Origin of the sequence: Pseudoflavonifractor capillosus (assembly GCF_016899775.1) — a bacterium.
Taxonomy (GTDB): Bacteria; Bacillota; Clostridia; order Oscillospirales; family Oscillospiraceae; genus Lawsonibacter.
Genome location: NZ_JACJJE010000024.1, coordinates 1 through 44485 on the forward strand (window position 1 = coordinate 1; position 44485 = coordinate 44485).

Annotated in this window: 35 protein-coding genes and 2 tRNA genes; 25 read left to right on the forward strand and 12 right to left on the reverse strand. The window is 61.3% G+C overall.

Annotation, left to right across the window (positions count from 1 at the left end):
- Positions 1-469 precede the first annotated feature (469 nt).
- Together H6B31_RS09065 and H6B31_RS09070 are read right to left on the reverse strand one after the other, a co-directional pair.
- Positions 470-1489, reverse strand: coding sequence for a PepSY domain-containing protein (locus H6B31_RS09065; protein WP_204898217.1), 1020 nt, complete (start codon positions 1487-1489; stop codon positions 470-472).
- A gap of 164 nt (positions 1490-1653) precedes the next feature.
- Positions 1654-2853: an ATP-binding protein gene (locus H6B31_RS09070; protein WP_204898218.1), complete on the reverse strand. Its 1200-nt coding sequence runs from the start codon at positions 2851-2853 to the stop codon at positions 1654-1656.
- 166 nt (positions 2854-3019) lie between these two features.
- Between H6B31_RS09070 and dusB the strand changes: the two genes are divergently transcribed.
- The 8 genes from dusB to H6B31_RS09110 all read left to right on the forward strand — a co-directional run bounded on the left by dusB (position 3020) and on the right by H6B31_RS09110 (position 11217).
- Positions 3020-3991 (forward strand): tRNA dihydrouridine synthase DusB, encoded by a 972-nt coding sequence (dusB, locus tag H6B31_RS09075; protein WP_204898219.1) that lies wholly within the window; start codon positions 3020-3022, stop codon positions 3989-3991.
- Positions 3992-4118: 127 nt separating this feature from the next.
- Complete coding sequence (locus H6B31_RS09080; protein WP_204898220.1) at positions 4119-4640, forward strand: GNAT family N-acetyltransferase; 522 nt, start codon at positions 4119-4121, stop codon at positions 4638-4640.
- 87 nt (positions 4641-4727) lie between these two features.
- Positions 4728-5345, forward strand: coding sequence for an RNA polymerase sigma factor (locus H6B31_RS09085; protein ID WP_204898221.1), 618 nt, complete (start codon positions 4728-4730; stop codon positions 5343-5345).
- An 8-nt stretch (positions 5346-5353) separates the two neighbouring features.
- Positions 5354-6502, forward strand: a complete 1149-nt coding sequence (locus H6B31_RS09090) for an anti-sigma factor family protein (protein ID WP_204898222.1) — start codon at positions 5354-5356, stop codon at positions 6500-6502.
- Between the two features lie 272 nt (positions 6503-6774).
- Positions 6775-8850, forward strand: a complete 2076-nt coding sequence (locus tag H6B31_RS09095; protein WP_204898223.1) for an elongation factor G — start codon at positions 6775-6777, stop codon at positions 8848-8850.
- Positions 8851-8893: 43 nt separating this feature from the next.
- A complete protein-coding gene (locus H6B31_RS09100; protein ID WP_204898224.1) occupies positions 8894-9112 on the forward strand; it encodes a hypothetical protein in 219 nt (72 codons plus the stop codon).
- Positions 9113-9832: 720 nt separating this feature from the next.
- Positions 9833-10492, forward strand: a complete 660-nt coding sequence (locus H6B31_RS09105; protein ID WP_204898225.1) for a lysoplasmalogenase family protein — start codon at positions 9833-9835, stop codon at positions 10490-10492.
- 11 nt (positions 10493-10503) lie between these two features.
- On the forward strand, positions 10504-11217 hold the full coding sequence (locus H6B31_RS09110) for a TIGR01906 family membrane protein (protein WP_204898226.1): 714 nt from the start codon (positions 10504-10506) through the stop codon (positions 11215-11217).
- Positions 11218-11931: 714 nt separating this feature from the next.
- Here the strand turns inward: H6B31_RS09110 and H6B31_RS09115 are convergent.
- Both H6B31_RS09115 and H6B31_RS09120 read right to left on the reverse strand, forming a co-directional pair.
- Positions 11932-12540 (reverse strand): helix-turn-helix domain-containing protein, encoded by a 609-nt coding sequence (locus tag H6B31_RS09115; protein WP_204898227.1) that lies wholly within the window; start codon positions 12538-12540, stop codon positions 11932-11934.
- A 178-nt stretch (positions 12541-12718) separates the two neighbouring features.
- Positions 12719-13657, reverse strand: a complete 939-nt coding sequence (locus H6B31_RS09120) for an AEC family transporter (protein ID WP_204898228.1) — start codon at positions 13655-13657, stop codon at positions 12719-12721.
- Positions 13658-13840: 183 nt separating this feature from the next.
- Here H6B31_RS09120 and hemW point away from each other — a divergent pair, with 183 nt between their 5' ends.
- From hemW to H6B31_RS09160, 8 genes are all read left to right on the forward strand, one after another.
- Positions 13841-15028 (forward strand): radical SAM family heme chaperone HemW, encoded by a 1188-nt coding sequence (gene hemW, locus H6B31_RS09125; RefSeq protein WP_204898229.1) that lies wholly within the window; start codon positions 13841-13843, stop codon positions 15026-15028.
- Between the two features lie 302 nt (positions 15029-15330).
- Positions 15331-16623 carry a UDP-N-acetylglucosamine 1-carboxyvinyltransferase gene (gene murA, locus H6B31_RS09130; RefSeq protein ID WP_087289674.1) on the forward strand — a complete coding sequence of 431 codons (1293 nt, stop codon included), beginning with the start codon at positions 15331-15333 and terminating at the stop codon, positions 16621-16623.
- Between the two features lie 126 nt (positions 16624-16749).
- Positions 16750-17592 carry an MBL fold metallo-hydrolase gene (locus H6B31_RS09135; RefSeq protein ID WP_204898230.1) on the forward strand — a complete coding sequence of 281 codons (843 nt, stop codon included), beginning with the start codon at positions 16750-16752 and terminating at the stop codon, positions 17590-17592.
- Positions 17586-18068 (forward strand): 23S rRNA (pseudouridine(1915)-N(3))-methyltransferase RlmH, encoded by a 483-nt coding sequence (gene rlmH, locus H6B31_RS09140; protein ID WP_204898231.1) that lies wholly within the window; start codon positions 17586-17588, stop codon positions 18066-18068. Before H6B31_RS09135 ends, rlmH begins: the two co-directional genes overlap by 7 nt.
- Before the next feature lie 147 nt (positions 18069-18215).
- Positions 18216-19499: an O-acetylhomoserine aminocarboxypropyltransferase/cysteine synthase family protein gene (locus tag H6B31_RS09145; RefSeq protein ID WP_204898232.1), complete on the forward strand. Its 1284-nt coding sequence runs from the start codon at positions 18216-18218 to the stop codon at positions 19497-19499.
- Between the two features lie 634 nt (positions 19500-20133).
- Entirely contained in the window at positions 20134-20514 is a 381-nt protein-coding gene (locus tag H6B31_RS09150; RefSeq protein ID WP_204898233.1) for a DUF3783 domain-containing protein, read from the forward strand.
- 80 nt (positions 20515-20594) lie between these two features.
- A tRNA-Leu gene (locus H6B31_RS09155) sits at positions 20595-20681 on the forward strand.
- 272 nt (positions 20682-20953) lie between these two features.
- The gene (locus tag H6B31_RS09160; RefSeq protein ID WP_204898234.1) at positions 20954-22339 is read left to right on the forward strand and encodes an MATE family efflux transporter; all 1386 of its coding nucleotides are present in this window, start codon (positions 20954-20956) and stop codon (positions 22337-22339) included.
- Between the two features lie 51 nt (positions 22340-22390).
- Here H6B31_RS09160 and trhA read toward each other — a convergent pair whose 3' ends face one another.
- Both trhA and H6B31_RS09170 read right to left on the reverse strand, forming a co-directional pair.
- Entirely contained in the window at positions 22391-23113 is a 723-nt protein-coding gene (gene trhA / locus H6B31_RS09165; RefSeq protein ID WP_204898235.1) for a PAQR family membrane homeostasis protein TrhA, read from the reverse strand.
- Positions 23114-23264: 151 nt separating this feature from the next.
- Complete coding sequence (locus H6B31_RS09170; protein ID WP_204898236.1) at positions 23265-25712, reverse strand: ATP-dependent Clp protease ATP-binding subunit; 2448 nt, start codon at positions 25710-25712, stop codon at positions 23265-23267.
- Positions 25713-25904: 192 nt separating this feature from the next.
- Between H6B31_RS09170 and fdxA the strand changes: the two genes are divergently transcribed.
- Both fdxA and H6B31_RS09180 read left to right on the forward strand, forming a co-directional pair.
- Positions 25905-26075, forward strand: coding sequence for a 4Fe-4S ferredoxin (gene fdxA / locus H6B31_RS09175; RefSeq protein WP_087289666.1), 171 nt, complete (start codon positions 25905-25907; stop codon positions 26073-26075).
- 82 nt (positions 26076-26157) lie between these two features.
- Positions 26158-27084 (forward strand): alpha/beta hydrolase, encoded by a 927-nt coding sequence (locus H6B31_RS09180; RefSeq protein WP_204898237.1) that lies wholly within the window; start codon positions 26158-26160, stop codon positions 27082-27084.
- A 74-nt stretch (positions 27085-27158) separates the two neighbouring features.
- On the opposite strand, the gene rbr is transcribed toward H6B31_RS09180, so the two are convergent.
- Complete coding sequence (rbr, locus tag H6B31_RS09185) at positions 27159-27776, reverse strand: rubrerythrin (protein ID WP_204898238.1); 618 nt, start codon at positions 27774-27776, stop codon at positions 27159-27161.
- A 183-nt stretch (positions 27777-27959) separates the two neighbouring features.
- Between rbr and H6B31_RS09190 the strand changes: the two genes are divergently transcribed.
- The 3 genes from H6B31_RS09190 (at position 27960) to H6B31_RS09200 (ending at position 30630) form a co-directional block, all read left to right on the forward strand.
- Positions 27960-29408 carry a nicotinate phosphoribosyltransferase gene (locus H6B31_RS09190; RefSeq protein ID WP_204898239.1) on the forward strand — a complete coding sequence of 483 codons (1449 nt, stop codon included), beginning with the start codon at positions 27960-27962 and terminating at the stop codon, positions 29406-29408.
- Positions 29409-29513: 105 nt separating this feature from the next.
- A tRNA-Ser gene (locus H6B31_RS09195) sits at positions 29514-29602 on the forward strand.
- 491 nt (positions 29603-30093) lie between these two features.
- The gene (locus H6B31_RS09200; protein WP_204898240.1) at positions 30094-30630 is read left to right on the forward strand and encodes a hypothetical protein; all 537 of its coding nucleotides are present in this window, start codon (positions 30094-30096) and stop codon (positions 30628-30630) included.
- Positions 30631-30694: 64 nt separating this feature from the next.
- Here the strand turns inward: H6B31_RS09200 and H6B31_RS09205 are convergent, their stop codons facing one another.
- The 4 genes from H6B31_RS09205 to H6B31_RS09220 all read right to left on the reverse strand — a co-directional run bounded on the left by H6B31_RS09205 (position 30695) and on the right by H6B31_RS09220 (position 37754).
- Positions 30695-33832 carry an S-layer homology domain-containing protein gene (locus tag H6B31_RS09205; protein WP_204898241.1) on the reverse strand — a complete coding sequence of 1046 codons (3138 nt, stop codon included), beginning with the start codon at positions 33830-33832 and terminating at the stop codon, positions 30695-30697.
- Positions 33833-34151: 319 nt separating this feature from the next.
- Positions 34152-35276: a DHHW family protein gene (locus H6B31_RS09210; RefSeq protein ID WP_204898242.1), complete on the reverse strand. Its 1125-nt coding sequence runs from the start codon at positions 35274-35276 to the stop codon at positions 34152-34154.
- Between the two features lie 14 nt (positions 35277-35290).
- Positions 35291-36694, reverse strand: a complete 1404-nt coding sequence (locus H6B31_RS09215) for an MBOAT family O-acyltransferase (RefSeq protein ID WP_204898243.1) — start codon at positions 36692-36694, stop codon at positions 35291-35293.
- Between the two features lie 85 nt (positions 36695-36779).
- Positions 36780-37754 carry an Ig-like domain-containing protein gene (locus H6B31_RS09220; protein WP_204898244.1) on the reverse strand — a complete coding sequence of 325 codons (975 nt, stop codon included), beginning with the start codon at positions 37752-37754 and terminating at the stop codon, positions 36780-36782.
- Between the two features lie 330 nt (positions 37755-38084).
- Here H6B31_RS09220 and H6B31_RS09225 point away from each other — a divergent pair, with 330 nt between their 5' ends.
- The 4 genes from H6B31_RS09225 (at position 38085) to H6B31_RS09240 (ending at position 41667) form a co-directional block, all read left to right on the forward strand.
- Positions 38085-38459: an ArsR/SmtB family transcription factor gene (locus H6B31_RS09225; RefSeq protein WP_243418956.1), complete on the forward strand. Its 375-nt coding sequence runs from the start codon at positions 38085-38087 to the stop codon at positions 38457-38459.
- Positions 38460-38527: 68 nt separating this feature from the next.
- Positions 38528-38749 (forward strand): cation transporter, encoded by a 222-nt coding sequence (locus H6B31_RS09230; RefSeq protein ID WP_204898246.1) that lies wholly within the window; start codon positions 38528-38530, stop codon positions 38747-38749.
- 56 nt (positions 38750-38805) lie between these two features.
- The gene (locus tag H6B31_RS09235; RefSeq protein ID WP_204898247.1) at positions 38806-40671 is read left to right on the forward strand and encodes a heavy metal translocating P-type ATPase; all 1866 of its coding nucleotides are present in this window, start codon (positions 38806-38808) and stop codon (positions 40669-40671) included.
- A 453-nt stretch (positions 40672-41124) separates the two neighbouring features.
- Entirely contained in the window at positions 41125-41667 is a 543-nt protein-coding gene (locus H6B31_RS09240) for a hypothetical protein (protein ID WP_204898248.1), read from the forward strand.
- A 58-nt stretch (positions 41668-41725) separates the two neighbouring features.
- On the opposite strand, the gene H6B31_RS09245 is transcribed toward H6B31_RS09240, so the two are convergent.
- A partial coding sequence (locus H6B31_RS09245) for a hypothetical protein (protein ID WP_204898249.1) occupies positions 41726-44485 on the reverse strand: 2760 nt, incomplete at its 5' end.

Consider the following 44485-nt stretch of genomic DNA (forward strand, 5'->3'; position numbering starts at 1 on the left):
AAAACAAGGAAGAAACTCCCTTAAACTAGAAGAAAAAGGGATTTTCAGCCAACTATGACAGCATAACGCCCCTTGCACCCTTCAAAGCGTTGCAAAAAGACAAAAAAAGGGGGAGAAAACCGTGGTTTTCTCCCCCAAAAATGAGCCTGGTAGACCGCTGGTAGACCGCCCGTCAAAACGACGAAACGCAAAAAAGCCGGGAACCGTTGAGCGGCAACGGTTCCCGTCGGTAGACCTGGTAGACATCTGGTAGACCGGAGAGGCAGAGGAAAGCACGGCGCATCAAAGCTGCGGATAGTTTTCCAATATCCGATATAAATAGCGCTGAAACAAGCACGCCTCACGGAGTGATTTTATATACAGCAAGAGTGCATCTTCCTAAAAACAAGCCTTTTGCCGGAATGCCTGACGCAGGATGAGGGAGCAGGGGGAAAAGACGGGCCTGTTTCATGGCATCGATGCAAACAGATCAGTGGTCCACTTCCCACTCCAGGATGGTCCCGGTGAGGGCGTCAATGGTGAACTCATATTCGGTCCAGCCGCTGCGCAGCTCACCCTCGTAGACCATGCGGCCGTCGTCCCGCTCCAGCTTGAATTCCCGGTAGGTGCCGGTGGTACCGGCCCGCTGCTCCACGATCTGCTTGGCCTTGGCCTCGCCGATGTAGTTTCCGGAGGCGGCGGAGGGGGTGTAGTGCTCGGCGTCGTAGTCAAAGCTCAGGATCTGGCCGGTGGCCGCGTCGATCTCATAGTCGTACTCCTTGCTGCCGCTGTAGAACTCCACCTCGTAGATCCGGCGGCCGTCGTCGTAGTCCAGCTTGGCGTGGAGGAATACCGCGTTGGAGGCGGAGATCCCCGCGTGGTTCAGCGCGATGGTCTTGGCCCGCTCCGCGCCGATGTCGGTGCCGGACTGGGCGGTGGAGCCGCCAGGGGTGTAGCCCTCGATATCAAAGTCATAGCTGAGGATGGTCCCCGCCTTGGCGTCGATCTCGTAGTCATACTCCTTGTTTCCGCTCCAGAAGTCCACGTCGTATACGGCGCGGCCGTCGTCGTACTCCAAGGTGCTGCGCACAAAGTTTACCTGGGAGGCGGACAGGCCGGCGTGGTCTAGGGCGATCTCCTTGGCCTTGGCCTCACCGATGTAAGCGCCGGTGCCGGCGGTATTTCCGGTGCTGGGGGTGGTCTGAGTCCCCTGGCCGGAGGTGAGGATTACGGTCTTGGTGCTGTTGTCCCAGCCCACGTTCAGGCCTAGGGCCTTTCCGATGGAGGCCACGGGCAGGTAAGTGGTGCCGTTGATGGTGAAGGGCTCCACGGAGTTGCCGCTGGCGTCCCGCAGATCCAAGGTATGGCCGTTGAGGGTGACCTTCATGTTGGCGTAATCCAGACGGGCGGTCTGGGAGCCGGTGGCAGCCAGCGTGGGGATGGTCAGGACGCCCACCAGCAGGGTGAGGGCGGCGCCGCCGGCGATCCAGGTCTTGAGATTCTTTTTCATAATAAAATTCCTCCTGTCGTTTTGTGGCAGTGGTTTTGTGCTTTCAACTGTATAATGCGGCGGAGAGGAAGTTTATTGCAGGGGACGCAAAATTTTTTAAAAATTTTTCAGCGGGGAGTACAGAGCGCCCGGACCGCATCGGCGGCCCGGGCGCTCTGTGGGGGTTACAGGTTCAGGCTGGCGATAAACTGCCGGGCCACCCGGGGGGTGCGCCCCGCGTGGCGGATCTCCCACTCCATGGCCTTGGCGTGGAGGACCTCCCGGTTCATCTCCACGTGGTACAGCCCGGCCAGGTGGTCGATGAGGGCCAGGTACTCCGCCTTGCTCATGGTCATATAGGGGATGCGCAGGCCAAAGCGCTCGGCCAGAGCGGTCTTTTCCGAGATGGTCTCGAAGGCATCCACCTCGTCCCCCGCCCGGTCGGAGAAGGTCTGCCGCACCAGGTGGCGGCGGTTGGAGGTGGCGTAGATGGCCACATTCAGGGGGCGTTTCTCCAGGCCGCCCTCCAGAATGGTTTTCAGAGAGGAGTAGGTCTTGTCGTCCTGGTCGAAGGCCAGGTCGTCGATGAACAGAATAAAGCTCTGCCGCCGTCCGGCCAGGGAGCGGATGAGCCGGGGCATGCCCACCAGATTCTCCTTCTGAATCTCGATGAGCCGCAGGTTCTCCATACCGGGCAGATAGAGCATGGATTTCACCGTGGCCGACTTGCCCGTCCCCCCGTCGCCGAAGAGGAGCACATTGTTGGAGGGCTTCCCCTCCACCAGGAGGCGGGTGTTGTCCAGCACCTGCTTTCGCTGCTGGTCATAGCCCAGCAGCTCCACTGGGTGGGGACAGTCCGGATCGGCCACGGGGACAAGCCGGCCCTCCTCCCAGAGAAAGGCCCGGTATTTGGCGTACAGCCCGGCCCCGTTTTCCCGGTAAAAGGCGGCGAGCTCCTCAAAAGTGAAGGGGGCCCCTGTCTCCCAGGCGGGGAGGTTGTCCAGCACAGAGACATACTCCTCCGTCAAAATGGGCTTCAGGGCGACGCGGATGTCCTCCGCCCCCAGCCGGGCCAGCTGGAGAAGGGCGTCCACATCCCGGCGGGCGGCCCCCTCCAGCTCCGGGTCGGAGCGGCCAGAGCCGGCCAGATCTCCATAGGGGGTCTCTGTGTACCGGAGGGTATCCCACATCCAGGTCCCCAGGCCGGAGTACCCCTCCGCCTTCAGACGGTAAAACATCTGGTCATAGGCGGCCAGGGCCCCCTCCCCGTCCCGACGGGCCGCGGCATCCAGCAGTTGAAGCGCGTCTTTCAGCATGGGGGTGTCCAGCAGGGAGCGGAAGGCGGACAGCCCCCGCAGCTGGGCGCGCAGAAGAATCAGATTCATGGAAGTTCCTCGCTCTCTTTGCATGCAGCATTACCTCAATTTTAATGTCTGCCGCCGCCCTTGTCAACGGCTGTGGGGGTGTGATACAATGGACCGGCTTAGACCAGAGAAAGGATAGAGACGGCGGAGGGACGGCCAGCGGGCCGCTCCGCCGGATTGTATTGATATGGTATCCATTGGAGGAATCGAAATCAAAACGCCCCTGGCCCTGGCCCCCATGGCGGGGGTCACCGACGTGGCCTTCCGCACCATCTGCCGGGAGCAGGGGGCGGGGCTCACCTGCACGGAGATGGTCAGCTCCAAGGCCCTGTGCTTCCAGGACAAGAAGTCCATCCCCCTTTTGAAGCTGGGGGACGGGGAGCACCCCGCCGCCGCCCAGATCTTCGGCAGCGACCCGGTGTGCATGCAGGAGGCGGCCGCCATTGCTCACCAGGTGTCCGGGGCCGACTTCATCGACATCAACATGGGCTGTCCCGTGCCCAAGGTGGCCAACTCCGGGGACGGCTCCGGCCTGATGCGAAATCCCGACCTGGCGGTGAAGGTGATGGAGGCGGTGGTCCGGGGGGCGGGCTGTCCCGTCACGGTGAAGTTCCGCCTGGGCTGGGACAAGGGCTCCATCAACTGCGTGGAGTTTGCCCGGGCCATGGAGGAGGCGGGGGCGGCGGCGGTGGCCGTCCACGGCCGCACCAAGGTGCAGATGTACGCCGGCACCGCCAACTGGGACTGGATTCGGGAGGTGAAGAAGGCGGTGCACATCCCGGTGATAGCTAACGGGGATGTATTCAAGCCGGAGGACGCTCCCCGCATCCTGAAATACACCGGGGCGGATATCGCCATGATCGGCCGGGGGATTTTCGGCAACCCCTGGCTGTTCGCCCAGTGCAGGGCCGCCCTGGAGGGGCGGGAGATCCCGCCCATGCCGCCCCTGTCGGAGCGGTGCGACACGGCGGTGCGGCAGTTTGAGCTGTCTGCCGCCAACAAGGGGGAGAAAATTGCCTGCCTGGAGGCCCGGCGGCACTACGCCTGGTACCTGAAAGGGGTTCCCCACGCGGGCTACTATAAGGAACAGATCGTGAAGATCACCACCCTGGAGGACGTGTACCGGGTTACAAAAGGGATCAAACGGGACCTTTGCTGAGATAGGAGTGAGGAGATAGGAGGTAGAAGTTATGGAGCGCGCAGCGCGCAATGAAATCGTCCGGCTCCGCCGGACTCCATCACTCCTATCTCCTATCTCACATCTCAATTTATGTGGAGGGGATCGGATGAAGCAGAGCACAGAGATTCGCCCGGCCCGGGAAGCGGATATGGAGGCGGTGGGACGGCTGTACACCGACAGCTGGCAGCGGACCTACCGGGGACTGATCCCGGATTGGGTATTGGATGAGATGACCCCAGAAAAGAGCCAGGACAAGTGGACCCGCTATCGGGAGCAGAAGGAGAACGGCCTGTTCGTCCTGGAGCGGGACGGGTCCGTGGCCGGCCTTGTGGCCTGCCGCCCCTTCCCGGAGCGGGAGAACAGCGCCCTGCTGGACTCGCTCCATGTGGCCCCCGAGGCCCAGGGGGGCGGCTGGGGTAGGAGGCTCATCGCCCGGGCGGCCCGGTGGGCCCGGGAGAGCGGGTTTCAGGAGCTGGTCATCTATGTGGTCCAGGGCAACCGCCGGGCCGAGCAGCTCTACCGGAGCATGGGGGCGAGGGAGCTCTGCGCCTTCCACGACTGGGACGGCGCGCTCTCCTGGGCCCTGGCCTGGGAGGACTTGGAGAGCCTGGAGCAGACATTTTCCTGAACATACCGCGGGGCGCGCGGGAATCCTTCATCATGTTACAGGCGGCCGATGGCCGCCTCTCCGCATGGAGAGAGAGGGGGACAGGGTATGACACAGACAGAGCAGGAGCTGGTGTCCCGGGCCAGGGCCGGGGACACAGCCGCCTTTGAACAGCTGATGCTGGACAGCCAGGACCGGGTGTACACCCTGTGCCTTCGGATGACTGGGGACCGGGAGGACGCCCTGGATTTGGCCCAGGAGACCTTCTTCAACGCCTGGCGGGGACTTGGCTCCTTCCAGGGAAACAGCAGCTTCTCCACCTGGGTGTACCGCCTGGCCAGCAACGCCTGCATCGACTTTCTCCGGAAGCGGAAGCGGCGGCAGCAGGGGGAGAGCCCTCACTCCCTGGACGACGAGGAGGCCCCCCTGCCCGAGCCGGCGGACCCCCGGGGCTCCCCGGAGGAGGAGCTGGAGCGGAGGGAGCTGCGCCGGGCGGTGGAGCGGGGCCTCCAGGCCCTGCCCGACCACCACCGGCAGGTGCTGGTCATGCGGGAGCTGTCCGGGATGTCCTATCAGGAGATCGGCGCGGTATTGGACCTGGACCTGGGGACGGTAAAATCCCGCATCGCCCGGGCTCGGCTGGCACTAAAAAAATTTTTGGTCCAGGAGGGGAACTTTTCCCTAGAAACTCCGTCTAAGCAGACAAAGAGCAGGAGAGGGGGGTGAACGCCGATATGCTGACATGCGAAGAGGCGCTGGAGCGGATGAGCCAGGCCCTGGACGGTCCGCTGCCTCTGGAGGAGCGGCAGGCGCTGGAGGAGCACCTGGAGTCCTGCCCGGAGTGCCGGACGGCCTATGAGGCCCTGTTTCAGATGGAAGACGCGCTCCGGGAGATCGGTGAGACCCCCGCTCCGGCGGAGCTGTCCGCCCGGGTGATGGAGCAGATCCAGGCGGAGGCGGCCCCGGCCCGCCGGCCCGCCCCCCGCTGGAACCGGGCCGGATGGCGGAACCTTGCCGGGCTGGCCGCCTGTGCGGTCCTCTGCCTGGGACTCTGGCACGGGGCTGGTTTGGGGAGCCGTGAGAATGTAGTGGATGAGCCCTCCGCCGCCAGCCAGAGCGCGGGACAGGAAGACGCCTCCTCCCGCAGCCTTCTGGATGAGATGGAGCCCGCGCAGGAGGAGGACCCCGCCGACGCACAGCCCGCACCGGCTCAGGCGGACGCGCCGGAAGAGGATGCTCCGGAGAAAGCGGAATCCTCCCTGCCCTCCGGTCAGGAGGAGACCGCCTGCTCCCAGACCGAGGAGGCTCCGGTCGCGGACACCCGCAGCATTTTAGGCCAGGAGAGCCCGGAGATTCCGGAGGCATACGCCCACACGCCCAATACAGACAGTTCCGGCTCCCAGTCTGAACAGGAGCCGGTCACGATCCGGGAGCCGGAGGAGGAGACGGAGCCCCAGGTTCAGGGGGGCGCTCCGGACGCCCTGCTCCAGGACGAGCCCGAGCTGGATTCCCAGACTCAGGGCACAAAGCAGGATGAACAGGCGCAGGAGCCCGGTCCGGACGGAGCGGCAGCCGAGCCGCCGGAAAACGGAGCCGCGGCCGAAACGGCCCCGCCCCCTTGGGGAGAGGGGACCGCCCTGGTGCTGTCCGCCCTTCCCCAGGAGGCGGAGGAGCTTCTCCCCGCCCGGGAGGAGTGGACCCAGGAGGAGGACGGCGCCCGCTGGTGTACTGTGACGGCGGAGGAGCTGGAGGCCGTTCAGGCCCTCCTCGCCCGGCAGGGTGTGGAGGCGGACCTCCCGGAGCCGCCCTGGACCGAGCCCTGCGCGGTGGTGCTCCTCCCAGCGGAGGAACTCCCGTCCAGCCCGGAGGAGCTGGCCAACTGAATGATTTTCTTCCCGCCCGAATCCGGGCGGGATTTTTTATGCCCAGCATAAGGTTGGTGAACTTGAACAAACGGGCTGTTTTTAGTTACTTTTCCAAAAAATGAACCTGTTTTTTCAAGGAAAGCCGACGGCGAACCGTGGATACGCCCGAAAAAACAGTTGCCAGAACGGGGAAATTACGTTATAATAACCAACAGATTGTACCATGGGCGGGCGGCCACCCGTTCTCCTGTGTGACACCGACGTCTAAACTTTAAGGAGTGGAAGCAACCATGAGCTATTCTGTACAAAACATCCGCAATGTCTGCCTTCTGGGCCACAGCGGGAGCGGCAAGACCGCTCTGACGGAGAGCCTGCTCTATATGACCGGCGCCATCGACCGCATGGGCAAAGCCGCGGACGGAAACACCGTGTGCGACTATGATCCGGAGGAGATCAAACGTCAGATTTCCATCTCCACCTCTGTGGCCCCTCTGGAGTACAAGGGCTGTAAGATCAACATTCTGGATGCCCCCGGCGCCTTTGACTTTGCCGGCGACGTGATGGAGGCCCTCACCGTGGCCGACGCGGCCATTATCGTCTGCTCCGCCAAGGACGGCATCAGCGTGGGCCTGGAGAAGGCGTGGAAGTACTGCGAAGAGCGGGATATGCCCCGTTTCATCTATATCTCCAAGACCGACGAGGAAAACTCCGACTACAACGCCACCTTCGACGCCCTGCGGGAGCGCTTCGGCAACAAGATCGCCCCCCTGGTGGTCCCCATCTGGGACGACAACAAGCGGGTCACCGGCATCATCGACGTGCTGAACAAGCGCGCCTATGAGATGCAGAACGGCAAGCGGGTGGAGATCGACCTCCCCGAGGGGAAGGACGAAGTGGTTACCGAGTTCAACGACGCCCTGAAGGAGTCGGTGGCCGAGACCAGCGAGGAGTTCATGGACAAGTTCTTCTCCGGCGAGGACTTCACCTATGTGGAGATGATCCAGGGCCTGCGCCAGGGCGTGCGGGAGCTGTCCCTGTTCCCCGTGCTGTGCGGCTCCGCCATCAACACCATGGGCTCCCTGATGCTCATGGACCACATTGTGGACCTGCTTCCCAACCCCGCCGAGGGCAACATGCGCAAGGGAACCGCCCCCGACGGCACCAAGGAGGAGTTCGCCGTGGCTCCCGGCGGCGTGCCCTGCGCCTTCGTCTTTAAGACTGTGGCCGACCAGTACGGCAAGTACTCCTTCATCAAGGTCCTGTCCGGCAACATCACCCCCGACCTGACCCTGGTGGACTCCCGCACCGGCAGCAGCGAGAAGCTGGGCCGTCTGTATCAGATGCGGGGCAAGAAGGCCGAGGAGGTCAAGGAGCTCTCCTGCGGCGACATCGGCGCCATCGGCAAGATGGAGAAGGTCAAGACCGGCGACACCCTGTGCGACGCCCGAAAGGTCATCTCCCTGGCCCCCATCCCCTTCGCCGAGCCCAACTACTCGGTGGCCATCTCCCCCAAGACCCGCGGCCAGGAGGACAAGGTGGCCCAGGGTCTGAACCGGATGAACGAGGAGGACCCCTCCTTCCGGGTGGAGAACAACGCCGAGACCCATCAGATGGTCATTTACGCCGCCGGCGATATCCAGGTGGATGTGCTGGTCTCCAAGCTGAAGAGCCGCTTCAATGTGGAGGCGGAGCTGAAGACGCCCCGCGTTCCCTACCGGGAGAAGATCCGCAAGACCGTCTCCAAGCAGGGCCGCCACAAGAAGCAGACCGGCGGTTCCGGCCAGTTCGGCGACGTGTGGATCCGCTTCGAGCCCAACCCCGACGCGGAGGAGATGGAGTTTGCCGAGGAGGTCTTCGGCGGTTCTGTGCCCAAGAACTTTTTCCCCGCCGTGGAGAAGGGCCTCCGGGAGGCCTGTGTTCACGGGCCGCTGGCCGGCTACCCGGTGGTCAACCTGAAGGCCGTGCTGTACGATGGAAGCTATCACCCCGTGGACTCCTCGGAAATCGCCTTTAAGACGGCCGCTCAGCTGGCCTATAAGGCCGCCATGCCCGAGGCCAGCCCCGTGCTGCTGGAGCCGGTGGGCGAGCTGAAGGTCACCGTGCCCGACAGCTATATGGGCGACGTGATCGGCGATCTGAACAAGCGCCGCGGCCGCGTGATGGGCATGAACCCCGCCCCCGGCGGAGAGCAGATCATCGAGGCCGAGGTGCCCATGGCGGAGATGACCTCCTACGCCATCGATCTGCGGGCCATGACCCAGAGCCGCGGGTCCTTCACCTTCCACTTCGTCCGCTATGAGGACTGCCCTCCCATGGCTCAGGAGAAGGCTATCGCCGCCGCCAAGGCGCTGGCAGAGGAAGGCTGATTCCAAACGTAAAACAGCCGCCCCAACCGGGGTGGCTGTTTTTATGGGGGCAGCCCTCAGGGCGCGGCAGCGCCCCGGCGCCTTTGCGCCGCTCGAGCATTTTGCCGAAGGCAAAATCTCGCCGCAGGGCGGATTTACTCCGCCCGAGGATTTCAAAATAACGGGGTCCCCGCCAGCGTTTACGCTGGTGGGGCGGGACTGCCCTCCCATGGCTCAGGAGAAGGCAATCGCCGCCGCCAAGGCGCTGGCCGAGGAAGGCTGATTCCAAACGTAAAACAGCCGCTCCAACCGGGGCGACTGTTTTCTTTATACAATCATGGGCGGCCCGGTGTGCCGCCCCTACGGCGGATACAGAAGCTATCCCATTCCCGTAGGGGCCGGACACCGGCCGGCCCCTCGAGGGTTCTCTGCGGTTCCAGAGCCCACCTCATCCGCCTCGCATGTGTTCGTCACCTTCCCCTAAAGGGGAAGGCTTGCGGGCGGCTGATAGCCGCCCCTACGACGGATCTGGATGTGGGCACTTCTTTTTCGTAGGGGCCGGACACTGGCCGGCCCGCAGATGTACGCGGTGCGTCCAGGAGGCCGTACCCTACAGCCCAGCACCAGCCGCCGCCTGCTCGGCAAAGGCAGGCGCAGCAGTTGAAACGCACCAGCGGAAATTTTTGCGCACCCAGGGCCCAGTGGCCCGGAAGGAATTTAGATTGTCACTCAGATTTCCACGCGCCGAAAATTTTGCTGAACTTCTCAGGAGGGACTCCCGTAAAACGGGGTCCGGGGTAAGGCGAATATGGGCACGCCAGTGCCCATCCTGAGCTGTCCCCGGTGGCGTTTTGCCTACTTTGCCGCCATGGGCAAAGTAGGTCGCCGCCCGCAGGCGGCGAAATCCCCTGTATTTTCACTCCCCGCCTCGCCTTGTTTTTCCCCAGAACCTGTGCTATGATGACCGTATGCCTGGAGAAGCCAGGCGGAAAGAAGTCCTGGTATGAACGATCTGCGCCGTCCCGGCGTGCTGCCCTTTCTTCTGGCGGAGGGAGCTCTCTACGGGACCTTTCTGTGGCAGGATCTGTCCCCCGGCGGCGCCGGCTCCACACCGGTCAAATACGCCGCCATTCTGTTGTGCGCGCTGTTCTCCCTGCTGTGGGCCCTGTTTGGAGGCGGGGACCGTCTGACAGCCCTGGCCCTGGTCCTCACCGGGGCGGCGGACACCTTTCTGCTGGAGCTGGACGCCCACTACGCCGCGGGCGTGCTGCTGTTTTGTGGGGTGCAGCTGTGTTACTTTCTCCGGCTGTATCCCAAGGGGCGCCGGAGTCTGTGGGGGGCCCGGCTGGGGCTGTTCCTGCTGTCCCTGGGGGCGCTGCGCGCCCTGAAACTGCTCACCGTCCTGAATATCCTGGCGCTATTTTACTTCTCCAACTTCCTGTGCAACGCCCTGCTCAGTCTGGGCTGCCCGGGGCGGCGGGCGCGGATCTTCGCCGCCGGCCTGTGCCTGTTCCTGTGCTGCGACCTGTGCGTGGCCGCCTATCAATTTCCAGGTTCCCTTCCGGACGCGGTTTTCCAGGCTGCCCGGGTGGGGATGTGGCTGTTTTACCTGCCGGGACAGGTGCTTATCGCCCTGTCCGGGCTGCCGGAATCTTTGACCTGAGGTGACTGATCTTGAAATCCAGCAAACTACTCTCTCTGCTGACCGCCCTGGCCACCGCCGTGCTGGTGCTGTCCGGGTCCATCGCCGTGCCCATCCTGTGCCGGCCCTTCTACTATGCCCACATTGAGGCCATGTCCCTCCCCGAATACACCGGGCTGACGGTGGACCAGATCAAGCAGGCCTTTGATGAAATGCTGGACTTCTGCCTGGGCCTGCGGCAGGACTTCTCTGTGGGGGTGCTCTCCTGGTCGGAGTCAGGCCGGGACCACTTTGCCGACGTGCGTGTGCTGTTCCAACTGGACCTGGTGCTGCTGGTCCTGTCGGCGGCGGCCCTTGTGCTCCTGTTTCTCTTTGCCCGGAAGCGTCGGCTCACTCCTGCCCGTCTGCTGGGCCGCGGGCCGGGCTTCTGGGCCGCGGCGGGGCTGGCCGCCGTCTTTCTGGCGGTGGGCGCCCTGGCCGCCACAGATTTTGACCGGGCGTTCGTGATCTTCCACTCCATTTTCTTCCCGGGCAAGACCAACTGGATCTTCGATTGGCGCACCGACCCCATTATCCTCCTGCTTCCGGAGGACTTTTTCCGCAACTGCGCCATTCTGATTCTGGTCCTGCTGGTATTCTGGTGCGCAGTTCTGATCGCGGCGGACCTGCTGGCGGGCCGCCGGAGAAAGAAGGGACAGGCGGTCCCTACCTCCTGCCCGGGCTGTTCCGGCGGAGCGGGGCAGTGAGACGTCTGCAAGTGATTTTCAAAAATCCTGCAAAAAGATTTGTAATTTCCTCTAAAACCGGTTGACAAATCCGGGGCCGAGTGCTATATTATAGCCAGAAAGGGTGATACCAATGTGGTAAGAAACCTGGACCCCAGATGTCACCGGATTCGGCGGCTGAGATTGAAATAAAGAAGTTCGATTGAGAAAGGCGCGGAAAGGAAAGAAAATTTTCGGAACCCAAGCAGTGATCTCCTAAGTGTAACCCAAGAATCCTGAAAACCCCTGGAACGCAGAAAACACGGAAGCAGACCAAAGGAAATTCAAGGTTCCCAGGCACCAAGAAGTAACTGTCCATTCAGTTCCAAGCAACGCGCGCCGGCCGGAGAAGAACATCTGGACCCCACTCCAAAACTCCACAGAATGCCACAAGAAGGACGAAATCGCGCAACAGAACAGGACCTCATGTGTGAGGGGTGCAGCTCAGAGGAGCGCAGAAGAACGAGTTGAACGCAGGATGGAAACTTGCAGGCGGAACGTGTGGAATTGGAGAATCTGCAGAAAGAGAGGTAACCATATGATGTTAGATAACAAGAAGCACCAGAAATAACCCCTGATTGTCAGAACTACGGAAGACGATCAGGGGTTATTTCTTTTGCTTTTTGGGGGCGGCGGAAGGACGCCGGCTCCGGATAAAACACGGGGCCGCCCCTCTGAGGCAGCCCCGGAAACGCATCATTTGGTCAATACCTTTTTGTGGTATCCCCGCTGTCCGCAGCGGGGACATTTCATGCTCCGGCTCCGTCCGATGTGCGGGGCCAGCACCACCGCCCGCATGGTGGGGATATACCGGGCGCCGCAGTGGGGACACTCATAGTAGCCCGCGTCGTGCTCGATGCGCAGGGCATAGGCGATGGCCACCACCAGGATCACCAGCCCGGTGAGTATCAGCGCCAGCCGCCATGCCAGCATCTCCACCGCGAAGACGGCGGCGAATATCATGACCAGATAGTTGACCGTGGCCGAGGCGGCGATCACCGTCTCCAGAGAGAGGAGCTTTTTGTTCTGCTCCGCCTCCTGGCGCTGCAGCTCCAGCAGGTGTTTCTCCGCTTGTTCCTGATACTGCTCCATGTCCATCCGCGCCCCGGTCAGGAGCTCATTGACATTGATATGGAGAAGTCCGCACAGCTCCAGCATCAGGGATGGGTCCGGCATGCTTTTTCCAGTCTCCCATTTGGAGACCGCCCGGTCTGTGATCCCCAGCTTCTCCCCCAGGGCGGCCTGGGTGTAGCCGGCCTCTTTCCGGCATTGGGCGATGAATGCGCCGATTTTTTCCTGATCCATGGGCGCACCTCCTTTCTGACCTGATCATACGATTTCCAGATCCGAATCACCACATACAATCGGTTGAGCTCCGTCTGTCCGCGGGTGCCGGCCGCTCAACCAGCGGTTGAATTGGGCGGAAGCGTATGAAATTTGGGCGGGATAGAACCCTGTGGGGACGGTCTAACTAGGGGCGGCCTCACAGCAGCAGGGAGATCAGCGGGATAGTGACCAGACACAGCAGGCTGGACAAGAACACCGCCTCAGAGGCAAACTGGGTGTCGCCCCCGTAGGTCTCCGCCAGGATGGAGGTGACGGCGGGGGAGGGCATGGCCATGATAATCAGGGTGACGCCGATGACCAGAGGGTCCTCCACCGGGAGGAGCATCAGAATTCCCCAGGTGAGCAGCGGCAGGAGCAGCAGGCGCAGAAAGGCGGAGGAGAGGACGTCCCGGTTCCGGAGCAGGGCGGAGACGCTTCCGCCGGTGAGGTTCATGCCGATGATCAGCATGGACAGCGGAGTGGTCACGTCGGCCAGATAGGTGAGCGGGGTGTCGATCACCTCGGGAATGGGAATTTGGGCGGCATAGAGGATGAGACCCAGTAGGGTGGCTCCGTTGACCACCGTGAGCAGGATGGACCGCCAGGAGACCGGGGGCGCATCCCCGGAGGCGCTGCGGTCCATGCAGATGAGGGTGGCCCCGGTGGTGTAGGCCAGCAGGTTGAAGGGGATGCCCAAAAAGACGGCCAGGGCCAGCCCCTCCTCCCCAAAGAGAGCCAGGGCGATGGGAAAGCCCATAAAACCGTTGTTGTTAAAGGCACAGGCGAAGGTCCACAGCCCCCGCCGCTCCCTGGTGACACGGAACGGCCGGGCCAGCAGGGCGCTGATCACTCCGTACAGGATGTAGAGGGCTAGGCCCAGAACCACCTCCAGCCCCCCGGTGCGGAGAAACGCGGGGTCATAGGGCCGCACCAGAGAGGTGAGGATGGTGGCGGGCATGGTGACATTCATCAGCAGGCTGCTGAGCATTTTGGAGGCGGAGGCGGGCAGCACGCGGAGCCGGACGGCCCCATACCCCACCCCGATGAGCAGAAACAGGCCGAATAGGTTGGAAAACACATCCCGAATGTCCAGCATGGCGCCGCGCCCCTCTTCCTCAGATGGTTCCCGGCCGCAGCAGGGCCGGCTTACAAGGAGCATTGTAGCAAAAAAAGAGCCGGTTGTCACCCGGGAAAACGGGACGGCCGGCGTTTCTCCGCTTGCGCTCCCGCTCCGGATGGGATATAATACGGTGAAACTTTTTTGTCGAGGTGTGTCTCCATGGCGGACAAGCTGGGTATTTACATCCATATTCCCTTCTGCCGCAGTAAATGCGACTACTGTGACTTCTACTCCCTGGCGGGGCGGGAGGACCAGATGGACCGGTATCAGAAGGCCCTGCTGGCCCATCTGAAGGAGACCGCCCCCCTGGCCCAGGGCTACCCGGTGGACTCCATCTACTTCGGCGGCGGCACCCCCAGCTACTACGGGGCCAAGCGCATCAAGGAGCTGCTCACCCACTTGTCCAAGCTGTTCCAGGTGGAAAAGGACGCGGAGATCACCGTGGAGTGCAACCCGGACAGCGTGGATCTGAAGTCCCTGCGCATTCTGCGCAAGGCGGGGGTGAACCGTCTGTCCATGGGGATGCAGTCCGCCCAGGAGGCGGAGCTGCGGGCCATCCACCGCATCCACACCCCCCAGCAGACCAACCAGGCGGTGGAGGCGGCCTGGAAGGCCAAGTTCACCAACCTGTCCCTGGATCTGATCTACGGCCTGCCGGGGCAGACCATGGAGAGCTGGAAGGCCACGGTGGAGCACGCCCTGTCCCTCATCCCCCAGCACCTGTCCTGCTACGGCCTGAAGGTGGAGGAGGGCACCCCCCTGGCCCGCCGGGTGGCGGAGGGGGAGGTGCTGCCCGACGACGACCAGCAGGCCGACCTGTACCTGTGGACGGTGGGCCGGCTGGAGCGGGCGGGGCTCCCCCAGTATGAGATCTCCAACTTCGCCAAGCCGGGGTACGAATCCCGGCACAACCTGCGCTACTGGCTCACCCGGCCCTATATCGGCTTCGGGCCCGGGGCCCACTCGGACTTTGGGGGGCGGCGCTACTCCTTTGTCCGGGACCTGGACGCCTACATCCGGGGGGTGCTGGAGGGGGGCGACATCATCGACTCCTCCGAGCTCATCCCCCAGAGGGAGCGGTGCGGGGAGTATCTGATGCTCCGCCTGCGCACCGTTCGGGGTGTGGACGGCCGGGAGTACCGCCACACCTATTTCATGGACTTCGCTCCCCTGGAGGCCCGCCTGCGGGAGTTTGCCGCCCAGGGCTGGGCGGAGGAGACGGACGGGCGCTGGCGGCTCACCCCCAGGGGCTTCCTGGTGTCCAACCAGCTCATCGGCGACCTGCTGGACCGGCAGGAGCAGGCCAGCTGGGAGGATCTGATCCGCCCCAGACAGGACCAGGCCTGAAGAAAACAGGCCGGGTCCGGGCGGACGGCCCTTCCAGCCGGAGAGGCGGAGAATGGCAGGAGATGAAATCATTGCATCTTGCCCAAGGCACCTCAAAAAACCTCATTTGTTCTTACTTTTTTCACAATTTTATGTCTACTCTGTAAATTTCATTGCCTTTTGGACATACTGATGCTATAATATATTTGTTTCCATGCGCCGCCTGTGTTGCGCGCATGCTTGATTTCGATATGTTATGGCTTTGGCCATATGATCTTATATAGACCCCAATCTAATGAATATGGATCGAGAGGGTGCCAGATTTGACAAAATATCACATTCAGGGCGGAAAGCCCCTTCGTGGAAGCATCACCATCAGCGGCGCCAAAAACGCCGCTGTCGCCATCATCCCCGCCGCCCTTTTGGTGGACGGGGTATGCCGCATTGAAAATATTCCCCAGATCAGCGACGTGACTTTGATTCTCCAGATCCTCCAGGAGCTGGGGGCGGACATCCGCACCGTCAACCGCACCACCGTGGACATCGACTGTTCCCACATCCGCAACCGGCAGGTCCCCTATGAGCTGGCCCGGAAGATCCGCGCCAGCTACTACCTGGTGGGCGCTCTGCTGGGCCGCTTCGGCTGGGCGGAGGTCCCCCTGCCCGGGGGCTGCGACCTGGGCGGACGGCCCATTGACCAGCATGTGAAGGGCTTTGTGTCCATGGGGGCCGACGTAGACGTGCGCAGCGGCCTCATCTGCGCCAAGGTGCCCGGCGGCCGTCTGGCCGGCGGACAGGTGTACCTGGACATGGTGTCTGTGGGCGCCACCATGAACATCATGCTGGCCGCCGTGCTGGCCGACGGCATGACCATTATTGAGAACGCGGCCAAGGAGCCCCACATCGTGGACCTGGCCAATTTCCTCAACTCCATGGGGGCCAACATCATGGGGGCGGGCACCGACGTCATCAAGATCCGGGGCGTGAAGCAGCTCCGGGGCGGGGCCTACTCCATCATCCCCGACCAGATCGAAGCCGGTACCTATATGGCCGCCGTGGCCGCCGCCGGCGGGGATGTGCTCATTCAGAACGTCATCCCCAAGCACCTGGACTGCATCACCGCCAAGCTGGTGGAGATGGGGGTGGAGGTGGAGGAGCTGGACGACGCCGTCCGGGTCCGCCGCAGCGGCCCGATCAGCCGCACCAATGTGAAGACCATGCCCTACCCGGGCTTCCCCACCGATATGCAGCCCCAGATCGCCGCTGTCCTGTGTCTGGCCAACGGTACCAGCGTCCTCACCGAGGGGGTGTGGGACAGCCGCTACCGCTATGTGGATGAGTTCCGCCGCATGGGGGCCCACATCCAGGTGGACGGCAAGGTGGCCGTCATCGAGGGTGTGCCCGCCCTCACCGGGGCCCCGGTCCACGCCTGCGACCTGCGGGCCGGAGCGGCTATGGTCATCGCCGGACTGGCCGCCCAGGGCGTCACCGAGGTGGACGGGATCTACCACATCGAGCGGGGCTATGAGAACCTGGTGGGCAAGCTGGCCGGTGTGGGCGCCGACATCCGCACCATCACCGTTCCCGACGAGGACGCCAAGTCCCAGGCGGGCTGATACTGAGATACGAGATAGGAGTTAGGAGATAGAAGATAGGAGCTGACGGGAGCATGGACCGGCGCAAGGCCCGCTCCTATTTCCTATCTGCTATCTCCTATCTATTATGAATGGGGGAAGTTTTCTGTGCTGACATATACGACGCTGGCCAGCGGTTCCAGCGGAAACTGCGCGCTGGTGAGCTGCGGCGCCACCCGCCTGCTGGTGGACGCGGGCATCTCCGCCCGACGGATCACCACCGCTCTCAAGAATTTGGGGGTGGACCCCGCCTCCCTCAGCGGCGTGCTGGTCACCCACGAGCACAGCGACCACATCTCCGGTCTGACCACCCTCACCAAGCAGCTGAAGCTGCCGGTATACGCCACTGCCCCCACCCTGCGGCAGCTTTGTTACCGCATCCCCTTTCTGGATGGGCTGTGCCGGGAGTTTGACCCGGGGGACGGGTTTCCGGTGGGCGAGCTGTGGGTGGGTTCCTTTGCCACCTCCCACGACGCAGCGTGCAGCGTGGGCTACACCCTCACCGGGGAGGGATGCAAGGCGGCGGTGGCCACTGACCTGGGCCGGCTCACTCCGGCGGTGCTCCAGGCGGTCCAGGGCTGCGACCTGCTGGTGTGCGAGGCAAACCATGACGAGGACTGGGTGAAGTCCGGCCCCTACCCCTACTATTTAAAGCAGCGCATTCTGGGGGATCAGGGCCACCTGTCCAACGAGATGGGGGCGGAGCTGGCCGCCCTGGCGGTGGAGTCCGGGGCCCGGACGGTGGTTTTGGCCCACCTGTCCTCGGAGAACAACACCCCCGCCCGGGCCCGGGATGTGGTGTCCCGCCGCCTGTCCGCCGGGGGGATCGACCCGGAGCGGGATATCTCCCTCACCGTGGCTCCCCGGAAGGAGTGCGGCCCGGTGTTCCGTCTGGAGCGGGGCCGGGACATGGTCTCCTTTCCGCTGCGGGAGGGGGCGGCCCTATGCTGAGCGTCCATCTCATCTGCGTGGGCAAGCTGAAGGAGAAGTTTTATCTGGAGGCGGCGGCGGAGTACCAGAAGCGCCTGTCCGCCTACTGCAGGCTGACCCTGGTGGAGCTGCCCGAGGAGAAGCTGCCCCAGAATCCCACCCAGGGGCAGATCGACCAGGCTCTTTTCAAAGAGGCCCAGGCCATCCGGGCCAAGCTGCCCCCCAGCGCCAGCGTGGTCGCCCTGTGCGTGGAGGGCAAGGAGCGCTCCAGCGAGGACTTTGCCAAGCTGCTCTCCACCTGGGAGCACAGCTCCGCCAAGCATCTGGTCTTTGTCATCGGCGGCTCCTACGGCCTGGACCCCGCCCTGAAGGCGGAGGCCTGGGTACGCCTGTCCATGTCCCCCATGACCTTTCCCCACCACCTGGCCCGGGTCATGCTGCTGGAGCAGCTCTACCGGGCCTTCAAGATCCAGGAGGGGTCCAGCTACCACAAATAGAGTTTCGTGCGGAGAGGACGGCCTCTCCGCACTGGTTTTTTCCGGAACCGCTTGACAAACGGGAAAAAGCACGCTACCATTTTTCATATCAAAAATTCCCGGAGCGGGTTTTCTCTCCGCCGGACCATTCAGAAAGAAGGAATTTCCATGTCCGATTATCAGATCTCCACCGACTGCCTCCACGCGGGCTACCGCCCCGGCAACGGGGAGCCCCGGAACATCCCCATCATCCAGTCCACCACCTTCCGCTATGAGACCAGCGAGGAGATGGGCAAGCTGTTCGACCTGGAGGCCAGCGGCTACTTCTACACCCGCCTGCAGAACCCCACCAACGACATGGTGGCGGCCAAAATCTGCGCCCTGGAGGGGGGCACCGCGGCCATGCTCCTGTCCTCCGGACAGGCGGCCAACTTCTACGCCATCTTCAACATCGCCGGCTGTGGGGACCATGTGATCTCATCCACCTCCATCTACGGAGGCACCTTCAACCTGTTCGCCGTCACCATGAAGCGCATGGGCATCGAGTTCACCTTCGTGGACCCGGAGTGTTCCGAGGAGGAGCTGAACGCCGCCTTCCGGCCCAACACCAAGGCAGTGTTCGGCGAGACCATCGCCAACCCCGCCCTCACCATCCTGGATATTGAGAAGTTTGCCAAGGCGGCCCACGCCCACGGGGTGCCCCTCATCATGGACAACACCTTCGCCACCCCGGTGAACTGCCGCCCCTTCCAGTGGGGCTGCGACATCGTCACCCACTCCACCACCAAGTATATGGACGGCCACGCCCTCACCGTGGGCGGCGCCATCGTGGACAGCGGCAACTTTGACTGGAACGCCCACGCGGACAAGTTCCCCGGCCTCACCACCCCCGACGAGAGCTACCACGGGGTGACCTATACCCAGCGCTTCGGACTGGGTGGGGCCTATATCACCAAGGCCACCGTCCAGCTCATGCGGGACCTGGGCTCCATCCCCTCCCCCCACAACTGTTTTCTGCTGAATGTGGGCCTGGAGACCCTGCCCCTGCGGATGAAGAAGCACTGTGAGAACGCCCAGGCGGTGGCCGAGTACCTCCAGGGCCACGAGAAGATCGCCTGGGTGGAGTATGCCGGCCTGCCCGGAGATAAATACTACGAGCGCGCCAAAAAGTACCTGCCCAACGGCACCTGCGGCGTGGTGGTCTTCGGCGTGAAGGGCGGCCGGGCCGCGGCAGAGAAGTTCATGGCCGGGCTGAAGCTGGCCTCCATCGCCACCCATGTGGCCGACGCCAAGACCTGCGTGCTCCACCCCGCCTCCTCCACCCACCGGCAGATGAACGACGAGGAGCTGGCTGCCGCCGGTGTGTCCCCCGACCTGGTCCGCTTCTCCGTGGGCATTGAAGACGCCAAAGATATTATCGCTGACCTGGAACAGGCTCTGGCTGCAGTTTAAGAAAAATTTGCCCCAGCCCACGGAGGGGCCCCACGCAGTGGGGGCGCGCCGTTTGGCGCGCGCAAGCATTTTGCGCAGCAAAATCTTGTCGTCTGGGTAGAATTCATTTCTACCCAGACGTATTCAATCCCGAAGGGACCCCAACCGCCTGAAACAGGCGGTTGGGCGGGCATCGAAGACGCCAAAGATGTCATTGCCGACCTGGAACAGGCTCTGGCCAACGTCTGAGCTTTTAGAGTGGAGCGTTGAGCGTGAAGCGTGTAGAGGCGGCCTTCGCGGGCGACTGCAAGGGCCGCCCCTGCGGTGAAAACGCACCGGGGGCGATGGTTCGGCAAAGCCAGGCGCATGGCCGGAACCGCACCAGCTATCATTTTTGCAAACCCAGGGCCCAGTGGCCCGGGAGAAATCGCGGAAAGCCACTCAGATTTTGCGCGCCGGAAGTTCTGCACTATCCCACAGGCACGCGTCCCCCGTAATGGGGGTCCAGGGGGACGGCGAATATGAGCGCGGAGCGCTCATCCTGAGCCATCCCCCTGGCGGCTCTTTGGTGACTTTCTGGCCGGCCAGAAAGTCACTCGCCGCCCGCAGGCGGCGAAACACCCCCGAGCCCATCTCAAAAAGGAGAAGATCCATTATGGCAGTAGAAACCGTCCTGATGTACAACTGCAACGGTGAGCAGTGGGCTAAGCTGCGCCAGATTTTTCTCATGCTCCGGGTGCGCATCCGCCCGGTGGAGGCGGACCAGTACGGCCTGACGCTGGAGGACCTGCTGGGCCGCAGCGAGGAGAAGGCACCGGTGGAGGAGGAATTCTCCGACCCCATGCTGGTGTTCTGCAATCTCCCCCATGAGAAACTGGACCACCTGCTCACCGCCATGGGCCGGGCCGGCCTGCCCCGCATCGCCCTGAAGGCCATGCTCACCCCCACCAACCGCACCTGGACCTCTCAGCAGCTGTGGACCGAGCTGCGCCGGGAGCACGAGGCCATGCAGGCCCAGCGGCAGCAGAAAAAGTGAGGGATTCAGCTGGAAAAACCATTGACAAACCGGTCCTGTGACAGTATAATAATAAAGCGGTTTTTGAAAACCGCTTGTCTGCGGCTGTGCTGGAATTGGTAGACTGGCAAGCTTGAGGTGCTTGTGTCCGGACGGGCGTACGGGTTCGACTCCCGTCAGCCGCACCAAAAAGAAAGACATCTGCGTTGCAGATGTCTTTCTTTTTGGGTTTTGCCGCCCGGAGGGCGGCTCCACCCTTTGATTTAAAATGCTCGGGCGAAATGAATTCGCCCTGCGCCAAGGTTTTCGTCTGCGGCGAAAACCCTTGTACGGCGCAAAAGCGCCGCCGGCCAGAAGGCCGGTTGGGCGGTTTCCAGGTATATGTTTGGCCCCTCAAAATATTGGCTTTCCCCGTCTTTGCCCCAAGAAAAGAGATGAAAAGAAAAAGGAGTTGTGTGTGATGAGCGAACGTCAGCCCCCTGCGGAAAATAAAATGGGCACCATGCCGGTCAACCGGCTCCTGCTGTCCATGGCCATCCCCATGATGATTTCCATGCTGGTGCAGGCCCTCTACAACGTGGTGGACAGCTACTTTGTGGCCCAGATCAGCGAGGACGCGCTGAATGCCGTCTCTCTGGCCTTCCCGGTACAGAATTTGATGATCGCCGTGGCCGTGGGAACCGGCGTGGGCATCAACGCCCTGCTGTCCAAGAGCCTGGGCGAGCGCCGCCAGCGCCGGGCCAACGCCGCCGCCATGAACGGACTGTTCCTGGCCGTCCTCAGCTGCCTGGTATTCATGGCCATCGGCCTGACCTGCTCCCGGTTATTTTTCCAGGTGCAGACCAGCCAGCAGGCCATTGTGGACTACGGCACGGAGTACATGACCATTGTATGCGGACTGTCGGTGGGGCTGTTTGTACAGATCACCTTTGACCGGGTCCTCCAGGCCACCGGGCGCACCTTCTACACCATGATCACCCAGGCGGTGGGCGCCATTATCAACATCATCATGGACCCCATTCTGATCTTCGGACTATTCGGCTTCCCCCGGATGGAGGTGGCGGGAGCCGCCCTGGCCACCGTCCTGGGCCAGATCCTGGCCGCCTGCCTGTCCATTTTCTTCAACCTGACCCGGAACCACGACATCCAGTTCCAGTTCCGGGGCTTCCGTCCGGACGGGCGGATCATCGCCCGTATCTACAGCGTGGGCATCCCCTCCATCATCATGCAGTCCATCGGGTCGGTGATGGTGTTCGGCATGAATAAAATCCTCATCTCCTTCACCACCACTGCCACGGCGGTCTTCGGAGTGTACTTCAAGCTCCAGTCCTTCATCTTTATGCCCGTGTTCGGACTGAACAACGGCATGGTGCCCATTGTGGCTTTCAACTACGGGGCCCGCCGTCCCGACCGGATCATGAAGACCATCAAGCTCAGCATCACCTACGCGGTGTGCATCATGCTGGTGGGCCTGCTGATCTTCCAGTTTGCCCCCGACGTCATGCTGAACCTGTTCCGGGCGGAGGGGGACAGCGGCGACATGCTCACCATCGGCGTGCCCGCCCTGCGGATCATCTCCCTGAGCTTCCTCTTTGCCGGCTACGCCATTGTGTGCTCCTCCGTGTTCCAGGCCCTGGGCCACGGGGTACTGAGCCTCACGGTGTCCGTGGTGCGGCAGCTGGTGGTCCTCCTGCCGGTGGGCTTCCTGCTCTCCCTCACCGGAAACCTGGAGCTGGTGTGGTGGGCCTTCCCCATCGCGGAGCTGTTCTCCCTGACCCTGTGCACCGTCTTCCTGCGCCGGGTGTATCTGCATGAGATCAAGCCCCTGAGCCTGCCTAAAAAATAAGTGCAAAAAACCGTCTGAGATCCTGTGGAGCTCAGACGGTTTTTATTTGGCTCATAGGTGGGCGATCACCTGGTACATCAGGAAGAAGTGGCACAGGGAGCCCAGGAGGATGAACACGTGGAAGATCTCGTGGCAGCCGAAGCGGGGGTTGTTCCGGCCCGGCCACTTCACCGCGTACAGCACGCCGCCCACGGTGTACAGCACGCCGCCCAGCACCAGCCACACCATCCCCGCCGTGGGCAGCAGCCGCACCAGAGGGACGATGGCCGCCAGGGACAGCCAGCCCATCACCAGATAGATGACACTGGTGAGCCAGCGGGGGATGTCCAGCTTGGCGATGGTGAGGATGATCCCAGCAAAGGCCAGGGCCCAGATCACCGACAGGAGGGGGATTCCGCCGTCCTCCCGGAGGACGGTGGTGCAGATGGGGGTGTAGCTCCCGGCGATGAGCAGATAGATGGAGCAGTGGTCGTACTTCCGCAAAGCGATCCGCTTGGCCGCCGAGGTATTGATACAGTGGTACAGGGTGCTGGCGGTGTACAGACAGATCATGGACAGGCCGTAGATCAGAAACACCACGGCGTGGAACCAGTTCCCCTCCCACAGGGAGCGTCCCACCAGCAGCAGAGTGCCGATCACCGCCAGCCCCGCGCCGATGCCGTGGGTGATGGCCGACCAGGGCCGCAGGCCGTCATAGGGGTCCCGCACCTCTTTCCGGCGGCGGGGTTTTACGCGGGGGACCGCAGCGCCGAGGGTCACAGCAGGTTCACGCATCAAGAACACTCCTTTCTTTCCCGGACAGCCGGAACAGGCCCGCGGAATGTTGGGAAGTTCCGGTTGAAATTTCCTTTGTCAGATACAGTATACCCCGGCCCTGTGGGAATATCAATATAAAAAACTACCAAATCTAATTTTTAATATTATATTAAGACTGGCGCAAATTGGGAAATCCGGTTGGCCCAACCCGGATTTGTCCCTCCTCGGCCCATACCTGGAGGCGGTCCCCCTTTTTTAGGCACCCCTCCAGCATCAGGTCGGCGGCGGGGTCCTCCACCTGGGCGGCAATGGCCCGGCGGAGGGGGCGGGCGCCGTAGTCCTGGCCGGCTCCCGCCTGAGCCAGGAGCCACACCGCCTCCGGCTCCACCTGGAGGCCGATCCCCATGGCGGAGAGCCGTTCCCCCGTCTGGGAGAGCATCTGCTGGGTAATAGCGGCCAAGGTCTGGCTGTCCAGGGGGTGGAACACCAGGGCGGCGTCCAGGCGGTTGAAAAACTCCGGGGCGAAGGTGTTCTGGGCCTCCCGGAGCACCGCCTGCTCCAGGGCGGAGCGGTCGGCCTCCGGCCCCTGGGAGAAGCCCAGCCGGGCCTTTTGGTGAAAATGACGGGCCCCCAGGTTGGAGGTCATCACCAGCACGGTATTTCGGAAGTCGGTTTTCCGCCCCTGGGCGTCGGTGAGCACCCCCTCCTCCATCACCTGGAGGAGGATGGACCACACGTCCCGGTGGGCCTTCTCCAGCTCGTCCAGCAGCACCACCGACCAGGGCTTCCGGCGCACCCGCTCGGTAAGCTGTCCCCCCTCCTCGTGGCCCACGTAGCCCGGAGGGGAGCCGATGAGGCGGGAGACGCTGTGGGGCTCCATATACTCGGACATGTCGAAGCGGAGGAGTGCCTCCTCGCTGCCGAACAGAGTGCGGGCCAGGGAACGGCACAGCTGGGTCTTGCCCACCCCTGTGGGGCCCAGCAGGAGGAAGCAGCCCACCGGCCGCCGGGGGTCCTTCAGCCCCAGCCGCCCCCGGCGGATGGCCCGTGCCACCGCCTGGGCCGCCTGGTCCTGGCCCAGCAGGTCCCGGCACAGGGCGGCCTCCAGCCCGGCCAGGGCCTTCCGGTCGGCCTCATCCGGGTCGCACACCGGGACCCCGGTCCACTGGGACAGCACCGCCCGGATGTGCTCCTCCCCCACGGACCGGGGGACCTGCTGCTTCTGCCAGCGGCGGCGGCCCGCCTCCAGCTCCCGCCGGAAGTCCCCCTCCGCGTCCCGGAGCATGGCGGCCTCCTCAAAGTCCTGCTTACGGATGGCCTGGGCCAGCTGCCGCCCCGCCTGGACCGCCCGCTCCTCCAGCTGCCGCAGCTCGGGAGGGAGGGCCCGGGCGGACAGCCGGGCCTGGGCAGCCGCCTCGTCCACCAGGTCGATGGCCTTGTCGGGCAGGAACCGCTGGGGCAGGTAGCGGATGGACAGGTCCACCGCCGTCTCCAGGGCGCGGTCGGTGATGGTCAGGTGGTGGTGGGACTCATACCGCCCCCGGAGGCCCTTCAAAATGGCCAGGGTCTGCTCCCGGGTGGGCTCCCGGACGGTGATGGGCTGGAACCGCCGCTCCAGGGCGGAGTCCTTCTCGATATACTTCCGGTACTCGTCCAGAGTGGTGGCCCCGATGACCTGGATCTCCCCCCGGGAGAGGGCGGGCTTTAGGATGTTTGCCGCGTCGATGGCCCCCTCGGCGGAGCCCGCCCCCACAATGGTGTGGAGCTCGTCGATGAACAGGATAATGTTCCCCGCCCGGCGCACCTCCTGAAGGACGTGCTTGAGCTTCTCCTCAAACTCCCCCCGGTACTTGGTGCCCGCCACCATGGCGGACAGGTCCAGGGCGCACACCCGCCTGCCCAGCAGGTGGGCGGGGGCGGTGCCGTCGGCGATGGCCAGGGCCAGCCCCTCCACCACCGCCGTCTTGCCCACACCGGGCTCGCCGATGAGGGCGGGGTTGTTCTTGGTGCGGCGGGAGAGAATCTGGATGACCCGCCGGAGCTCCTCCTCCCGGCCGATCACCGGGTCCAGGCGGCCGTCAGCGGCCATGCGCGTCAAGTCCCGGGCGCACTGGTCCAGCTGCCGGGTGTCCCCGGAGACCCGCTCCGGCTCCCGGCGGATGGACCGGAGGGGATTCTCCTCCCCGCCCAGGGAGGCGCACACCGCCTGGTAGAGGCGGCTGCTGTCCACCTGGCAGTCGGCCAGCAGCCGCACCGCCGAACAATTTGGCTCCTTCAGCAGCCCCAGCAGCAGGTGCTCTGCGCTGACGGAGGTCTGGTGGAGCCGGCGGCTCTCCGCCGCCGCCCGCTGGATCACCTGGCAGCACTGGGGAGTCAGCCCCTGGTGCAGGGTGCGGTTGGGGACCCCGGTGCCCACCAGCTGGGCGATGGCCGCCCGGAGGGTTTGGCTGTCCGCCCCCGCCTCCCTGAGAAGGCGGGATGCCATGCTGTACTCCTGGCTGGCCAGTCCCAGCAGGAGGTGTTCGCTGCCCACATAGCTGTGGCCCAGCCGGGCGGCATTTTCCTGGGCCAGCCGGATGGCCCCCAGGGCGGTGGATGTAAAGCGGTTGTCCGCCATTGTGGATCGCCTCGCAGTCTGCATGGATTCGGCCATGGTGCCAAAGAGACCATCCCATCGCCTGACCGGCGGAGTGTTGGACGCCTGACCGGGAATTCTTTTTTAACTATGCCCGCTTTTTGCAAAAATTAGCATTGCAATTTTAAAAAGATGTGATAGAATAAGGTGTACATTTAAGGGAGGTGTATTCCAATGGCTTATGTCATTAGCGATGCTTGCATCAGCTGTGGTTCCTGCGCGGATGCCTGCCCCGTGGGCGCCATTTCTCAGGGCGACGCTCATTACGTGATCGACGCCGGTGCCTGCCTGGACTGCGGTTCCTGCGCTGGTACCTGCCCCATGGGCGCTATCTCTGAGGGCTAAGTTCCACAGGAAGAAAAACAGCTCCGGCCGAAAGCCGGGGCTGTTTTTTCCTCTTGGGGAGGGCCGAAAGAAGGAGTTTTGAATGGGATATTTGACCCGGATGCTGATTGAGAAGAAGTGGCGGGAGAACGGCCGGAAGGACGCCCTCCGCCTGGCCCGCCAGCCCCGCCCGGAGGGGGTGGCGGTGGAGACCGGCCTGGCCTATCTGCCGGACGGGGACCCCATGCACACCCTGAACCTGTACCGCCCGGAGGGGGCCCGGGGCCCTCTGCCCACGGTGGTGGACATCCACGGGGGCGGCTGGATGTACGGGGACCGGGAGCTGAACCGAAACTACTGCATGGCCCTGGCCGCCCAGGGGTACGCCGTGATGGGGATGAGCTACCGCCTGCTGCCCCAGGTGGACCTCCGGGGGCAGGTGCAGGACGTGTTTGCCAGCCTCCGCTGGCTGGAGGAGCACGGGGGGGAGCACGGCTTCGACCTGTCCCGGATTCTGCTCACGGGAGATTCCGCCGGAGGGCATCTGGCCGGCCTCACAGCCTGCATTCAAAAGAGCCCTGCCCTCCAGGCCCTCTATGGGGTCCTGCCCCTGAAGCACGAGTTTACCGCCCTGGCCATCGCCCACGGGGTGTGCGACGTGTACCGCTTCGCCTTCCTCCGCCCGCCCTTTGACCAGGCGGTCAGCCGGGAGTATCAGAAGCTGCTGTTCGGTCCCCGGTGGAAGCTGTCCCCCCTCTACGGCCACGCCAGCTTTGAGGACACCGCGCCCGGCCTGGACCTGCCCCCCATTCTGGTCATTGCCAGCGAGCCCGACCGCTACTACCGGCAGAGCCGGCGGCTGATAGACTACCTGGCCCGCTCCCCCTGGGAGCACGAGGTGATCCTCTGGAAGCGGGAGCAGGGGGAGCAGCTCACCCACGTGTTTGAGGTGGGCTGGTGGGACTGGCCGGAGAGCCGGGAGACCAACCGGCGGATGCTGGACTTTTTCGACCGGGCAGCGGGAAAATGATAACTTATCGTTTTAAACCAAAATGAAGATACGGGCTGTATGTGCTTTTTCACACATACAGCCCGTTGTTCTGTCTATTTCACCGGCCCGCTGTGGTAGGGCGCCAGCTCCACCCGGACGAAGTAGCCCTGGGGGTGTCGGCACACCGGGCAGTGGGCCGGAGCGGCGGTAGCCTCCACCACATAGCCGCAGTTGAGGCACATCCACTCCACCTTTGTGTCGCTGGCGAACAGCTGGCCCTGTTCCAGCATGTCCGCATACCGGCCGAACCGGTCCCCGTGGATTTTCTCCACGCCGGCGATGTTCTCAAAGAGCTTGCCCACCAGAGGAAATCCCTCCTCCATGGCGGTGCGGGCGAAGCTGGCGTAGTCGTGCTCCCACTCCCCGTATTCGTTGTGCTGGGCCGCCCGCAAATAGTCCAGCAGGTCGGCGTACAGGTCCACCGGATAGGTGCCGTCCACCCGGACGGTCTGCCCGCCCAGGTCGTGGAGCTGCCGGTAGAACTGTTTGGCGTGGGCCTTCTCCTGGTCGGCGGTGAACAGGAACAGCCCCTGAATGACTTCCAGACCGCTCTTGTGGGCGATGCCGGCGGCGATGGTGTAGCGGTTGCGGGCCTGGCTCTCCCCCGCAAAGGCCCGCATCAGGTTTTCCCGGGTCTGACTGTGGGCAAAGGCTTCGGTTTTCTCTGGCATGGAACAGTACCTCCTCAGATTGTTTGGGTTCGCTTCCAGTATGCCCCAATTTGTTCCGGGTATCCTTCTTAACGGGGAATTTACAAAAGCAGCCGCTTTTCCTTGCCTTTTCCATGGGAAACGAGTATAATAAAGCCAACCTAGGGTGTCATGTCACCCTTCAAATGAGGAGGCAGCCCCGGAATGAAGGCAAAAACAAATATGACCATGCTCTGTGACTTTTATGAGCTGACCATGGGCAACGGATATTTCCAGACCGGTTTGACCGATCGCATCTGCTATTTTGATGTGTTCTACCGCTCGGTCCCTGACCAGGGCGGCTTTGCCATTGCGGCGGGCCTGGCCCAGGTGGTGGAGTATATTGAGAACCTGCACTTTGACGAGGAGGATATCGCTTATCTGCGGTCCAAGGACTGCTTTGCGGAGGAGTTTTTGGACTATCTGCGGAACTTTTCCTTCACCGGCGACATCTGGGCAGTGCCGGAGGGGACTCCTATCTTCCCGGGGGAACCCATCCTCACCGTCCGGGCCCCCGCCATCCAGGCCCAGTTTATTGAGACCTTCGTGCTCCTGTGCCTGAACCACCAGTGCCTGATCGCCACCAAGTCCAACCGCATCGTCCGGGCCGCCGAGGGCCGCCCGGTGGCGGAATTCGGCTCCCGTCGGGCCCACGGCCCAGACGGCGCCCTTCTGGGCGCCCGGGCCAGCTATATCGCCGGCTGCTCCGCCACCGCCTGCACCATGGCCGACCAGCACTACGGCTCCCCCGCAACCGGCACCATGGCCCACTCCTGGGTCCAGATGTTCCCCGACGAGTACACCGCCTTCAAAACCTACTGCGAGCTCTACCCCAACAACGCCACCCTGCTGGTAGACACCTACAACGTCCTAAAGTCCGGCGTTCCTAACGCCATCCGGGTGTTCAAGGAGGTGCTGGAGCCCAAGGGCATCACCAAGTGCGGCATCCGTCTGGACTCCGGCGACCTGGCCTACCTGTCCCGAAAGGCCCGGGAGATGCTGGACGAGGCGGGGCTGACCGGCTGTAAGATCATCGCTTCCAACGCCCTGGACGAGTATATCATCCGGGACCTGGTGCGCCAGGGGGCCCGCATTGACTCCTTCGGCGTGGGCGAGCGGCTGATTACCTCCCGCAGCGAGCCGGTGTTCGGCGGGGTGTACAAGCTGGTGGCCATCGAGGACGACCAGGGGAACATCATCCCCAAAATCAAAATCAGCGAGAACGCCGCCAAGATCACCACCCCCCACTTCAAGAAGATCTACCGCATCTTCTCCAAGGCCACGGGCAAGGCGGAGGCCGATTTGATCTGCCTCCACGACGAGGAGATCGACTTTGAGCAGCCCCTGGAGCTCTTTGATCCGGACGCCACCTGGAAGCGGAAGGTATATACCAATATCGAAGCCAAGGAATTGATGGTGCCCATCTTCCAACAGGGCAAGCTGGTCTATCAGGTCCCCGACCTCCAGGCCAGCCGGGCCTACTGTCAGCGGCAGGTGGACTCCCTGTGGGACGAGGTGAAGCGGTTCGAGAACCCCCACAACTACTACGTGGACCTGTCCCAGAAGCTGTGGGACATCAAACAGTCCCTGCTGATCAGTCACGAGATGAAGTGAGAAAAATAGCGGCGGCCGGAGGAAATGTCCGGCTGCCGCTTGATTTTTGGACGGAAATCTGGTATTCTTATCAAGCGCATATCGCACATGCGCACGTTCATATCTGCAGCGGTATCGAAGTGGTCATAACGGGGCTGACTCGAAATCAGTTTGCGAGCAATCGCACGAGGGTTCGAATCCCTCCCGCTGCGCCAGCTCGTCGCAAGCGGCATATCGCTTGCGACGAGTTTTTTCATTTCATTGCAAAACTCATCGCGCGCTCATTCTGCTGCTCCTCGCTTCCAACTGCGACCCGCTGCGCTGGGCTCGCAGTTGGTGGGCCGCCCTGCGGGCGGCATTTTTCGTCATTGAGACAATATCGATTTTTACCGTTCTTTTCAGCAACGAAGGATCTCTCTTTGGATGTCCTTCGTTTTTTCATACCTAAAGGGAAAAAGAGCGCATGAATCCTCAATTCCCAATATATGTATCCAAATGTCCCACAAAGGGCCAAATTCCTCCCTATTTGAACGGCTCTAACGCCTCCCTTGTAAAAGGGAGGGGGACCGCCGCAGGCGGTGGAGGGATTCTCTTTCCCCCTCTGGTTCCGAAAGACAGAATCCCCCAGTCACCGCCTGACGGAGGCGACAGCCCCCTTGTGAAAGGGGGCCCGTTGCACCAACTCAAGCAAGGAGGAATTTTTATTATGGCGACCAATTACACGGCCAATTATCAGCTGAACCAGTGGGAGCCCACAGACCAGGTTTTGCACACGGATTTCAACGCTGACAACGCCAAGCTGGATGCGGCGCTGACAAATCTCGCAGGGGAGGTATCGTCAAAAGCGGACCAGACGTCGCTGGATACCCTGGCCGGACAGATGACACAGAAGGCGGACGTATCCGCCCTGGAACAGGTGGAAGTGACTATTCCCAAACTAGTGGCCGGAAGCTACATCGGGGACGGCGGCGAGGGAGAGGAGCACCCCTGCACGCTGGATTTTACCGGCAGTCTAGGCCGTCCGCCCATGCTGGTGGTGATCCGTCAGGAGAATGGCGGCTACACGGGATTGATCCTGGTCCGGGGCATGGTAGAGAGTAACAACCACTTTACCAACAGCTATCTGTCCGGTTCCAGCAATACGGTCCAGTGGTCGGGTAATCAGGTCACCTGGTACGCCAAAAGTTCTGAGGGGCAGATGAACGATTACCAGACGCAGTACCGGTATTTTGCCATTGGATGAAGCAAAAGAGTTCCCCCGGCGAACCGGGGGAACTCTTTTGTCCCATTAAAGGGAGAAGGAATTCTCAGCCTTCGCTCTTGTTACCAGTCGCAAGAGTGATGCTGGCCTCGCTGTCCTTGGTCAGGCCGTTGATTTTCACGGTGATGGTCAGAGACTTCTCGTCATCAGACTTTACAATCTTTGTGACCTCACCGACGGAACAAGTGCTGTTGGTGCCATAGTCATTAGTAATCTCATTCCCACTCTCATTTGCCAGAGTGAAGGTTACTTCCTGACCGTTGTACACAGTAGTATCATTGACTTTCAGAGTCTCACCAGAATTGGCCTTTGCGGTGATTTCATAAACCTGGCGCTGTGTAATTTCGTTGGTAGTAGGCAGGCCAGACTTAGTGGTATAGGTCCACACGCCCTTATTTACAGAAATATCGGTGCAGCCTTCATCCTTCAGAATAGCCAGAATATCATCGTTCGTCAGCGTGTACGCGCCGGACTCTACATAGTAAGTGATAATACCGTTAGTTAGATCCACATCCTGGACCTCGACCTTATCGCTCAGCTCGGCGTCGCTGCCGGTGTCCTCGTCATTCTCCAGGATGCAGATGCCGGTGATCACGTCGCCGTCCAGAACGGCCACATACTTATCGTTGGGGTCGTCCTTGATGGAGGAGATGCGGGAGACGGAGAAGTCGCCCTTGTAGTCGTAGCGGACCACGGACACGTCGTCAGTCCAGGCGAAGCGCTCATTGTCGTTGCTGAGCTGAACGATGCTCTTCAGCATAACGGTGGACTTCTCGGCCTTCTCGGTGCCGACGCCGGTGATGTAGCCGTCGCCGTCGTCATAGGTGCCGTACAGCTTGATGCTGGTGACCAGGCCGTCGGAGTTCTCGGTGATGCTCTTCAGCGCCAGGATCTCGGTCTCGCCGGACTTAAGATCCTTCACCAGGGTCTCCGCAGCGGTGGAGTTCTCCTTCACCTGGAGCGTGGTGACCTCGCCGTCCACAACAGCGTCGATCTCATACCAGTTGCCGATGTCGGAGTCCTTGGACTGCTTGGCGGAGCCGTTGGCTTCCACGAAGATGACCTCGCCGGTGCCGGACACGTCGGCGTCCTCAATGTAGACCACCTTGGCCACATTGCTGTCATCCTCGGCGGCCACCACGACCTGGGTGCCGTCAAACTTTGCCTCCGCATTAGCGGGCCGGGCCTCAATGTCAGGCACGTTCTTCACGCCGGTGTATACGGTGAAGTCGTAGTCGTCGAAGCTGTCGTCGTCGGTGTCGGCCACGATGAAGATGGTGTTGGCGTTGGCGGTGTAGCGGGCTCTGCCGTTGAAGTTGATGTCCATGCTGGCCACGCCGTTCTCGATCTTCAGACCGGTATCAACGGTGATATCATCTTCGCTGCGGTCCTTCAGGGAGTACACGTCGTTCTTGTCCACAGTGTAAGAAACGATGTGGTTCTCATAGAGACTGATAGCGGCTTCAAGCTTGTTATTACAACCAACGGGCAGCTTATCTTCCTTATAATCGCTAGCCTTGACATCAGTCTCAGCCTTTACGATGGTGCCGTCGGTCAGCACCAGACGGGCATAGACAGTGGTACCCTTGCCGTCATCGCCCTTGCCGTACTGGTCATTGTCGGTGCCCATGGACAGGACATAGGCGTAATCGTAAGTCACAGCGGACTCGTCAATGTAGGCCACATAGCCGTTGGCGTCCAGATAGGCCACCACATCGTTGTTCACATTGTCGGTGGTCAGACGGTCGGCCACAGCAGTCTTGTTGTAGTTATAGGTGGTACCATCCACAACAAAGTTGTCGCCGTCGCTGTCGCTGGTGTTGGCGCGGACGCGGGTGACCTCGCCGGTCAGCTCGTCAGCGGCATAGACCTCCTGAATGTCGCCGTTGGCGTAGGAGTAGATGACGATGTCGTCCTCGGCAAAGTTGGTGGCGTCGAACTCGTCGGTGTTCTTGGCAGGGCCCTCATCCAGGTCGGACAGGGTGATGGTGCCGTCCTCCTCGTCGTACTCCAGGACCTCGGCGGCATAGTAGTAGATGATGGCCACATCGACGGTCTTGTCGCTGCCGTCCACATAGACCTGAGTCACCACACCGTTTCCGGTGGCCTTGCCGTCATAGATGTCGTCCAGAGCCACGCCGGCCTTCTCAATGAAGTCCTTGTCGTCGTCGCTGCGGTTGTCGTTCAGGTCGTCGCCGTCATACTTCACGTTGTCGCCGTTGAGGGTAACGCTCCAGGTGTAGTTGTCGGTGGCAGTCTTGCCCACCTCGTTGTACAGGTCCTTGCTGGTCACCTTGGAGGTGAAGGTGTAATCGGCGGTCTCCGCGAAGGTGCCGATCTCCTTGGACTGGTAGTCCCAGATGGCGGCGGGACGGCCGAAGTCATCATAGCCGTCTTCCTTGGTCAGGTCGCCCTGATACAGCTTCTCGCCCAGCTCCACGATAGCGCCGGAGGAGTAGGAGCCGTCGTTGTTGGTGTCCAGCTTGTCGTTGATGGCGTAAGCGTAGTCACGGCCGCTGGTGATGTACTTGTAGGTCACGCCGCTGGTGATGGTAATATCACCCACGGTGATGTCCTGGCCGGACTTCTCAGCCTCAACAGTGCCGGCCTCCAGGGCATTCAGCACCAGCTGAGCCACATCGTTGCGGGTCATGGCCTCCTGTACGCCGGAGTTCACGTCCTCGAACAGGTCGATCTTGTTGCCCTGTGCCACAGTGGACAGCTGCCAATCGTTGCCGAAATCGCTGCTGTACTGGAAGTAGCCCAGAGCCTTCATGACCATCAGAGCGGCCTGAGCGGTGGTCACAGTATCAGCGCCGCCGTAGGTGTCGGCGTCGTAGCCGGCGGTGATGCCGTTGGTCCAGCAGGCGGCCACGTAGGGCTCAGCCCAGGCGGGCACGTCGGTGAAGGGGCTAGTGTTCTTGTAGGTGGCCACGTTGTAAGCCATCAGGTTGGACATGACAACGGCCATCTCGTTACGGGTGACGTTTGCGTCGGGATTAAAATCGCCATTTTCATCGCCGACCATAATGCCAACCGTCTTGAGCACTTCAATGGCTTCCACATTGTCGGTGTCGGCCACATCCGTGTAGCTGCTGCTCGCGGCGCTGGAGCCCATCACCATCAGGCCGGAAATCATGGCCGCGGTGAGACCCAGGCTGAGAGCACGCTTCAGGTTTCTCATTGGAATTCCTCCTTTTAAATTCAGGTTCGGAGGAAAGTTCTCTGCCAAAACAAGGAAGAAACTCCCTTAAACTAGAAGAAAAAGGGGTTTTCAGCCAACTATGACAGCATAACGCCCCTTGCATGCTCTAAAACGTGCTTAAAACGCAAAAAAGAGGAAGAAACTTGCGGGTTTCTCCCTCAAAAAATCACCTTGGTAGACCTTTGGTAGACCGGCTCCCAAAAACAGCAAAAAGAAACCGCCGGAAAGCCTTGGCGCGCAAGGCTTTCCGGCGGTAGACCTGGTAGACATTTGGTAGACCGGCGGTGATTTGCTGTGCTTACCGTCCCAGAACAAACATTTGATTGTCCCGGGCAGTGAAGTTGGAGATGCTGTAGAGCACGACAACAGAGTCGATCTCATTTTGAGTTACATAATCTTTCACGCTGGTCAGATTATATCTGGGGTCAAACAGGTGAATCTCTGAAAAATTCTGGGTCAGGAAGGGGGCCAGACTGTCCGCATAGGAGTCCCGGATGACCAGGACTTTGGGGGCGTCGGTATGCTCCGTCTCGATGACGCACAGGGGTTTGTTGCCCCCCAGGAAGGAGGAGTACTTGTCCTTGACCTGCAGATAGCTGTCCACATAGAGGCTGCCCGGTTCCGGAGCGCCGTTGGGGTAGGCAGTGACGGTCACGCCCTCGTCAGAGATATACCGGTCGATGTGGTCGGGGGGCAGCCACCGTACGCCAGAGGAGGAAAACAAGGTGCCGTAAAACTCGTCAGATACTGTGACCTTCTGGCTCTCGTCCAGAGGAACGGCCTCCAATCCCATAGCGTCCATCAGGGCGGTGTAGCCGTAGTAGGCTCCCAGGCTGGTCCAGTGGTGGTCGGTGCGGTAGTAGAGGCCCTCATCCTTGTGCTGAGCCAGGGAGGAGTACAGATCTATGGTATGGGTCTGTACCTCGTTGTACAGGCGGTCAATGATGGCTTTCTCGTCAGCGGTGGGGGCCCCCTCCGGGAGCCGGTCGGACCAGATCTCTGCGGCGGAGGGGATGATGCCGAAATACACCGGCACATCCACATTGTCCACTAAGGCATTGACATATCCCGCATTTGTGTCCAGAGTGCTCTGTTCCGGGGTATCCACCCGGCTGATGAGGGTGTCCTCCTTGGCAAAGTAGACCCCGTTGTTCTCCCGTTTGCCGGAGACCCGCTCGCTCCAGGCCTTCAGGGCCACCCAGAAGTCCCGGCCCAGGATCTGGTCGTTCACATAATCCTCGGCGTCCTCCATAAATTTCCCGGTAGTGATATTCTCCAGAGAGAGCGCAGGCGTCTGTGCTAATTTGCGGTTCTCCAGCTGAGAAAAATCACGGTCCGGTAGGATCAGGCTTCCCAGGAACATTCCGCCGATAAACAGGCAGAAGAGGACCGTGAGAAGAATGTTGAAAGTTCGCTGTTTCATAGACGATCCTCCTCTCAGAATCGGAAATACAGGAAGGGATTATAGGTCCCATCCACCATATAGCCGCTGCATACAACCAAGCCGATCACCACCAGAACCGCGCAGGCTGCCTGAGCTGCCGCCCGGGGCAGTTTGTGGTACAGGGAAGCGCCCGCGTTGGTGGATGCCACAGCGGCAACGCACAAGATGGGGAGATAGCTGGCGAGATAGTAGCCGAACGCACTGTCCAGCAGAGGAGCTCCGCCCATGCCGAACATGACCTTCAGGTAGGCGCCCAGCTGCCCGAAGTCCTCCAGGGCAAAGATGGCCCAGCTTACCAGCACAAAGAACAGCGTGTACACATGTTGGACCACCTTCGGGAGCTGAGACAGCAGCCGTCCCAGCCACAGCTTTTCCACCAGCAGGAGGACGAAGAAGTACAGACCCCAGATTACATAGTTCCAGCTGGCTCCGTGCCAGATGCCGGTGGCCGCCCATACCACGAACAGATTGAAGACCCAGCGGCCCTTGGAGCACCGGTTGCCCCCCAGGGGGATATACAGGTACTCCTTGAACCAGGTGGACAGGGAGATATGCCACCGCCGCCAGAACTCGGTGATGCTTCGGGAGATATAGGGGTGGTCGAAGTTGGGCAGGAACTCAAAGCCCAGCATGCGCCCCAGGCCCACCGCCATGTCGGAGTAGCCGGAGAAGTCGAAGTAGATCTGGAAGGTGAAGGCCACCACGCCCAGCCAGGCCCCGGCCACCGTCAGATCGCTGGCGGCCATGGCCTTATAGCTGTCCCACAGCATGCCCACATTGTTGGCAATCAGAATCTTTTTCCCCAGACCGATCATAAACATCTGCACGCCGGAGCCGAACTTATCAATGGAGGTATCCCGCTGGTCGATCTGGTCGCCCAGGTCTTTGTACTTGATAATGGGACCGGCAATGAGCTGGGGGAACAGGGTGACAAAGGTGCCGAAGTTGATGATATTGCGCTGGGCCCGGGTATCGCCCCGGTACACGTCGATGGTGTAGCTCATGGTCTGGAAGGTGTAGAAGGAGATGCCGATGGGCAGGTGGATGCCCAGCACCGGCATGAAGTTCAGGCCGATGGCCTGGAGCGAGGAGGCCAGGAAATCCCAGTACTTGAAAAACAGCAGCAGGAGCAAATTAAAGAACATGGAGGATGCCACTGCCATTTTGGCATAGGTGATCTGTCCTTTCCCCTTAAAATGTTCCACCAGCATGCCGTGGGTGAAATCAATGGCGGTAGACAGGAACATAATGACCACATAGGTCTGCTCTCCCCAGTAGTAGAAGATCAGCGAGGAGATCAGAATGACCACATTGCGCAGCTTCCGGGGAACCAGATAGTAGACCAGCAGGGTCAGGACCAGAAAATAGAATAGAAAAACCGGGGTGGAAAAGACCATAGGGCGTCCTCCTTGTGGATGCAAATTTGCGGAAAAAGGCGGCAGGCCGGCGTCAGACCTGCCGCCTTATCCCGATCAGTATTCCTTAAAACAGGGCATTGAAGTCGCTGACGATGGAGTCGCAGCTCTCGTGGACCACCATCATAATATAGTTGCCGTTGGACACGATACGGGAGTTGTTCTGCCAGGCGTCAATGGCGCTGGGATACCAGGCGCCCCCCTCCACCTGAGCGTCGATGCGGCTTTGGAGGATGGACTTCACCTTGTCCACATCGCTGCTGTTGGTGACCTGCACCAGGACGATCTCGCTGGTATTCATAGTCATCATATTGATGTAGGGCAGGCACTGTTCAGAGGCGATGTCGAACAGTCCGGGGTAGACGTTGGCGGCCAGCTCCGCATCGGCCAGCGTAATCATGCCGAACTCATATTTGCCGCTCTCCGTGGTATAAAAAGCGGACAGGTCCACCTGAGCGGGAGCGGGGGTCTCCGGGGTGCTGGAGCTGCCGCTGTTTCCGCTGCTGGAGCTGGAGCCGCCGGTAGAGGGTTTGCTCTCCTCCCAGCGGCACCGGACGATGCAGGTGGCGGTCAGGTCGCCGGCGGTGACTGTGATCTTGGCGGTGCCGGGGGCCACGGCGGTCACCTTGCCGTTCTGGTCCACGGTGGCCACCTTCTCATTGCCGGAGGTGAAGGTGACCTTCTGGCCGGAGGGCTGGACGGTGGCCTTCAGGGTGTGGCTGGAGCCGGCGGAGAACAGGGTAAAGTCGTTGGTGTCCAGGGAGAGAGAGGCCTCGGCCTGGGGCTCATCCGTCACCGCATCGCCGGGGGCCTCCTGGGAGGTGCTGCCGTCGGGGGCGGGCTGCTGAGAAGTGGAGCCGTCGGGCAGGAAACTGTCCGGGGTAGAGGCGTCCGGCTTGGACTGGTCCTCCGTCTGGCTGGAGGAGATGCCTCCGTTGGACTGAGAGGAACTGCTGTCTGACCCGCTTCCCCCGGCGCAGGAGGTCAGCAGGGAGGCGGACAGGGCCAGGGCCAGCAGCAGGGCATAGGTACGACGTTTCATAATTCAAAAACTCCTTTTGTTCCGTGTGTCAAATTCACCGTTTGAATGGGTTTCTGCATGCTTGGACGGCAGAAGACCGGAAAAGTTCCCTCTGTTCGGTGAAAAATTCCACCCGGCGGAGCACTTTGGAGCAACCCATAAAAATGTAAAGGCATTCTCCGCAAAATCTGCATTATTATACCAGGATTTTCGGGAAAATACTACCCAGACTTCCACCTAAAATTCTTAAAACTTTTTTACGATTTGGCCTTGACACCGGTGCGCATTGGGAGTAGTATTATCTCATAACATATGAACACTTATTCATATATAAATGTTTGGAGGGAGACCATGGATCAGGACCGCGCGCTGTGCTGTGAGGAGACTGAAGTGCACGAGGACGCTGTGGAGCAGGTCCGCAGCCAGCTGCCCCAGGACGAGGTGCTCTACGACCTGGCGGAGCTGTTTAAAATCTTCGGGGACAGCACCCGGGTAAAAATTCTGTACGCTCTGCTGGAGGCGGAGCTGTGCGTGTGCGACATCGCCAAGCTGATGGACGTGAGCCAGTCCGCTGTTTCCCACCAGCTGCGGGTGCTCAAAGGCAGCAAACTGGTAAAATTCCGCCGGGAGGGCAAGACTCTCTACTACTCCCTGGCCGACGAGCACGTCTTTCGTATTTTGAGCCAGGGCATGGAGCATATTCTGGAAGGTCCGGAGACCCCCTGAGCAGGGCCGCCGTTTCTTCGCCATACATCCGCACAAAGATTCAGTACTTTGAAAAAGGAGCGATTGTGATGAAAAAGACCTTTAAGATGATTGATCTGGACTGTGCCAACTGCGCCGCTAAAATGGAGGCCGCCATCAAGAAAATCGACGGAGTGCAGGACGCCACGGTCAGCTTTATGACCCAGAAGCTGACCATTCAGGCGGACGACGTCCGCTTTGACGCCGTTGTCCAGGAGGCGGTAAAGGCCTGCAAAAAGGTGGAGCCCGACTGCGAGATCGTGCTGAAATAAGATTTTGCAAAAGACGGGCTCGCCCGTCTTTTTGCGCTCTAAGGAGGAGTGCTTCCATGACAAAGAAGCAAAAAAAGACCCGGAAGCGCATTTTGACGGCGCTGGGCTTGTTTTTGGCGCTGGAGCTGGCGGAGCATCTGGCCCCGGATGCCCTCCCCGGCCTGGCGTGGCCGGTGCTGTATCTGATCCCCTATGGGATCATCGGCTGGGATGTGCTGTGGCGGGCCATCCGAAACATCAAAAACGGCCAGGTGTTTGACGAGAACTTCCTCATGTCGGTGGCCACAGTGGGGGCCTTCGGCTGCGGGGAGTACCCCGAGGCGGTGGCCGTCATGCTGTTCTACCAGGTGGGCGAGCTGTTCCAGAGCGTGGCGGTGGACCGCAGCCGCAAGTCTATCTCCGCCCTCATGGACATCCGGCCGGACTACGCCAACATAGAGCAGAATGGAGAATTGGTCCAGGTGGACCCGGAGGAGGTCTCGGTGGGCGACGTGATCGTAGTTAAGGCCGGCGAACGGGTCCCCCTGGACGGCACGGTGCTGGAGGGGACCTCCTCCCTGGACACCGCCGCCCTCACCGGCGAGTCCCTTCCCCGGGACGTGCAGGCGGGGGACGAGGTGGTCAGCGGCTGCGTCAACCTCACCGGGGTGCTCCATGTGAAGGTAAACAAGCCCTTTGGGGAGTCCACCGTGGCGAAAATTCTGGACCTGGTGGAGAACTCCAGCAGCAAAAAGGCCAAGGCGGAGAATTTTATCACCAAATTTGCCCGGTACTACACCCCTGCGGTGGTCTTTGCCGCCCTGGCCCTGGCGGCGCTGCCTCCCCTGCTGGGGATGGGGCCCTGGCTCATGTGGGTACAGCGGGCCCTGAACTTCCTGGTGGTCTCCTGCCCCTGTGCCCTGGTCATTTCCATTCCCCTGTCCTTCTTCGGGGGCATCGGCGGGGCCAGCAAGCAGGGCATCCTGGTGAAGGGCGGCAACTACCTGGAGGCTCTGGCACAGGCAGGCATTGTGGTCTTTGACAAGACGGGCACCCTCACCAGGGGCACCTTCGAGGTGACCGCCGTACACCCCCAGCAGGTGGGCGAGGGGGAGCTGCTGGAGCTGGCCGCCCTGGCGGAGCGGTTCAGTGACCACCCCATCTCCCGGTCCATCCAGGCGGCCTGCCAGTCCGCCCCTGACCCCAACCGGGTCACCGACGCCAAGGAGATCGCCGGCCACGGCGTCCAGGCGGTGGTGGACGGAAAGACCGTCCTGGCGGGCAATCAGAAGCTCATGGACCAGTTTCACATCCCCTTCGAGGACGCCTGCCACCACGTGGGCACCATCATCCATGTGGCGGTGGACGGGGTCTATATGGGCCACATCGTCATCTCCGACCAGGTGAAGGAGGGGGCGAAAGAAACCCTCCGGGACCTGAAGGCGGCTGGGGTGCGGAAGACCGTCATGCTCACCGGCGACTCCCAGGCGGTGGGTCAGGCGGTGGCCGGGCAGCTGGGCCTGGACGAGGTCCACGCGGAGCTCCTCCCCGGGGACAAGGTGGACCAGGTGGAGCGCCTCCTCCAGAGCAAGGGGCCCAAGGAACAGCTGGTCTTTGTAGGGGACGGCATCAACGACGCCCCTGTCCTCTCCCGGGCGGACATCGGCGTGGCCATGGGAGCCATGGGCTCCGACGCGGCCATCGAGGCGGCGGACATCGTCCTCATGGACGACGATTTGAAGAAGCTGCCGGTGGCGGTGCGCATCGCCCGCAAGACCCTGCGCATTGTGCGGGAGAACATCGTCTTTGCACTGGCGGTGAAGTTCCTGGTGCTGATCCTGTCGGCGCTGGGGGTGGCCAACATGTGGTGGGCCGTCTTTGCCGACGTGGGCGTGTCCGTCATCGCCATCCTGAACTCCATGCGCATGCTCAACGCCAAATAACCTACTTTTCTTGAAAGAAAAGTAGGCAAAAGAACTTTCTGCGAAACTGCGTTTCGCCTCTGTGTTTTCAGGGACGGGTCCCAGACCTGTCCCTTTTCTTGTATATAGAGCCGTTCGTAAATACGGTGTAGGGGCGCACATTGTGCGTCCGCCGTTTTCAGCCTAAACTTCGCCGCAGGGGCGGCCCTTGCGGCCGCCCGCCCTCCACCAGGCGCACTCCGCCAAAATTCCCAATATATGTATTTAAACGTCCCACAAAACCTAAAATTCCTCCTCATTTGAAAGGACCGGGCGCTCGGGCGCATGATATGTGTTCCTACACGGCACGGTTGACCCGTAGGACGCGGCCACCTGGACGCGCCGTTCATGCACGGGCGTTCTCCGTGTAGGGGCGGCCCCATGTGGCCGCCCGCTCTGCCGTCGTCCGGCACATTCAAACGAGGAGGAATTTTTATGTCCACAAATCACACGGAACACTATGAACTCAGCCAATGGCTCTCCACCGACCAGGTCCTTCGCACCGATTTCAACGAGGATAACGTCAAGGTGGATGCAGCTTTGGCAGATCTGGCGGACGAGGTATCCTCAAAAGCGGACCAGGCGGCGCTGGAAACGCTGTCCGGCCAGGTGGCACAGAAAGCGGACACAGAAGCTTTGCTTCAGCTCCAGGTCACCATCCCGAAGCTGGTGGTGGGGACCTATGTGGGGAACGGCGAGGACGGCTACTCCTACCCCTGTACGCTGGACTTCACCGAGACCCTGGGCCGTCCGCCCCAGCTGATCCTCGTCCGCACAAACACGGATCCCTCGTGCACCAAGAGTTTGACCATGATCCAGGGGGTGACCGCCGTCGGCTGTTACAACTGCCACGATTTTGTGATGGGCACCGAGAACACGGTGAACTGGTCCGGGAACGCCGTCAGCTGGTATGGAGAAAATTCCTCGGCTCAGATGAATGAGGAGGGCGTGCTGTACCGCTATTTTGCGATTGGATAAAGAAAAGGAAGGCCCCGAGGGGCCTTCCTTTTTGTAACGGTGAAGATCAACTCAATCTTCAGGACTCACTAATAGCCTCGGCAGTAACATTCAGTGTCGCGCTCTCACTGCTAGGCACGGTAACCCGATACTCGCCGCTGAAACCAGGGATAGCAGTCCCCTCGTCCCACTTGACGTCCTTAATCTTCATGCCGTCGGCGGGGACAATGGTCAAAATGAGCTCTTCGCCCTGATCATAGGTCACAGTTCCGCTGATAGCCTTGCCGTCAACCTTTACAAGAGCATTTGTAGCACTGATGGTTACCTTACAAGCAGCGCCAATAGTGGCCTTTACAGTGTAGTCGGCAGTCTTGGTACCATCAGAAGAGGTAACGGTAAAGGTGATAACACGCTCGCCAGTCTTGCCGAAAGCGGTATTATCCACAGTGTACTTACCACCGTCAATCTTCAGATCAGAGATCTTAGCGTTGCTGTCGGTAGCCTTAACAACCAGCTGGGTCACACCGTCAATGTTCTTCTCAGAAGGAACGTTGACAGTATAGGTGTCGCCGGACTGGGAAGCCTCGATGCCCTTCACAGTGACACTGGACAGAGAAACATCGTCGGTCAGCTTAACTTCTTCCTCGCCGCCCTTGACCTCGATGATGAACAGGCCAATGACCACGCGGCCATCCATGATGGCAACGACCTTGTCGTTGGTGTCGTTCTTCACGGAGTTGATGCGGCTGATCTCGATGGCGTCATCCTCCAGGGTCCAGCGGGCCACAACCACGTCGTCGCTGTAGGCGTAGTAGGTGCCGCCCAGACCCACAGTGCCGTCCTCGGCCTTCTTGGTGCCGGTGACATACAGGGAGTCGCCAGCGTTCAGCACGCCGTCGCCGTCAGCATCCATCTCGGTGTAGACCTTAGCGCTGCTGATGAAGCCGTCGCTGTTCTCGGTCATGCTCTTCAGAGCCACCACGGACTTGGTGCTGCTGATGGAAGCCGCATCGTTATCGATGTTCTTCACCAGGGCGTTCACAGCGGAGGTAGAGCCGGCCTTGACTTCCAGGGTATCCTTGGCGCCGTCCACGACCGCGTCGATCTCATAGTACTCGCCGTTCTCGGAGTCCTTCTGGATCTTGGCGTTGCTGTTGGCGATGGCGAAGATCACCTGATCGGTGCCGGATACGTCGCCGCCCTCGATGTAGACCACTCGGGCAACGCCGCCGTTGTTGTTCATCGCAACTGCAGTCTTAGTCTCTTCCCCAGCCTTCACATCGGGAACGTTCTTGATGCCGGTGTAGACGCTCACGTCGTAATCGTCAAAGCTATCCTCATCCGGATCTACCAGGATGAATACAGTATTGCTGTTGGCGGAACGAGGATCGCCGTTCAAGGTCATACCAGCCTTGCCATTTTCAACAAGGTCCTCACCGTTGGTATTTCCGGTAGTAGTAGCTGCGGCTACACCACGCGGGGTCAGAGTGTAGACATCATTTTTGTCCACAGAGTAGGAGACGAGCTGGTTCTTCAGACCCGGAGCCTCTTTACTGGTAGCATCGGTTTCTACCTTTACCATGGTTCCGTCAGTCAGGATCAGGCGGGCATAATAGGTGCTGCCCTTAGTACCGTCAGTTCCATACCGGTCGTCGTCATTCCCCATAGACAGCACATAGGCGTAGTCATAGGTGATGGCGGACTCGTCGATGTAGGCCACGTAGCCGTTGGCATCCAGGTAGGCCACCACATCGTTGGACACAGCCTCGGCCTTCAGACGCTCGCTGCCGGAGACGGTCATGTTGTACTTGTAGGTGGTGCCGTCCACGATGAACTGGTCGCCGTTGCCGGCCACGCCGTCCTCGGTCTCAGAGCGCACGCGGGTGACCTCACCCTCCAGCAGCTCAGCGGCATACACGTCCTGGATCTCGTTGGTATCCTCGGAGTAGGTGTAGATGACGATCTGGTCCTCCTCGAAGCCGGTGGCATCGTAGGTGTCGCTGGTACGGGCGGGGCCGTTGTCCAGGTCAGCCAGAGTGATGGTGCCGTCCTCCTCGTCGACCTTCAGGACCTCAGCGGCGTAGGAGTAGATGATAGCCACAGTGACGGACTCCTCACCGGAGGTGGTGTCCACATAGACCTCGGTGATGACGCCGTTGCCGGTGGCGTCGTCAGTGAGGACCCCGGCCTCCTTCACGAAGTCGTCGGCGTTGTCGTTGCGGTTGTCGATCAGATCCTGGCCGTCGTAGTCGATGGACTCGCCGTTGAGATAGACGTTCCAGCTGTACTTCTCGGCGGCAGTCTTGCCCACCTCGTCGTACAGGGCCTTGCTGGTCACCTTGGCGGTGAAGGTGTGGTCGGCGGTCTCAGCAAAGGTGCCGATCTCCTTGCCCTGGTACTCCCACACAGTGGCGGGGCGGCCCAGGTCGTCAGTGGTATCGTCGTCCTTCTTCAGCTCGCCCTGGTACAGCTTCTCGCCCAACTCCACAACATAACCTCTGGTCATGTCGCCGTCGTTGTTGGTAGTGATCTTGTCATCAATGGCCTTGGCGTAATCGCGACCGCTGGTGACATAGTTGTACTTGACGTTGTTGACGATGGTGATGTCGCCCACGGAGATGGAGCCGTCGGACTCAGCCTCGACGGTACCGGCCTCCAGGGTGTTCAGCACCAGCTGAGCCAGATCGTTGCGGGTCATGGCCTCACGCACGCCGGAGTCCACATCCTCAAACAGGTCGATCTTGTTGCCCTGGGTGACGGTAGCCAGCTGCCAGTCGCTGCCGAAGTCGCTGCCGTACTGGAAGTAGCCCAGAGCCTTCATCAGCATCAGGGCCGCCTG

Coding starts and splice junctions, on each gene's coding strand:
- H6B31_RS09095 (WP_204898223.1), top strand. CDS start 6,775: ATGAGCTATTCTGTACAAAACATCCGCAATGTCTGCCTTCTGGGCCAC.
- rbr (WP_204898238.1), bottom strand. CDS start 27,776: ATGCCAGAGAAAACCGAAGCCTTTGCCCACAGTCAGACCCGGGAAAAC.
- H6B31_RS09070 (WP_204898218.1), bottom strand. CDS start 2,853: ATGAATCTGATTCTTCTGCGCGCCCAGCTGCGGGGGCTGTCCGCCTTC.
- H6B31_RS09215 (WP_204898243.1), bottom strand. CDS start 36,694: ATGGTCTTTTCCACCCCGGTTTTTCTATTCTATTTTCTGGTCCTGACC.
- H6B31_RS09115 (WP_204898227.1), bottom strand. CDS start 12,540: ATGGATCAGGAAAAAATCGGCGCATTCATCGCCCAATGCCGGAAAGAG.
- H6B31_RS09105 (WP_204898225.1), top strand. CDS start 9,833: ATGAACGATCTGCGCCGTCCCGGCGTGCTGCCCTTTCTTCTGGCGGAG.
- H6B31_RS09145 (WP_204898232.1), top strand. CDS start 18,216: ATGTCCGATTATCAGATCTCCACCGACTGCCTCCACGCGGGCTACCGC.
- fdxA (WP_087289666.1), top strand. CDS start 25,905: ATGGCTTATGTCATTAGCGATGCTTGCATCAGCTGTGGTTCCTGCGCG.
- H6B31_RS09230 (WP_204898246.1), top strand. CDS start 38,528: ATGAAAAAGACCTTTAAGATGATTGATCTGGACTGTGCCAACTGCGCC.
- H6B31_RS09220 (WP_204898244.1), bottom strand. CDS start 37,754: ATGAAACGTCGTACCTATGCCCTGCTGCTGGCCCTGGCCCTGTCCGCC.
- H6B31_RS09090 (WP_204898222.1), top strand. CDS start 5,354: ATGCTGACATGCGAAGAGGCGCTGGAGCGGATGAGCCAGGCCCTGGAC.
- H6B31_RS09120 (WP_204898228.1), bottom strand. CDS start 13,657: ATGCTGGACATTCGGGATGTGTTTTCCAACCTATTCGGCCTGTTTCTG.
- H6B31_RS09235 (WP_204898247.1), top strand. CDS start 38,806: ATGACAAAGAAGCAAAAAAAGACCCGGAAGCGCATTTTGACGGCGCTG.
- trhA (WP_204898235.1), bottom strand. CDS start 23,113: ATGCGTGAACCTGCTGTGACCCTCGGCGCTGCGGTCCCCCGCGTAAAA.
- H6B31_RS09100 (WP_204898224.1), top strand. CDS start 8,894: ATGGGGGCAGCCCTCAGGGCGCGGCAGCGCCCCGGCGCCTTTGCGCCG.
- H6B31_RS09085 (WP_204898221.1), top strand. CDS start 4,728: ATGACACAGACAGAGCAGGAGCTGGTGTCCCGGGCCAGGGCCGGGGAC.
- dusB (WP_204898219.1), top strand. CDS start 3,020: ATGGTATCCATTGGAGGAATCGAAATCAAAACGCCCCTGGCCCTGGCC.
- H6B31_RS09190 (WP_204898239.1), top strand. CDS start 27,960: ATGAAGGCAAAAACAAATATGACCATGCTCTGTGACTTTTATGAGCTG.
- H6B31_RS09240 (WP_204898248.1), top strand. CDS start 41,125: ATGTCCACAAATCACACGGAACACTATGAACTCAGCCAATGGCTCTCC.
- H6B31_RS09205 (WP_204898241.1), bottom strand. CDS start 33,832: ATGAGAAACCTGAAGCGTGCTCTCAGCCTGGGTCTCACCGCGGCCATG.
- H6B31_RS09180 (WP_204898237.1), top strand. CDS start 26,158: ATGGGATATTTGACCCGGATGCTGATTGAGAAGAAGTGGCGGGAGAAC.
- H6B31_RS09210 (WP_204898242.1), bottom strand. CDS start 35,276: ATGAAACAGCGAACTTTCAACATTCTTCTCACGGTCCTCTTCTGCCTG.
- hemW (WP_204898229.1), top strand. CDS start 13,841: ATGGCGGACAAGCTGGGTATTTACATCCATATTCCCTTCTGCCGCAGT.
- H6B31_RS09150 (WP_204898233.1), top strand. CDS start 20,134: ATGGCAGTAGAAACCGTCCTGATGTACAACTGCAACGGTGAGCAGTGG.
- H6B31_RS09225 (WP_243418956.1), top strand. CDS start 38,085: ATGGATCAGGACCGCGCGCTGTGCTGTGAGGAGACTGAAGTGCACGAG.
- H6B31_RS09065 (WP_204898217.1), bottom strand. CDS start 1,489: ATGAAAAAGAATCTCAAGACCTGGATCGCCGGCGGCGCCGCCCTCACC.
- H6B31_RS09170 (WP_204898236.1), bottom strand. CDS start 25,712: ATGGCGGACAACCGCTTTACATCCACCGCCCTGGGGGCCATCCGGCTG.
- rlmH (WP_204898231.1), top strand. CDS start 17,586: ATGCTGAGCGTCCATCTCATCTGCGTGGGCAAGCTGAAGGAGAAGTTT.
- H6B31_RS09080 (WP_204898220.1), top strand. CDS start 4,119: ATGAAGCAGAGCACAGAGATTCGCCCGGCCCGGGAAGCGGATATGGAG.
- H6B31_RS09200 (WP_204898240.1), top strand. CDS start 30,094: ATGGCGACCAATTACACGGCCAATTATCAGCTGAACCAGTGGGAGCCC.
- H6B31_RS09160 (WP_204898234.1), top strand. CDS start 20,954: ATGAGCGAACGTCAGCCCCCTGCGGAAAATAAAATGGGCACCATGCCG.